We start from the raw sequence: 57,671 nt of genomic DNA on the forward strand, positions 1-57,671 counted from the left end.
CTCCAGCTACAAGGATTTCGATGACCTGAAAGGCAAGAACGTCGTCACCACGGCCGGCACTACTTCCGAGCGCATCCTCAAGGCGATGAACGCTGACAAGCAGATGGGCATGAACGTGATCTCCGCCAAAGACCACGGTGAATCCTTCCAGATGCTCGAGTCCGGCCGTGCCGTCGCGTTCATGATGGACGACGCGCTGCTGGCAGGCGAAATGGCCAAGGCCAAGAAGCCGGACGACTGGGCAGTGACCGGCACTGCACAATCCTACGAAATATACGGCTGCATGGTTCGCAAGGGTGACGCCCCGTTCAAGAAGGCCGTGGATGACGCCATTGTCGCCACCTACAAGTCTGGCGAAATCAATGCCATCTACAGCAAGTGGTTCATGTCGAAAGTCCCGCCTAAAGGGCTGAACCTGAATTTCCCGATGAGCGACAAGCTCAAGGAGCTGATTCAGAACCCGACCGACAAAGCGGCTGACGACAAAAAAGCCTGAAGGACCGGTTCGGCCAGTCCGAACTGACGGTATCCCGGGCGGGCACTGCCTGGCCGGGATCGCCTCGTCACTCCTGACTGACGACAGTGCGTGCATTTCGATAGCAATAAAAAGAGGGGGAGACCCTGATGAATTACAACTGGGACTGGGGCGTATTCTTCAAGTCCACCGGCGTCGGCAGCGAGACCTATCTGGACTGGTTCATCTCCGGGCTGGGCTGGACCATCGCCATTGCTGTAGTTGCCTGGATCATTGCCCTGATACTGGGCTCGGTGCTGGGCGTCATGCGCACCGTGCCAAACCGTCTGGTGTCAGGTATCGCCGCGGTATACGTGGAAATCTTCCGTAATGTGCCACTGCTGGTGCAGCTGTTCATCTGGTACTTCCTGGTGCCCGACCTGCTGCCGGAAAACCTGCAGGAGTGGTACAAGCAAGACCTGAACCCGACCACCTCCGCGTTCCTCAGCGTAGTGGTCTGCCTTGGCCTGTTCACCGCTGCACGGGTCTGCGAACAGGTGCGTACCGGCATTGAAGCACTGCCGAAGGGCCAGGAATCGGCCGCACGCGCCATGGGCTTCAAGCTGCCACAGATCTACTGGAACGTGCTGTTGCCGCAGGCTTACCGGATCATCATTCCGCCGCTCACCTCCGAATTCCTGAACGTGTTCAAGAACTCATCGGTAGCGTCGCTGATCGGCCTGATGGAGTTGCTCGCACAGACCAAACAGACCGCCGAGTTCTCTGCCAACCTGTTCGAGGCCTTCACCCTCGCGACGCTCATCTACTTCACGCTGAACATGAGCCTGATGCTGCTGATGCGTGCGATCGAGAAGAAAGTCGCCGTACCGGGACTCATCTCACTGGGGGGCAAATAAATGGACTTCACTGGAATCGTTCCGGCCATTCCCGGTCTGTGGAACGGCATGGTCATGACCCTCAAGCTGATGGCGATGGGTGTCGTCGGCGGCCTGGTGCTTGGCACGCTGCTGGCGCTGATGCGCCTGTCGTCGAACAAGCTGCTGGCCAATGTGGCCGGCGCCTACGTGAACTACTTTCGTTCGATCCCGCTGCTGCTGGTGATCACCTGGTTCTATCTGGCCGTGCCGTTCGTGCTGCGCTGGATTACCGGTGAGGACACGCCCATCGGTGCGTTCGCCTCCTGCGTCGTGGCCTTCATGATGTTCGAAGCAGCGTACTTCTGCGAAATCGTCCGTGCCGGTGTGCAGTCGATCTCCAAGGGACAAATGGGCGCCGCTCAGGCGCTGGGCATGAACTACTCGCAAATGATGCGACTGATCATCCTGCCCCAGGCGTTTCGCAAGATGACCCCGCTGCTGCTGCAACAGAGCATCATTCTGTTTCAGGACACCTCCCTGGTGTACACCGTCGGCCTCGTCGATTTTCTCAACGCATCGCGCTCAAGTGGCGACATCATCGGGCGCGCCAACGAGTTCCTGATCATTGCCGGTCTGGTGTATTTCACGATCAGCTTTGCCGCCTCGCTGCTGGTGAAGCGTCTGCAAAAAAGGTTTGCCGTATGATTTCCATCAAAAACGTCAACAAGTGGTATGGGGACTTCCAGGTACTGACCGATTGCAGCACCGAGGTCAGCAAGGGTGAAGTGGTGGTGGTGTGCGGCCCGTCCGGCTCCGGCAAATCGACCCTGATCAAATGCGTGAACGCGCTGGAGCCGTTTCAGAAAGGCGAGATCGTCGTCGACGGCACATCGATCTCCGACTCGAAGACCAACCAGCCGAAACTGCGCTCGCGGGTCGGCATGGTGTTTCAGCACTTCGAACTGTTTCCGCACCTGAGCATTGTCGAAAACCTGACCATCGCGCAGATCAAGGTACTGGGCCGCAGCAAGGCCGAAGCCACCGAGAAGGGTCTGAAGCTGCTGGACCGCGTCGGTCTTTCCGAGCATGCGCACAAGCATCCCGGCCAGCTTTCCGGTGGGCAGCAACAGCGTGTCGCCATCGCGCGCGCGCTGGCGATGGACCCGGTGGTCATGCTGTTCGACGAGCCCACGTCCGCACTTGACCCGGAAATGGTCAATGAAGTGCTCGACGTGATGGTGCAACTGGCCCAGGAAGGCATGACCATGATGTGCGTGACCCACGAAATGGGCTTCGCGCGCAAAGTCGCCAACCGGGTGATTTTCATGGACAAGGGGCAGATCGTCGAAGACTGCGCCAAGGAAGAGTTTTTCGGTGACGTGAGCGCACGCTCGGAACGCGCCCAGCAATTCCTCGCCAAGATTCTTCAGCACTAGGCAATAGCTTGACGGCTGTCCGCCTATCAGCGGGCAGCTGTTCGGTCCAGGACGACTGTGATGAAATGCGACCCCACTCTTTATCGCGCCGCCCCGCCATCACTCGCCGTGAAACCCCGTCTGATCCGTCAACTGTTTCTGCCGCCGCTGATTCTCATGCTGATGATCGGGCTGGGCTATATCGCCTATCTGGTCAGTGAACACAGCGGCATCAAGAGCCTGCGCGAAACCGGCGAACGCCAGCTCGAGCTGCACGCGCGCACGGTCGAGAGCGAAATCAGCAAATACACCTACCTGCCCAGCGTGCTGGAGCTCGAATCCAGCGTGTCGCAGTTGCTGAACGAACCGGGACCCGAGCTTCAGCAGCAGGTCAACCGCTACCTCGAAGGGCTGAATCGACGCAGTCGCAGCCGCGCCATTTATGTAATGGATACCACCGGACGCGTGCTGGCCACCAGCAACTGGCGTGACGCTGACAGTTATCAGGGTGAAGACCTGTCTTTCCGTGCCTACTTTCAGGACGCGGTGCGCGGCCTGCCCGGGCGCTTTTACGGCATCGGCACCACCACCGGAGAGTCGGGCTATTACCTGGCGCACGGGCTGGAAGACAAAGGCCGCATTATCGGCGTTGCGGTGATCAAGGTGCGCCTCGAAGCACTCGAAGAACGCTGGCAGCGGGCACGGCTGGAGGCGTTTGTCAGCGACGAGAATGGCATCATCATCCTCTCCAGCGACCCGGCCCGGCGTCTGAAATCAGTGCGCCCGCTCACGGCTGAGGTCAAGGAGCGCCTGGCTCGCAGCCTGCAATATTACTGGTGGCCGCTCAACGAACTGGTGCCACTGGAACGGGAAACCTTGTCCGAGGGCGTCGAGACACTGGTTTTCCCCGCCAACATCAGTGTCGACCGCGAACACAAAAAGGTCAGTTATCTGGCCCAGAGCCGCCCGCTGAGTGACACCGCCTGGCACCTGACACTGCTTACCCCGCTGGAGAATCTGCGCCGTGAAGCGGCCAATCAGGGCATGCTGGTCGCCGTGGCTTGCGCGCTGGTGACCTTTCTGCTGATCGCCTGGAACGAGCGGCGCAAGGTCATCTCGACCCGGCTTGCGGCCAGGGAAGCGCTGCAGGCTGCCAACAACGAGCTGGAACGCAAGATCGCCGAACGTACCGAACACCTGCGGGCCAGCAACGAACGCCTCAAGGCGCAGATTCGTGAACGAAGGCAGGCTGAAGACACCTTGCGCAAGGCGCAGGACGAGCTGGTACAGGCCGGAAAGCTGGCAGCCATCGGCCAGATGTCGACCAGCATCGCGCATGAACTGAACCAGCCTCTGGCCGCACTGCGCACCTTGTCCGGCAACACCGTGCGCTTTCTGGAACGAGGTGCGCTGGACACCGCGAGCACCAACCTGCGTACCATCAATGATCTGGTCGATCGCATGGGCCGCATCACCGCCAGCCTGCGCGCATTCGCCAGACGCGGCGACGATCAGGGCCAGGCGCAACTGAGCAAGGCTGTCGATGCGGCGATGCAATTGCTGGGCGTGCGCGTGGAGCAGTCCGGTCTGACGCTGCATCGAGACTTCGTCGACGCCACCCTGACCATCGACCAGACCCGCCTGGAACAGATTCTGGTCAACCTGATCGGCAACGCACTGGACGCCATGTTCGACCTGCAGCAACCGGAGTTATGGCTCACCGGATCGGTTATCGACGGCCGATACCGTCTGCGGGTACGTGATAACGGGCACGGCGTCGATGCCGACGCGCGCAAGCATCTGTTTGAACCTTTTTTCACCACCAAACCGGGCGAACAAGGCCTGGGCCTGGGCCTGACACTGTCGGCGAGCCTTGCCGCCGCAGCCGGGGGCAGCCTGAGCGCAGAGCATCCGCAGGACGGCGGTACGACGTTTGTCCTGAGCCTGCCGTTCATCCCCGATGCCCGCCACCCGGACAGCCCGACATGAGACGACACCCATGAGCATAAACAGCGACCTGACCGTCCTGATCGTCGAAGACGATCCGCATGTATTGCTCGGCTGCCAGCAGGCCCTCGCGCTGGAAGACATCGCCAGCGAGGGCGTTTCGAGCGCCGAAGAGGCCTTGAAACGTATTGATGACAACTTCGCCGGTATCGTCATCAGCGATATTCGCTTGCCGGGTATCGACGGGCTGGAGTTGCTGAGCCGTCTCAAGGCACGTGACAGCAGCCTGCCGGTGGTGCTCATCACCGGCCATGGCGACATCACCATGGCCGTCAACGCAATGCGCGATGGCGCTTACGATTTCATGGAGAAACCCTTTTCGCCTGAGCGTCTGGTCGACGTCACCCGGCGCGCACTGGAGCAACGCGGCCTGGCCCGTGAAGTGTGGGCCTTGCGCAAGCAACTGGCCGAACGCGATTCGCTGGAAGGCCGGATCATCGGCCGCTCCCCGGCCATGCAAAACCTGCGTGCGTTGATTGCCAACGTCGCCGACACCTCGGCCAACGTACTGATCGAAGGTGAAACCGGCACGGGCAAGGAACTGGTCGCGCGCTGCCTGCACGATTTCAGTCGGCGCAAGGACAGCCAGTTCGTGGCGCTCAACTGTGGCGGGCTGGCGGAAAGCCTGTTCGAGTCGGAAATCTTCGGCCATGAAGCCAACGCCTTTACCGGCGCGGGCAAGCGGCGCATCGGCAAGATCGAACACGCGCACAACGGCACGCTGTTTCTCGATGAAGTGGAAAGCATGCCGGTCAATCTGCAGATCAAGCTGCTGCGCGTCCTGCAGGAGCGAACCCTCGAGCGGCTGGGTTCCAACCAGAGCGTCGCCGTGGATTGCCGGGTCATAGCGGCGACCAAATCCGATTTGAATGCCTTGGGCAAAACCAATCAGTTCCGCAGCGATCTGTATTACCGCCTCAACGTCGTCACGCTTGAACTGCCACCCTTGCGTGAGCGCCGCGAAGACATTCTGCAGTTGTTCGAACACTTCCTGCAGTTGTCGTCGTTACGCTTCGACCGCGAACCGCCCGTGCTGGATCGGCAAACCAGCTCGAACCTGATGAGCCATGACTGGCCGGGCAATGTACGCGAACTGCGCAACGTGGCCGAGCGGTTTGCCCTGGGTCTGCCAGCGTTCAAGCAGTCAGGCACGGTCAGTGAAAACCAGAGTCTGGGGTTTGCCGAAGCGGTCGAAGCCTTCGAACGCTCATTGCTCGGCGACGCCTTGCAACGCAGCGGCGGCAACCTCAGCCAGGCCAGTCAGGAACTGGGCATGGCCAAGACCACACTGTTCGACAAGGTCAAGAAATACGGGCTTTGAGCACTGCGCCCGATCTGGAGCATGCGGCGTAGCGCAGATCTGTGACGCAGAGCGTCACCCACTGCATTCCCACGCTGGAGCGTGAGGAACGATAGGCGTTCACGCCCCTACGCCGGAGCGCGAGGAACGATAGGCGTGCGCAAGACACCTATCGTGCCCATGCTCCGCTTGGGCATGCCTTTCCGGACGCTCTGCGTCCTATCCTGCACAGGCAGCACGTTACTGCGATTCACCGACAATCTGGCGAATCGCGCTGACGAATACCTCGACCGGCTGACCGCCCGAGACGGCATACTGGTCGTTGAAGACCATGGTCGGCACGGAGGTGATACCGCGAGACGTCCAGAGCTGCTCGGCCTCGCGAACCTCGGCGGTGTATTCGTCACTGCCCAGGATGGCCTGAGCACGCAGACGGTCCAGGCCGACCTTCTGCGCCACAGCTGCCAGAGTCTGGTGATCGGACGGGTCTTTCAGGTCGCTGAAATACGCCTCGAACAGCGCCTGCTTCAACGCGTGCTGCTTGCCTTGCTGTTCGGCCCAGTGCAGCAGGCGATGGGCATCGAACGTGTTGTAGATACGCCGCTCGCCGCTGGCAAAGGTGAAGCCGAGTTCAGCACCGCGTTCACGGATGGTTTCGTGAATACCTTCGATCTGTTCCGGCGTGGAGCCGTACTTTTCGGCGATGTGTTCTTTGATGTCCTGCCCTTCGGCAGGCATGTTCGGGTTCAGCTCGAAAGGCTGGAAGTGAATGTGCGCTTGCACCTCATCCCCCAGTGCCTCCAGCGCCTGATCCAGCGCGCGCAGACCAATGACGCACCAGGGGCAGGAAACATCGGAGATGAAGTCGATCTTCAGTGCAGTTGTCATGTCGGCCCTTTTCGGTAAGCAAAGGTCACACGATACACCTCTGCCCATGCCTGACAACCGGGCCGGCTTACAACTGAGCCAGGTTGCGTCCGTCTTCATGCTGGGCCTTCAGGTACGGCAGCACTGCACCGAGCAACGGGGCCTTGAAGGCCTCCTGAAAACGGTGCGCCAGCCCCGGAATCAGGCGCAGCTGGCTGCCCTGAATGTGCGCGGCCACATGCACACCATGCATGACCGGCAGCAGCGGGTCAGCCGTGCCGTGAACCACCAGTACCGGCAGACGCAGACGGTTCAGCAGTTCCACGCGGCTGGGCTCGGCCAGAATCGCCATGATCTGGCGTTTCACACCTTCGGGATTGAACGCCCGGTCATAGGAAACAGCCGCCTGATGCAGCAATTGCTGGCGATCGTCCTTGACCTGCGGGCTGCCCAGCGCGGCAAGCAGATCGGCCTGTTGCTCGATCGCCACTTCCCGATTGGGCGCGCCGCGCCGCGCCAACAGTTGCATCAGCGCGGTACTGGGCATAGGCAAACCCTGCGCACCGGAACTGGTCATGATCAGCGTCAGGCTTTCGACCCGCGACGGCGCCAGATCGGCCAGATGCTGAGCGATCATGCCGCCCATGCTCGCGCCCAACACGTGAAACTGGCGAATCTGCAATGCATCCATCAGACCCAGCGCATCGTCGGCCATATCAGTCAACGAATAGGGTGCCGAGACAGGCAGGCCAAGTTTGTAACGCAGCACTTCGAACGTCAGATTGGCATCCGCTGGCTGTTGCACCCACGAAGACAGACCCACATCGCGATTGTCGTAACGAATCACCCGATAGCCTTGCTGACACAACGCGACCACGACCTCGTCCGGCCAGTGAATCAACTGCCCACCCAGCCCCATCACCAACAGCAAGGCAGGGTCGGACTCGCTGCCAATACTCTGGTAGGCAATCCGCACATCCTTGAGGTTGGCCATCTGTACAGGAACATCGGTATCACAACGATCGGCCGCAAAAGACGGCAAGCCGCACAGAAGCGCGGCCAGAAAAATTAAAACCCGCATGAAAAACACCAAAAAACAGAACCCCAGTAGGCCGCGAGTCTGATGATGTTTTTCCAAGCGCGCTGCCACACTTGCGTGACAGTTTGATGAATGGCGCTGAGCGGTCGTTAATCGGGTATTACATTACGCAGCGACCTGATCCGCCACCATCAGGTTTTCCCCAAAACGGGCGCGCGCTTCGAGCAACGATTCCTGATGCCAGTTCGAATGCGTATCGCACTCGCCCAGAGACAGAACCTTGTAAACGGGCAGACGATCAAACACCGGGGCCAGCAGCTCCGGTTCGGTCACGCTGTCCAGATGCAACCCTGCAACCGGCAGCAAGGCCGCGACACCCAGGTTGGGCCGCAGGTCACCGTGATAGAGGCCGATGAGCTTCTTCAACGGCGAATACTGAAGAATGTGATAGGCACGTTCGAAGGCGTTGCTCCATGCCAGCGGCAGGTCGAGCGCGAGGATCGGTTCGTCGATCTGAATCCACTCGACACCGCGCGCAGCCAGACGCCCGAAGATCTCGCCATACACCGGCAGCAGATGCTCCAGCAGGTCGAGGCGATCTACCTCGTCACCCTGAACGTCACTTAGCCAGAGCAGTGTCAGAGGACCGATCAATGCAGGTTTGCGGCCTTGCTCGCCTGCTTCAGCGACGCTCGCCAGCAACGACGCCCAATCGGGCTGAAAACGCTGGTCGCGTTTCAGGTGTGGCACCTGCTGCGGGTAACGCGCCATCAACCAGGTGCGCAATTCGGCGCCCGTGGTCGTAACACCCTGATCCTGTTTCCAGAAAGCCTGCAGAGCGTGCTGCAGTTCACGGTCTGCGCCAATGTGAAAATAGTCCGGGTGTTGAGTCAGGGCCACGATGCGTCCTCCATAAAAGATGGGGCTATTGTCGACAGCTGACACAACATGAGACAAACTCATTTTTTTCGTGTTGATCACAAATACTGCTCATGGAGCACTGACCGTGCTTGAAATACGCCACCTCAAAACCCTGCATGCCCTGCGCGAGGCCGACAGCCTTGTGGAGGCAGCCGAGCGCCTGCATTTGACGCAGTCCGCGCTGTCCCATCAGTTCAAGGAGCTGGAAGAGCGCATGGGCATGCCGCTGTTTGTACGCAAGACCAAACCGGTGCGCTTTACCAGCGCCGGTTTGCGCCTGCTGCAACTGGCCGACTCCATCCTGCCGCAACTGCGCAGTGCCGAGCGCGACATCGCCCGACTGGCCGGTGGTACGGCGGGACGCCTGCACATGGCAATCGAGTGCCACAGCTGTTTTCAGTGGCTGATGCCGACCATCGACCAGTTCCGCGATGCCTGGCCCGAGGTCGAACTGGACCTGTCTTCCGGTTTCTCGTTCGCGCCCTTGCCTGCCCTGGCGCGTGGCGATCTGGACCTGGTGGTGACCTCCGACCCGCTGGAATTGCCCGGCATTACCTACGTGCCGCTGTTTACCTATGAAGCGATGCTGGCGGTGGCCAATCAACATGCATTGGCAACCAGGCCCTACATCGTCCCGGAAGACTTGCTGACTGAAACGCTGATCACTTACCCGGTGGAACGCGACCGGCTGGACATCTTCACGCGCTTTCTGGAGCCTGCCGACATCGAACCGGCACAGGTACGAACATCAGAGTTGACGGTGATGATGATGCAACTGGTGGCCAGCGGACGCGGAGTCTGCGGCATGCCGCACTGGGCGCTGCATGAATACAGCTCACGCGGCTATGTGAAGGCCAAGCGGTTGGGCGAGAAAGGACTGTTTGCGACGCTCTATGCCGGTATCCGCGCCGACATGCTTGACGCACCGTACATGCGCGATTTCCTGCTGACCGCCAAGGACACCTCGTTCTCGACGCTGGACGGGGTAAGTGTGGTTCGCTGACAGTGCCGTCCTGCACCACGATGCAGGACGACTGCGCCGTTCAGCCGCGTGCTGCCTGCCGCTTCAGATAGAGCGGCAGGATCAGATCGCGGGTCAACGGGGCCAGTTGCAAACCCGCATGACTGTCCGCGTCAACCCACAGTACTTCCTCGATCTCGGCGGCAGGCACTGCCTGAGCGCTGGTCCTGACCTCATACAACTGACAGTTGACCTCGAAACCGGGCTCGTTGGCGGCGGGGGCCGTGAACTCACCGAGAAACACCGCCTGCGCCGGATCGACGATAAGCCCGAGCTCTTCTTCGAGTTCTCTGGCCAAGGCTTGCGCTGCCGGTTCACCGGGCTCGATCTTGCCGCCCGGCTGCATGAAGGCCTGGGTACCGCGCTTGCGCACCAGCAGGGTCCGGCCATCTGCGCCGATCAGCAGCGCCGCCGCGATGCGGATGATCTTCATGGAAAGATCTCCGTTTTCAGCAGCCGCGCCTGATCAGCCCGTTCCAGCGCCAGAACGATCAGGCGATGGATCAGTTCGGCATACGACAGACCGCTGGCCTGCCAGAGCTTGGGGTACATGCTGATCGAGGTGAAGCCCGGCAGCGTGTTGACCTCGTTGATGATGATGTCGCGCCCTTCGGTGACGAAGAAATCGACCCGCGAGAGCCCTGCGCAGCCCAGCACCTTGTACGCCTGCAACGCGACGTCACGCACCTGATCACTCAGGTCGGCGGGCAGCTCGGCGGGAATGGCGATGCGTGCCTGATCGCCATTCAGGTACTTGGTGTCGTAGGCATAGAATTCATCGTTGGCAATCACTTCGCCACAGACACTGACCTGCGCATCGAAGTTACCCAATACCGCGCACTCCACTTCCCGGCCAACGATGCCCTGCTCGATCAGCAGCTTGTGATCGAACTCGAAACTCAGCGCCAGTGCTGCCGCGAAACCGGCCTCGTCAGACACCTTGCTCACGCCCACCGATGAACCCTGGTTGGCCGGCTTGACGAACATCGGCAGCCCCAACTGGTCGGCAGCCTCCGTGAAAGAAAGGCTCTCTCCACGCGACAGGACCCTGAACGGCGCGACGGCAATGCCCGCATCGCGCAGCAGACGCTTGGTCACGTCCTTGTCCATGCAGGCCGCAGAGGACAGCACATCGGCGCCGACAAAAGGCACGGCCAGCATGCGCAGCAGACCCTGCAACGCGCCGTCTTCACCAAAAGCGCCGTGGATCAGCGGGAATACCACATCGATGGCTGCCAGTGGCTGGCCTGACTCGACGTCGACAAACTGCCCGCCGATACTGCCCGGCAGCAAGGACAATGGCTTGCCTGATGCGCTCAGTTTGATCCGTGCAGGATCAGTGGCATTAAGCAGGTAATCGGCTTCGTCGAAATGCAGCCAGCGGCCCAGCTTGTCGACGCCGATCAGGGTCAGTGCATAGCGTTCACGATCAATCGCATTGATCACGTTGCGTGCCGACTGCAACGAAACCTCATGCTCGCTGGATTGCCCACCGAAAACGATGGCGACTGACTTTTTCAAAGCGGTTACTCCTGTTTTTCAGGCCGCGAAGATAAAAGCAATGTCGGCTGTTAGTCCAGTAGATGATTGGCCGTTGGCCTGAAATTCAGACAAAAAAATCCCGGTCGTGGGCAATCCATGCGAAATGCCCACGACCGGGAGGTCAAACCACTCATTGAGCGGCTGCGGTTTCTTTCTTGCCAGCAGAGCCAAAGGTGGCGAAACGCTTGTTGAAACCCGCGATCCGGCCTTCGGTGGTGGCCTTGCGCTGCTGCCCGGTGTACATCGGGTGCGAGGCACTGGAAACGTCGAGCGCAACATAAGGATAGGTAGTGCCGTCGGTGTGCTGTTGCGTGCGGTCCGTGTCTACGGTCGAGCCGATCAGAAAGTAGGCGTCGGCAGCGGTGTCGTGGAACAGCACGGTGCGGTATTGAGGATGGATATCGGGTTTCATCGTGATCTCTCCGGTGAGTTGACTGGAATAGTTATACAGTAACATAACGGAAGATGAGAATGACTGCTGTTGATTGCCATCATTGGTGAGGTTGATCGAACACGCACACGGTGCCGCTGTCGGCGTAAAGCCGCCGGGCCGCTTGAGCCAGAGACATTCTGTAATAGCGCGCCTTTGCAATTGCCCTCGATTAGCGGCACCCTGCCGCGCCGCCGAACGTCACTCGTCGCTGGCCTGGAACCTGAGCCTCTGTGGCCTATCTTTACTCATTAGCACTTTCAAGAGTCCACCGTTATGAATAACGGACGCGATCATCGAATCGATTTCTTTCGCGGCCTGGCGCTGATCTTCATATTCTGGGATCACGTGCCGGACAATCCCCTGGCGCAACTGACCGTACGCAACTTCGGCTTTAGCGACGCAGCGGAAATCTTCGTTTTCCTCGCCGGTTACGCGTCGATCCTGGCCTACGGACGGATCGCCCGACGTGACGGCATGCTGGTGGCTGGCGTGCGAATCCTGCGCCGGACCTGGGTGCTGTATGTGGTGCATATCTTTCTGCTGACCCTGCTGATGGGCATCGTCTTCGTCGCCAACAACCACGTCGAGACGCGCGACATGGTCCAGCAGATGGGCCTTGAATACTTTGTCGGCAACCCGCAACAGGCATTGGCCGATGAACTGCTGCTGCGCTTCAAACCCAACCTGACCGACCCGTTGCCGCTGTATATCGTGCTGTTGCTGACTTTGCCGCTGAGCTTGCCATTGATGCTGCGCAAACTCGAAGTGGCAGTCGGCCTGTCGATTGCCCTGTACCTGATGGTGCCGTTACTGGGCTGGAACCTGCGCGCTTACGAAGGCGGCGGTGTCTGGTACTTCAACCCGGTGGCCTGGCAGCTGCCGTTCGTGCTCGGCGGTGCGTGCGCGTTGCGCAGCGAAACAGCCACGACAGCTGAGCGCCCTCCGTTTCGCCAGCAACCCTTGTTCATGCTGGCCGCCATCTACGTGCTGATCGCATGCATCCTGACCTTCAGCGAAAAATGGCCCGGGCTGCACGCCGCGCTGGTCTCCAGCCTGCACCTTGAAAGCCTTTACCCGATCAGCAAGACCGACCTTGCGCCCGTCCGGTTACTGCACTTCCTTGCCCTGGTCTACGTCGTCGCCCGACTGCTGCCAACCTCAAGCACATGGCTGGAAAACTGGCCCGCGCGCCAGACCTGCCGCATGGGCCGCTATTCGCTGGAAGTCTTCTGCCTGGGCGTCCTGCTCGCCCCGTTGGCTGACATGGCCAATGCACTGGCAGGCGATACATGGCCCATGCAAGTGACGACCGCAATTGTCGGCCTGGGGTTGATGATGTTGATGGCCAATGGGCTGGAGTTGAATAAACGCCTGGGGACATCGCCACACCTGTTGCCAACTTGAGAACAGCGTCACGTTTGCATGCCCTCTCGGAGATTTCCTACTGGTTTGTCAGGCCAAGTTTTTCAGGAACTGGCCGCTATTCAGTACGAGACCAACAAGATACCCCCCGAACTCATAAAACATTTGGCGGCTAATATAAACCTGGACATCAGTAACCCTCAGGACATGATCGACTACAGCAAATTCATGAATAGCATCGTACAAAAGGCATGACAAATGGATACAGCAAGTCTAAAGCAATGCTGAAAAACGAGATCCCTCATCTATTTCCATGGCGGTATGAGACATCAGCCTGGCGAGACAAATGATTCGCCAGGCTGAGTTAGACGTTAACCTCGTGGAGCAACAGTTCGCAGAACGGTTTGTGTGCAGATGTGTCCCATGTAAAAAATATGAGGCATCGCCGTGATGGGCCCTAAAGAGAAATTACTTACGAAGTAGCGAGCGACTCTATAGTTACTTCTCCAAGTATTGAACCCCCTTTGCGTGTGGACAAAATCTTGGGCCTCCGTACCTCCATAGCAACGTCCGAACTCAATGCGCTCAGAGGCGAACCCATCAGCACCGCTAACCAGAATATGCTTAATCGAGGCGCCTTTTTCACCAAAGCTCAGATCCAAAATAGCCATACCGCCTTCCAACGGCGTACCTTTAGTATCGCTGAATCTTACTTCAAGGACAGCTTCTTTATAAATCTGGGTTGCCAACCACTGAGGTTCCGTATACCCACTTGGAATTCTTATCACTCCCGGTTCGTCGAGCAGTTCATAGCTTTTTAGAACAGGATAGGAACCCAATCTGACAGTGTATGGAAGCCTGCCACCTGCCAGTGAGTTTCTTGGCGTGACCCTGATGATCACCTCAGCCCCAGGAGCCAGATCTTTAAACACCTTAGTATTGAGTGTCTGGGCAACCCATTCACCATTTTCGTAATACTCGGTCTTCCACTCGTTAGTGACCGGGTCACCCACAGGCGCATAGAGCAATACATCTTGCCCACGATGCGAGACAAAGCCGTAGTAGTGGACGGGGTGTTTGGCTGTCAACACATCTGCCACCGAGTGTAGTTTATCCAGCATGACGGTAAATCTTGGCTCGGAAATTTCTTGCACAGCTTCAGCCGCAACGGCTTCGTTGGTTTCATTACTTGATGCACCGACCGGGTCCTCGGCACCTGTATTGGCATGAGCGCCGGAAGCCAATGCCATTATCACGAAAATGGACAACAAGCAAAAACCAACACATTTTCTTCCATAAGTATTCATAGGTATTCTCGCAGATTATGCAGAGGCAGGTTGCCACTGACAAAATTGACGCAATAGAAAGTTAGGCGACTAGTCAACCCTCACATTAAAATCAAGGAAACTTCCTACAAAAAATAATCACCACTACAGTCTAGGAAAAATCCTACACACTTATCAGGCAAAGTTTTGCGAAGGTCTGCCGCTAGATAGTTATCATTGACACCAAAGAGCGCTTAGCATGCATATCAACCCTTTAGCTTCTGCATCACAAAATCAACAGCGCACTCTCTCAGGCTCGAGTTCCCTCACCTCACCTGCTGCTCCGCCAATCAAAATTCCTCAGGCGCGTGATAACGTGCGTGATCCGAACGCTGAGTTCTATACCACCGAGGAAACACCCTGGTTATCCGACTACAAAACGTCGGCGGCAGGACGGGTTATGCTGGAAAGTATGTCTGAAGAGATATCGAACCTACTCCGAAGTACATACCTGGGTGACTTAACTAAAGATTTTGACAAGACCCTATGCCGTATGTACGACAATTTTCACGATTTCAAGCAGCAGCTTTTTTACCTTAATACGGAGCTGTCAAATAAGCACTTCGGCTTCACGCTGGGTTTTAATCAGGAAATCCAGGTGACCGACCCAGACGATGTGCTCACCCCGGCAGAGTTCACGTACCTGACCGAGAAGCTGAACGAACGTCAACAACTGAAGGAGGATCTGCGTGCGCACGCAAAAATTGTGATGACGTTACTCGATCACTACACGGAAAAATTCGGCAACCAGCACACACTCAACCTTGAGAATTACAGCAAGGTTATCGATTACGGACAGGTCTTCAGCCGCAACCACATTGGCAACTTCATGGACACGATCATTTACCAGATCGAGCGCAATGCGCCGAAGCGTGAAGAAGAGCGCAAACCGTTGGTTGATCTTCACGTCTGATCAAGCCAGCGCCACTGCAGTTCGTGTGTGACTGCAGTGGGATTAGTTCATGACGCTCGTCCCCACTGCGCGCCTTCCGCCCTCGAAAACCTCCAGACAATTCCCTCCCACAATCCCATCCAGCGTCTAAGCTTGGGTCAGGTGCTTTGACAGGATGACCGGACAATCGACTATGGGCGCATTTCGGCATTCCGATAGCAAGCAAGAGACGCTATCCGCTGATCGTGAGGATAATCCTCGTACGCCCAAATATCCGCGTCGCAAGCGATACGGATGGCGGGTGTTCTGGGTAGTGGTGGTGTTAGCCGGGGTTGCATTGGGCGTGGCGGTGGCGGTGGAGAGCAGGACCTCCAGGCTTCAGGCGCGGGAATTCAGCCGCTTTGCCGCGAGCCTGGGTTATTCAATGCAGCCCGGGCCTAGTCATGACGTGGTGTATCCCGGTGACGGGCCGTTCGACCGGCGCCTGGGCTATTCATCCATGGATGAATTCCTCTCGCGCCTGCTCAAGCGCGATTATGTGATTACGCGTCAGACCCGGTTTTCGCCGGAACTGTTGCGTTACGTCCGGCATGGTTTTTTCGTGCCTTACGAGGAAAAAACCCAGGCCGGGCTGTCGATCACCGATTGCCGAAACGAGCCGCTGTACGAGTTCAGATACCCACAGCAGTTTTACCCGACCTTCGCCGCCATTCCGCCGATGCTGGTGAACAGTCTGCTGTTTATCGAAAACCGTGATCTGCTTGATCCGCAGCAGCCCATGGCCAACCCTGCGGTGGACTGGCCACGTTTTGTCAAAGCCGCCTGGTCGCAACTGGCGAAGATGTTTGCCCTCCCCGGCCAGTCGGCTGGGGGCAGCACGCTGGCCACTCAGCTGGAAAAATACCGTCACTCCCCAGACGGACTGACGCTGTCGGGTTCGGAAAAGCTGCGGCAGATGATTTCCGCCAGCGTTCGCGCCTATCAGCCGGGGACCGAGACACTCGCCGTGCGCCAGCGAGTGGTGCGTGACTACCTGAACAGCGTGCCGCTGTCTGCGGTGCCGGGGCATGGCGAGGTGCATGGTCTGGCCGAAGGACTGAGGGTGTGGTTCGGCGCAGACTTCGGCAAAACCAACGAGATACTGGCTTCGAATCCGGGCAATAAACAGGCGCTGGCCGACAAGGCGCTGGCGCTGCGTGAAGTGCTCTCACTGGTAATCGCCCAACGTCGCCCGTCGCACTATCTGGCCAAGGGACGCCAGGAATTGGCAGAGCTGACCGACAGCCACATCCGCCTGCTGGCCCAGGCCAACGTCATCGACCGACCGCTGGCCGAGGCCGCGCTGGCAGCCCAGGTCACCTACCGCGACTGGGCGCAGCAACCGACCCTGCAGCCCATCGAAACCAATAAGGGCATCAGTGTCGCGCGCACTCGCCTGTCGAATCTGCTCAATCGCCCGCTTTACGACCTGGACCGTCTTGACCTGTCCGCCACCAGCACCCTGCATGGCGAATTGCAGCGCAGCGTGAGCCAGTACCTGCGTGACCTGGCCAACCCTGAGTTTGCCGCAAAGACCGGTTTGATGGGCGAGCGCCTGTTGACCCCGGCCAGCACAACGCAGGTGCGCTACAGCTTCACGCTGTTTGAACGCGGCGTGGATGGCTCGCGGGTCAGGGTCCAGACCGACAGCACCGATCAGCCGTTCGATATCAACGAAGGCAGCAAGCTGGAGCTGGGCTCGACGGCGAAGATGCGCGTGCTGACGACGTATCTGGAGATCATCGCCGAGTTGCATGGGCGCTATTCGGGCTTGAGCCCTGCGCAGTTGCGCAAAGTCCCGGTCGAGGAACCGGATCGGCTGACCCGTTGGGCGGTGGATTATCTGCTGCTGAACAAGGACCGTGACCTGGCGAAGATGCTTTCGGCCGCACTCGACCGCACCTATTCGGCCAGCCCCGCAGAAGCGTTCTTCACCGGTGGCGGCATGCACCGTTTCAATAATTTCCGGCGCGAAGACAACGAGCGGATTCCGACCCTGCGCGAGTCGCTGCGTGAGTCGATCAACCTGCCGTTCATTCGTCTGATGCGCGATGTGGTGCGCTACAGCACCTATCAGGCGCCCAACAACAGCGCCGAGCTGCTCAAGGATGATGACAACCCGCGCCGCCAGGAATACCTGGCGCAGTTTGCCGACCGCGAAGGCACGGTATTCCTGCTGCGCTTCTGGAAACGCTACAAGGAAAAGACCACGCAGGAGCGGCTCGACACCTTCCTCGACGGCATTCACCCGACGGCGATCCGCCTGGCTGCGGTACACCGTTACCTGTTTCCGGGCGCTGATCAGGCCACATTCAACGCGTTCATCCGCGCCCACCTGGACGAGCCCAGGGCGAGCTCGAAACTCACCGACAAACGTCTCGCCGATCTGTACCAGAGTTACGGTCCGGGCACTTATGACCTGCCCGATCAAGGCTACATCGCCCGCGTCCATCCGCTGGAACTGTGGCTGGTGGGCTACCTGCTCAAGCACCCGGAAGCACAGTTCAAGGACGCGGTGGCCGCCAGTCGTTACGAACGTCAGGAAGTCTATGGCTGGCTGTTCAAGAGTCGCCACAAAGGCGCGCGCGACAGCCGGGTGCGGACCATGATGGAGGTCGAAGCGTTTCTGGACATCGAGCAACGCTGGCAACGTGTGGGTTATCCGTTCGACCACCTGGTGCCTTCGCTGGCGACGGCTATCGGCAGTTCGGGAGACCGTCCGGCGGCGCTTGCCGAGCTGATCGGCATCATCCAGAACGATGGGATCCGCCTGCCTGCGGTGCGCATCGACAGTCTGCACTTTGCCGCCGACACGCCTTATGACACTCAACTGAGCATCAACCCGGAGCTGGGCAAGCGTGTGTTGCCATCGGAAGTCGCCGCGGCAATGCGCGAGGCCTTGTCGCAAGTGGTGGACGGCGGCACGGCCAAACGCGTGCAAGGCACGTTCAAGATGCAGGACGGCAGTGTGCTGGCGATGGGCGGCAAGACCGGCACCGGCGACAACAGGATCGAAAGCGTCGGTGCCGGCGGGCGCATTCTCAGCTCAAGGGCGATCAACCGCACGGCGACTTTCGTGTTTTATATCGGCGACAACCACTTTGGCGCGCTCACGGCGTTCGTACCGGGACGCGCTGCCGAGGGCTTTCGTTTCACCTCGGCGTTGCCGGTGCAGGTGCTCAAAGGCATGGCACCGATCCTGACGCCTTACCTGGAAAACCACGGACAGGCGATGTGCAATGCCCCGCTCGCCGATGCGCCTAAGGGTGTCTGAGCGGCAATGACCGCTCGTCTGCCAGCTCTGTGATTACAATAAGATACATCTTAAGGTATATCTAACTTGTAACCAGAGAGCAAAAACATGCGTGAAGATAAACATCCACCCCACCATCGTCCGCCGCATCTTCGTGAAGCAGGTGAAGATCGCGACGGTTTTGAAAAACGTCCAGGCCGCGAACGCGGTGGACGTGGCCCTCGGGTTTTCGCCCCTGGCGATCTGAAATTGCTGCTATTGGCGTTGATCGCCGAACAGCCTGCCCACGGCTATGACCTGATCCGCAAGATCGAAGGTCTGTTCGAGGGTGCGTACTGCCCCAGCCCCGGCGTTATCTACCCCACCCTGACGTTTCTTGAAGAAAGCGAAATGGTGGTCGGCGATGCCCAGGCCGGCAAGAAGCTCTACACCGTCACCGATGCGGGTCGCCAGTCCCTGGAAGATCAGGCCGTGGCGCTGGAAGGTGTGCGCATGCGCATCGATGTCAGCAAGCGCTCACTGCGCGGCCATGACCGTCCGCCGGAAATCCATGAAGCGGTGCACAACCTGCGCCACGCGCTGCAGATGCACCATGGCCGCTGGAGCCCGGAAGAGATTCTGCGGGTCAGCGAACTGCTCAACAGCACGGCCAGGGCGGTCGTCGATGGGCCCCAACCTGCCTCGGAGGAGTCGGCATGAATTCGCCCCAGTCAATCCATCGCGTCATGCATGAAATCAAGCGACGCAAGCTGCAGGTGGTGAGGGTCACGGAACTGACCCCCCTGATGCGCCGCATTACCTTGCAGGGGCCGGAGCTGGCGGGTTTCATCAGCCTGGGCACGGATGACCACGTCAAACTGTTCTTCCCGCAGACGGCAGAACAACAGGCAGCGCTGGAAAACCTCAACCCTGCCGGCGACAAGGACACGCCGCGCCCGCCGATGCGCGATTACACGCCGCGTCGCTACGACGAAAAAACCGGGGAACTGGATATCGATTTCGTGCTGCATGGCGAAGGCCCGGCGACCACTTGGGCCGCTCAGGCAGCGCCCGGGCAATTCCTGCACATCGCCGGGCCAAAGGGTTCGATGGTGGTGCCGGACATGTTCGACAGCTACCTGCTGATCGGCGACGAAACAGCCATTCCCGCCATCGCCCGACGCCTCGAAGCGCTGCCCGCCAACCGCGCTGCGCTGGTGGTGGTCGAGGTGGCCAACCCGCAGGAACAGCAGGTGTTCGACAGCGCCGCACAGGTCGACGTGATCTGGATTGTACGCGGCGAACAGAATCTGCTGGACGTCACGCGGCGCCTGGAGATGCCCGAGGGCAAGCTGTACGCCTGGGTCGCGACCGAATCCGCGCTGTCACGCAAGCTACGTCGTGTACTGCTCGACGAGTTCGGCCTGGAAGAGGAATTCGTCAAGGCTGCCGGTTACTGGAAGCTGGACAGCACTGAAGAATGAGCAGGACCGGGCGACTCACAGCGTGCGACGAGACGCCCGTTTATCGACGCCCAGCAACAACAATGCGATGAGCACGAAACCGAGCAGCACACCCAGCGCGTTGATGAATGCCTTCGGAAAACCGAGCGTGCCGACATCGATGAACGGGTACAGGTAATCACCGAACATGTGGCCCCGCAGCAGGACATAGGCGAAGTAGACGATCGGATAGATCGCCCAGAGCGCTACATGGCCCAGACGCAGCGCGCCCTTGGGCACGTACAGCCACCAGTACATCACGAACGCCAGCGGCATTATGTCGTGCAGCAGTTCGTCTGCCACCCACTGCCAGCCTTCCGGGTGCCACAAGTGGCGCAACAGGATGTTGTAGGCGATGCCCACCAGCGCGATGCTTACCGCAATGCCGCCACACACGACTGGATGCCGGAAGAACCGGTGGCCTGCCGACTGCTGTGTCGTCAGGGCGCAACTCAGCGCGACCGCTACAAGCATGTTGGTCAGTACGGTGAAGAAACTTGAAAAGCGTACCAGCCCACCCAGCAGACTGGCGTGATCGGCATAACGACCAATCAGGATCAGGTAAAGCTGAATCACCAGTCCCGACCAGCCGAGGCAAGCGGCCACGAGGGCGTAATAGCGCTGTCCCTGCGCAGGTGGTGGATGTTCGCTGAGCATCTATCGGTATCCTTGAGTGCCGGCCTCCATGCCGGGCTGTTCTGGCGGGTCTGTTACCAGCCCTTGCTGCGATGCAATTTCACATACAGCGCTTCGACCTTCCCCCGCGCCCAGGGGGTCTTGCGCAGGAAGGTCAGACTGGACTTGATGCTCGGATCGCTTTTGAAGCAGCGAATATCGATGCACTCGGCAAGGCCGGACCATTCGTAATGTTCGACCAGCGCGCTGAGGATCTGCTCCAGCGTGACGCCGTGCAACGGGTCAGAGTGGGGTGTTGTCATGATGAGCCTTGAAACGGATGAAGAAGTGACGAACCTGAACGGATCTCCGGAGTACTCAGGTGCGTTCCGAAAGTCTGCCATTGTAAGCGCCACGCCTTGATAAAACACAGTCTGCCTGCAGCACTATTGCCGGCCTCGCAATGATCCATGTCAGGTTTTTCGCTTTTAGAAAAATTGTTAGCGCCCTATCATTGCCGGGTTAAGGATTGAAGATTCCCCCTTCTGCAGATGTTCCTTCGGACAAAAGCCTATGCACGAATTCGGGCGGCAAGGGTCTACGACTCGATGACCGCGCGACCGAACGTGCAACCGCGCTCTGCCTGACGGTTTAATTCCACCGTCGGCGATTCGTCTCAACAAGCAGCTTCAAGGAATGGCGCCAAGGCAGGCGATGCTTAAAACAAGATGTCAATTACTTACTTCTCGCGGAGATTCGCATTATGAGCACTGACAGTGCTTCAAATAGAAATCGCCTGTTACCGACCCTGCTCGGGCTGGTGATCCTGTTGATGGGGCTGGCGTTGCTGGTCGGTGGCGCCCGACTGCTGCAACTGGATGGCTCGTTGTATTACCTGCTGGCCGGTATCGGCTTCGCCGTGACCGGCGTGCTGCTGATCACTGGTCGTGCGGCTGCGCTGGGCCTTTATGCACTGCTGCTGTTCGCAAGCACGGTCTGGTCGTTGTGGGAAGTCGGCCTCGACTGGTGGCAATTGGTGCCACGCCTGGCGCTGTGGTTCGCCCTGGGTATCGTGTTGCTGCTGCCATGGTTCCGCGAGCCGCTACTGCGCAACGGTCCGGCACGCATGGGCACCGGTGCACTGAGCATCGCTGTGGTGCTGGCCGGCCTGACCGCACTGGCAAGCCAGTTCACTAACCCGGGTCGTATCGAAGGCCAGCTGGACCGCGAGACGGCTGGCACGACCAACACCGCCCCGGCCATGCCTGACGGCGACTGGCAGTCCTACGGCCGCACCGCGTTCGGTGACCGCTACTCGCCACTGGCGCAGATCACGCCGGAAAACGTCAACAAGCTGGAGCCGGCCTGGACCTATCGCACGGGTGACATTCCGGGGCCGAATGACCCGGGTGAAACCACTGCCGAGAACACCCCGCTCAAGGTCAACGGCATGCTCTACGTGTGCACGCCGCACAGTCAGGTGATCGCCCTTGACCCGGATTCGGGCAAGGAAATCTGGCGCTTCGATCCGAAGCTCAGCACTCAGAACGCTGCCAACTTCAAGGGTTGGGCGCACATGACCTGCCGTGGCGTCACCTATCATGACGACGCTGCCTATGCCGCCAGTGCCCCGGCGCAAAGCCCGACGGTCCCGGCTGCCGACGGCACGGCCACTGCCAGTGCTGCCTGCCCGCGCAGAATCTTCCTGCCGACTGCCGACACCCGTCTGATCGCGCTGAACGCCGACACCGGCAAGATGTGCGAAGACTTCGGCAACAAGGGTTCGGTTGACCTGACCGCCAACATGGGCACCTTCGCTCCGGGCGGCTACTACTCCACGTCGCCACCGGCGGTCACCAAGGACCTGGTGATTATCGGTGGCCACGTCACTGACAACGTTTCCATGGACGAGCCGTCCGGCGTGATCCGCGCCTATGACGTACACACTGGCCGTCTGGTGTGGAACTGGGACAGCGGCAATCCGGAAGAAACTGCGCCGATTGCCGAAGGCAAGATCTACACGCGCAACTCGCCGAACATGTGGTCCATGTTCAGCGTCGATGAAAAGCTCGGCATGATCTACCTGCCGATGGGTAACCAGACGCCTGACCAGTGGGGCGGCGACCGTACGCCAGAGTCCGAGAAGTACAGCGCGGGCCTGGTTGCACTGGACATCGCAACCGGCCGCGTGCGCTGGGACTACCAGTTCACTCACCACGACCTGTGGGACATGGACGTCGGTGGTCAGCCGACCCTGCTGGACATGAAAACCGCTGACGGCATCAAACCCGCCGTACTGGCGTCGACCAAGCAGGGCAGCATCTACGTGCTGGACCGTAGCACCGGCAAACCGATCGTGCCGATCAAGGAAGTACCGGTTCCGCAAGGCGCTGTTGCGGGCGATCACACCTCGCCAACCCAGCCCAAGTCCGACCTGAACTTCATGCCGCCGCCCCTTAAAGAGCGCGACATGTGGGGCGTGACACCGTTTGACCAGATGATGTGCCGGATCGACTTCAAGTCGCTGCGCTACGATGGTCCGTTCACCCCGCCTTCGCTGCAGGGTTCGATCGTTTATCCGGGCAACTTCGGTGTGTTCGACTGGGGCGGTATTTCCGTCGACCCGGTGCGTCAGATCGCCTTCGTCAATCCTAACTACATGGCTTTCCGCTCGAAGCTGGTGCCTTCTGCCGAAGTTGAAGGCGGCCCGGGCCGCAAGAGCGAAACCGAAGGCGTACAGCCGAACAAGGGCGCGCCTTATGGTGTGATCCTGGAAGCACTGCTGTCGCCGATGGGCCTGCCTTGCCAGGCACCTGCATGGGGTTACGTGGCGGCTGTCGACCTGACCACCCAAAAAACCATCTGGATGCACAAGAACGGCACCGTGCGCGACAGCTCGCCGATCCCGCTTCCGCTGACCATGGGCGTTCCAAGCCTGGGTGGTACGTTCACCACCGCCAGCGGCCTGGCGTTCATGAGCGCGACGCTTGACCAGTACCTGCGTGCTTATGACGTGCGTAACGGCAAGCAGTTGTGGGAAGCCCGCCTGCCAGCAGGTGCGCAAACCACCCCGATGACCTACACCGGCAAGGACGGTCAGCAATACGTGCTGGTCGTTGCAGGCGGTCACGGCTCACTGGGCACCAAACAGGGTGACTACGTGATGGCGTTCAAACTGCCTAAGTAATGCGTTGCTGAGGTCAATGAAAAGCGGCTACCGAGAGGTAGCCGCTTTTTTTTGTCGCCACTGAAACTTGATTTCAGTGGCGCCAGCTACCAGGCCGGGCTGCGGATCTGTGCGCTCTCCCACACGACTATCGTTCCGCACGCTCCAGCGTGGGAATGCCGTTCCGGACGCTCTGCGTCCGCTCTTGAATGTGCGGCGCAGCGCAGATCTGTGACGCGGAGCGTCACGAAATGCATGCCAACGCGGAGCATTGGCACGATAGGGTTCACACGACTATCGTTCCGCACGCTCCAGCGTGGGAATGCCGTTCCGGACGCTCTGCGTCCGCTCTTGAGTGTGCGGCGCGGCGCAGATCTGTGACGCGGAGCGTCACGAAATGCATGTCAACGCGGAGCATTGGCACGATAGGGTTCACACGACTATCGTTCCGCACGCTCCAGCGTGGGAATGCCGTTCCGGACGCTCTGCGTCCTCTCTTGAATATGCGGCGCGGCGCAGATCTGTGACGCGGAGCGTCACGAAATGCATGCCAACGCGGAGCATTGGCACGATAGTGTTCACACGACTATCGTTCCGCACGCTCCAGCGTGGGAATGCCGTTCCGGACGCTCTGCGTCCTCTCTTGAGTGTGCGGCGCGGCGCAGATCTGTGACGCAGAGCGTCACGAAATGCATGCCAACGCAGAGCGTTGGCACGATAGTGTTCACACGATTATCGTTCCGCACGCTCCAGCGTGGGAATGCCGTTCCGGACGCTCTGCGTCCTCTCTTGAATGTGCGGCGCAGCGCATATCTGTGACGCAAAGCGTCAAGAAATGCATGCCAACGCGGAGCATTGGCACGATAGGGTTCACACGACTATCGTTGCGCACGCTCCAGCGTGGGAATGCCGTTCCGGACGCTCTGCGTACTCTCTTGAATGTGCGGCGCGGCGCAGATCTGTGACGCAGAGCGTCACGAAATGCATGCCAACGCGGAGCATTGGCACGATAGGGTTCACACGACTATCGTTGCGCACGCTCCAGCGTGGGAATGCCGTTCCGGACGCTCTGCGTCCTCTCTTGAATATGCGGCGCAGATCTGTGACGCGGAGCGTCACGAAATGCATGCCAACGCGGAGCATTGGCACGATAGGGTTCACACGACTATCGTTGCGCACGTTCTGCGTCCGATCCCCAGTGCCTATGGCTAGCGCGCTTTGGCGCTGCTTTTGTCACTGGCGCGCAGGATGTCGTTCCAGCGGCGGACCAGGTAGTTGTGCTCGTTCATGACCGAATTCCACACGGCGATGTGGCCCATGCGTTCTTCGTAGGAGCCGCCGTCGCGGACCTCTCCGGCGTCGATCAGCGGCAAGCCGTCGCTGCCGAGCAGTTGTTCGCGGGCAGGCAGGCCGGCGTACCAGTAATCCCATTCGGCAGCGCTGAGGTGATCACGGCTGCGTGCCGGATTGCCGATGTAATAGCCCTGCCGCGCCATCACTGCGCCGGGCCAGCCCGACAGCCACCAGTTCAGGTACGCATAGGCGGCATCCAGCACCGGACCCTTGGCATGACGTGACAAGGAAAGCCCGCCAAACCAGCCGCGATAACCTTCCTTGGGCACCGCCACGCGGTACTTGACCCCCGCACGGTGCAGTCTGACCAGGGTCGGTGACCAGAGGCTCTGAATATCGATGTTCGGGCTGAGCATCAGTTCGGCGGCTTCTTCGTCACCTGACCAGAACGCACCAAAATGCCCTTGCTGCTGTTTGCGCACCAGCACATCAGCGAGCCGATCGATCTCTTCGATGCTCATGTTGCCGATGTCCTTGAAGCTCGCCAGCCCCGCCCCCTGCACAGCCAGGGCGGCATCCAGCGCGCCGATGGCCGCGTCACTCTGCAAGGCGATGCGCCCGCCCCATACAGGGTCGAGCAACCAGCCCCAGCTTTCGTCCGCAGAGCTCAAGCCCTCCGGCAAACGCTCGGGGCGATAGGCGAAGCTGTCGGCGTTATGGGTCAGCGGCAACATGCTGATGCGCTCGGTCACCGCGCTGCCCAGGCTGCCGTCGTGCTGCACGAACAAACGCTCGCTGGGCACACTGCCGCTACCCGGCTGATCGGTAGGCCGCAGCCGGCCCTGCTTGGGCAGGTCGTTGATTTCGTGCCACAGCGCGATGCGCCGCGTGTCGATGGGTTGAATCGCCCGCGCAGGCCAGACGAAATCGACGTTATGAAACCACTGATCGTAAAGGTCGTAGCTGTCTGGCTGCATGACCGCGATGCGTTGCGCGGTTTGCACGTCGTGAATCTGGTAGACCAGCTTGATCCCCAGTTCCTGCTCGGCCCGCTCACGCAAAGACTCCAGCAGGGTCACGGAGGTGCCCAGCACACGCAAGGTGATGGTCATGCTGACGACTCGCCGAGCGGCGGCGCGAAACTGCCGGAGAAGACTTCAAACGAACGACGCAGCAGATCGGGATCGAGACCGCGCAGGATGAACACCAGCCGTGAGGTGCGATCCTCGCCCGGCCAGGCGGCAAGGTGCACCGGCGCATGCAGGCAATGCTGCACACCATGAATCACGATGGGAGCCTGATTGTCGTTCACGTTGAGCAGCCCTTTGACGCGGAGGATTCGTTCACCGTGGCATCTTAACAGCATCGACAACCACACCCCGAAGCCGACCCAGTCCAGAGGGCGCTCGAACGTCAGGCAACAGACTTGCGCATCACCATGCCGCGCGGAGGTCGACAGTACCCGGTGCAGTTGCCAGCGCGTCACTTCAGCGGCCGGTTCGTCGCTGCGCATGCCCTCGCCCAGCAACAACTGATCGCCGCTGTGGACATCCGCCGTATCCAGCAGCGGCGCAGAAAAATTCAGTGCTTGCAGATGCTCGCGCAGGCCATCCAGCACCGACTCGTCGACCAGATCGGTCTTGCTCAACAGCAGCCGGTCCGCCGCCGCGACCTGCGCCAGCCACTCCGGATGCAGACGCTCTTGCAGCGTCGCGTGGCAGGCGTCCACCAGCGTGACGATCAGGCCGATATGAAAACGCCCGCGCAGTTGCGGGTCGTTGCTCAGGGTGGTGAGAATCGGTGCCGGATCGGCCAGGCCGGTGGTCTCCAGAATCACCCGGCGGAACGCAGGAATTTCACCTCGATTACGCCGCTCCAGAAGACCGAGCAGCGCGTCTTTCAATTCACCGCGAACGGTGCAACAGACACAACCGCTGGGCAGCAGCACGGTGTCCGGTGCGACCTCTTCAACCAGCAGATGATCGATACCGACATCGCCGAATTCGTTGATCAGCAGTGCGGTGTCGCCCATGTTTTCATCGGCCAGCAGGCGTTTGAGCAATGTGGTCTTGCCGCTGCCGAGAAAGCCGGTAATCACATTCAGGGCAATGCTCATGATGACCTCTGCAGATGATCAAGCAGACCTGAATCAAGCGGATCCAGCGGTCGGCCGATCAGCAACTCGGCCTTCTGCCAGAGCTGCTCCAGACCGGTCGCCAGTTCCTGCTTGCCGGTGGCCCCGAGCAGAAGATAGGAAACGCCCTGAAAATCTTCGACCTTCAGACGAAACGGCGCGACCACCTTGTTGATGGCAGCAATACGCCGCAAGCGCTCACGCCGCCGGGGCAGTTCTGCCGCCAGCGGATCGCTCCAGTGCACGTCCTCTCCCAACAGCCCGCACAATCCACACATCAGGTGTTCTCCGGCTGTTTGCTCATGGCATGACGTCGCCGGAATTGGGGCCCAGTGTCTGACCGACGAACAGATTGCCACCCGGCTCGCTGGCCAGTAGCACCGCCACCGGGGCGACCTCTTCGGCCAGACCGAAGCGGCCCAGCGGCAACTCGGCAGCCTTGGCGGTTTTCCAGGCGCTGCTGATTCCGGCCACCAGTGGGGTTTCGATAGGACCGGGCGCAATGGCGTTGACCAGCACGTTGTCCTTGGCGACTTCCAGCGCCAGGGACTTGCTGAAACCGATCACCCCGGCCTTGGCGGCAGCGTAATGGGTCAGTTCGGCACCGCCCTTGATACCCAGTTGCGAGGCGACATTGATGATGCGCCCCCAGCGCTGGGCAATCATGTGCGGCAATGCACGCTGGCTGGCCACGAACACGCTGGTCAGGTCGATGCGCAGCATGTCGTTCCACATGTCGAGGGTCAGGTCGACGCAACGCGCCTGGGTCAGCATGCCCGCGTTGTTGACCAGAATGTCGATACCTCCGAACTGTTCGACACAGGCATCGACGCTGGCTTGCGCGCCGTCGACGCTGCCGACATCGGCCACGCACTCCTGAACCTGCGCGCCAAGCTGGCGGCACTCTGCAGCGATCTTCGCCAGGCTGTCGGCGTCTCGGTCGCCCAGCACCAGACGCGCGCCTTCAGCCGCATAGGCGCGGGCGATGGCTGCGCCGATGCCACTGCCGGCTCCGGTGATCACTGCGCGCTTTTGTTTGAGTTGCTGCATGGGGTCGGATTCCTTGGTTGATTTGGGGATCACGGCGTATGGCTCGCGAACGCTCAGTCACTGGCACGCCATTCCCGGCGTCTGTACTGAACGCTTCGCGAGCACGCTCCCGATCCGAATCGATCTACTCGGGCCAGCGCACGGTCAGGCCACCGTCGATCACGATGCTTTGCCCGGTCAGGTAACTGGCTTCATCGCTGCACAGAAAACGCACCAGCGCAGCGACTTCATCCGCCCGGCCGACACGGCCCAGCGGGATGGCTTTGGCCGCCTGCGCCAGACCTTCAGGCCCCAGCGAGTTCGTGCTGTCCAGCGATTGCGGCGTCTCGATCAAGCCGGGAATCACCGCGTTGCAACGGATGCCCTTCGGGGCGAGCTCCACCGCCAGTGACCGGCACAGCCCAGGTACGCCGGCCTTGGCCGCTGCGTAATGGGAATGGTCCTGCCAGCCATACACACCGCCGGCAATCGAGGAAATCGCCACCAGCGCCCCGCCCTCACCCATGTGCCGGACGGCGGCGCGGAAGGTACGCATCACGCCGGTCAGGTCGACGTCGAGCATCTCGTTCCAGCGCTCGTCGGTCATTTCCAGCAACGGCGCGCGGCGCAACAATCCGGCATTGGCAACCGCGTAGTCGATGCGGCCGAATGCCTTGACCGCCTGCGCGGCCAGGTCATCGACCGACTCGGTGAAGGTCACGTCCAGTGGCAGCATCAGGCATTCGCCGCCCGCCTCCGCCACCAGCCTGCGGGTTTCGTCCGGATCATGCGGATCAGCCGGATAGAACCCGCCTGCCACCGCCACCCCCTGGCGGGCAAAAGCCACTGCCAGGGCCTGACCAATGCCACTGGCGGCACCGGTTATCACTGCAACTTTACGCGTCATGTGCTGCTCCTCATTTCACCGTTTCAGGTCGCACGTGTTTAGCCGCGAACATCAGCGCACCCGACAGGAAGCAAGGCACTGCGCCGAAGTACAACGCCGAGGTCTGCCAGTCGCCGCCGGCGCTCAGTACCGATGTGGCACCAAAGCCTGCGACCACGGCACCGAGCGGGCCCATGGCATGGATGATTGCGCCGCCCGTGGCACGAATGCTGGTCGGGAAGCTTTCGCTGATGAAGAACAATGCCGCCGAGTAAGGGCCGATCAGGAAGAACAGCCCCAGGCTGTACAAGCCGACCACCGTCACCATGTTGCTTGGCCCGTAAAGCATGCCGGCAAACGCCAGGCCGCCGAACATCCAGCCGAGGCCGATGACATTACGGCGACCGATCCGGTCACCCATCCAGCCGTGACACAGGTAGCCGCAATAGCCCACCAGGTTGGACAGCACCAGAATGATCAGCGAGTTCTCGAACGAGATGTGGTGGACGCTGACGATCACCGTCGTACCCAGCACACTGAACACCTGAATGGCCGCCCAGTTGAGCAGGATCGCAGCACCGATCACCAGGGTCGCGCGACGCGACGAACCGCGAAAGGCAGCGCCGATACCGGCCTTGCTGTGTTCTTCGTAATCCACCCCGTAAGTCTGCGCCACGGCCTTCGCCTGGCTGAGGTCGCCCTTCTTGCGCAATTGGGTGATGCGTTGATGGATCTGAAACTGCGGACTCTCCTTGAGCTTGCGCGCCAGGATCGCGATGACGATGGCCGGGATCGCAGCAAAGACGAAGCAACCCTGCCAGCCGATGACCGGCAACAGCACCGCCGTCAGACCGGCCGCGATCAGCGCACCGACCGGCCATCCGCCCTGCACCAGGCTGTAGATGAAGCCACGGCGCTTGGTCAGTCGCGGGTCGTCGGATGCAGCATAGATTTCGCTCAGATAGGTCGCGTTGACCGTTTCTTCTGCATAACCCAGACCGCCCAGCGAACGAATGAGGATCAGGGGCGACTTGCCCCACGCTCCGCCGATGGCCGTGAGCGCCGAGCAGATCGCCGAGCCACTCACGGTGAAAATGATACCCACGCGCCGTCCCAGGCGATCTACCAGCGGGCCGATGGCCAAAGCCACCACCGCGGTGCCGACCGCGACCCAGGTCGCGATTTCGGCCTGTTCGACCTCACTCCAGCTGAAATGCCGACCGATTTCCGGTAACAGCGTGCCAAACAGAATGAAGTCATATACCGCAAACACCCACGCGAAAAACGCAATCCATGTGGCGAACCGTACTTGCTCCGGAGTCAGTTGCTCAGGTTTCCAGCCGGTCAGGTCGAGCTTATTGTAAATGGACATGAGTGACGCCTCGGACAGGGCAATGAATCAGCGGGTACGGGGGTTGCGACGCACGAAGTCGTCGGCAATCTCGTCGAAAGTGACGAACTTGACGCCAGCATGGCTTTGAATGTGCTCGATCAAGCGCTCCAGCATCAGCAGCACTTGCGGGCGACCAGACACGTCCGGGTGAATGGTCATGGTGAATACAGCGTGTTCGTGTTCGCGATAGACCCAGTCGAACTGGTCGCGCCACATTTCTTCCAGGTGCCGAGGGTTGACGAAACCGTGGCTGTTCGGCGCCTTCTTGATGAACATCATTGGCGGCAGATCGTCCAGGTACCAGTTGGCCGGGATTTCCACCAGATCGGTTTCTTCGCCACGCACCAGCGGCTTCATCCAGGTATCCGGATGCTGGCTGTAGTCGATTTTGGTCCACTTGTCGCCCACCCGAACATAGTAAGGATGGAAGTCGTTGTGCATCAGGCTGTGGTCATACTTGATGCCTTTCTTGAGCAGCAGCTCGTTGGTGACGTTGCTGAACTCCCACCATGGCGCGACATAGCCGGTCGGACGTTTGCCGGTCATTTGCGTGATCAGGTCGATGGACTTGTCGAGGACGATCTCCTCTTGCTCCGGGGTCATCGCAATCGGGTTTTCATGGCTGTAACCATGCACACCGATTTCATGCCCGGCATCCGCCACGGCTTTCATCTGCTCGGGAAAGGTCTCCATGGAGTGCCCCGGTATGAACCAGGTGGTGCGCAGACCGTAACGCTCGAACAGCTTGAGCAGACGCGGCGCGCCGACTTCACCGGCGAACAGGCCGCGGGAAATGTCGTCCGGCGAATCCTCGCCACCATAGGAGCCCAGCCAGCCGGCAACGGCATCCACATCCACACCAAACGCACACAGAATTTCTTTGGCCATCGTTGTTCTCCCACGGGTTAATCAGATCGGCTTCGCGTTGTACGGCGCGCGGGCCGGTTGGCACTGCAAAACGTGTTCAAGGGACTGCTATCAACGACTCCACAGTCAGCGCCGCACGCAGCAGCCGTGCGTCTTCGCCTGCCGGTGCGCTGAGCAACAGCCCGGTGGGCAGGCCCGAGGCATCGCGGCCGCTGGGCAGTGACACACCGGGCATGTTCAGCAGACTGCCGGGCATGGTCAGGCGCAGCGTGGCGAGGTTGGTTTGAACGAACAGATCGTCGTCCTTGAGCAGCGGTGCGAGCGGCGGCGCCACATGGGCCACGGTCGGGGTAATCAGCAGCGCACCGTCCAGTTCGAGGGTCAACTGCTCCTGCAACCGCTCGCGCGCGGCATACAGATTGACCAGCAGGCTGGCCGGCATGGAACGGGCGGCCTCCAGGCGCTTGCGAACCCTGGGGTCGAGCTGGCTGGCGGCGTCGCTGTCGAGCAACGCCTGATGCAGCGCGAACGCTTCGGCTGCGCCAAGCCAGCCCTGTTGCTGGATCAACAGCAAGGTGGCCTGAAATGCCTGGCAAGGCTTGACCTCGATCAGCGCGCCACTTGCACGCAAGGCTTCGACGGCACGCAACAGGTTGTCGCGAACGGCCGGCGTGACGCGCTCGTCTTCCAGCACCGCCTGATCGAGCAGAAAACGCTGACCGGCCAGGCTGCGTGGTATCAGCGATGAAGGTTTGCTGCGCGCACAGAGCAGATCGTCGATCACCAGAGCGTCGCGCACGCTGCGGGTCAGTGGCCCGACGCTGTCCAGCGTCAGCGCCAGCGGGAAAACGCCGTCGCGGCTGTAGCGGCGGCTGGTACTGCGAAAACCCACCAGGCCATTGAGCGCTGCCGGCACACGAATAGAACCGGCGGTATCGGTGCCCATTGCAATCGGTACTGTTCCGTTGGCCACGGCGACTGCCGAACCTGAAGACGAACCGCCCGGAATGCGCGGCGAGCTGTCGCTGTTGGGGTTGATCGGCGTGCCGAAATGCGGGTTCAGGCCCAGCCCTGAATAAGCGAATTCACTGAGGTTGGTCTTGCCCAGGCTGACCATCCCGGACCTTGCCAGCAGCCCGACACTCGGCGCATCCAGCAGCGCGGGCGAAAGGTTGTTGCGCACCGCGGCACCGGCGGTTGTGACGCTGCCTGCCACGTCGAAAAGATCCTTCCAGGCGATGGGCACGCCGTCGAAGGGGCTCAATGGCTGCCCTTGCTGCCAGCGGGCCGCAGACGCTTCAGCTTCCCGACGTGCCCGTTCGATACTCATGGAAATGAACACATGATCGGCGGTTTCTGCCTGTTGCAGTGCCTTGTCCAGAGCCTGCACAGGGTCACTGCGCCCCTGAGCAAAATCCTCGGCCAGTGCGCAGGCATCACGGGTAACGCTGTGACTCCCGGTATCGGTCATGCACATCACACCTTTAAAAATGTACTTATTAATAAAATGTACATTTAACAAAGGCAGGTTCCATGCCAATCTGCACGTCGCGACGCCCTGACCCGATCGAGCTGATGGCCCTTTCGCGCTGGAACCGCCGTACTAGAAACCTTTTTGCAAAGGCATCAATCAGTTGCGATAAAGCTTCGCCGGCGCACCAGATCGTCATAAAGAAATAATGTATCTTTTATAAAAGGTTCATTTCAGTGCAAAAAAGTAACGGTGGCCCCATGAACGAGCATAAGGACGTGTGCCAAGGTGACAACAGCGCTTCTGTGCGAGAATCGTCCGTCAACCGCCAGAAGTGTATGAAACCGATGTCAGAAGAGGACCCGCGCACCGCGTCGCGCTACGCCATGATCCGCGAGGTGTTGCGTAACGCTATCGTCTCGGGCGCGGCCGCCAATGGACTGGTACTGCTTGAAGCACCGCTGGCAGAACTGTTCGGCACCAGCCGGGTGCCGGTGCGCAAGGCGCTCAATCTGCTGCATGAAGAAGGCTTGATCAGCCGTTTCGACGGCCGGGGTTATCTGGTCAATCCTGACGCGCAGGAAGTCGAGCCGCTGCGCCTGAGCCTGAGCCACAAGCAGTTCGGGCTGGACAGCAGTGAAGAACTGGTCGACACCCGCCCGCTCGGCGAACGTATTCATGATGAGATCGGTGCGGCATTGTCGGCCTGTATCGCGTTTGGTCACTACCGGCTGGATGAACAGAGCGCCGCGCAGCATTACGGAGTGAGCCGCGCAGTGGTTCGTGAGGCGCTGATGCGTCTGCGCGATCGCGGCCTGGTGGAAAAAGAGCCTTACTCGCAATGGCTGGCGGGGCCGCTGACAGCCCGGGAAATCACTGAAGACTACGAACTGCGTGCCTGCCTCGAGCCCGAAGCCTTGCGCCAGACGGCGCCGCAGTTGAGCCGCGAAACCCTGGAGGCAATGCTGGCCAGGGTCGTCGAGGCGCAAAACGCCGAACAGTGCAGCCTTGAGGAAATCGAGCGCCTTGAGGACGACCTGCATCAGCAATGCCTGGGCGGCCTGCAAAACCGCAAGATCGCCATGCTGATCAGCCAGGCGCAGAGCCCGATGATCATCAACCGGATTTTCTATCGCCTGCTGAGCATTGGCGCCGATGAAGCGATGCTGGCCGAACACCGGCTAATCATCGAATTGCTGCTGCACGGTGCCTTCGACGCCGCCGCCCTGAACCTCAAGGAACACCTGCTGCGCGCCCGGCAGCGCATGCTGCAACGCCTGAAAGTCCTGTCGGTATTGCCGGAGCAGGAAGTGCCGGGGTATCTGACGCGGTTGAGTTGAGGTGGGCTGGATCACTCTTGCTGCCACGCTATATAAACGAGTCAACTCGCACTCGGTGTGAAACCCGGTTTCTGTAGGAGCGGACTTGTCCGCGAAAGGGCCTGTACATTCACAACATTTCTGCTGCTCAAACGCCCTCTTCGCGAACAAGTTCGCTCCTACACGAGCGTCCGATTTCGTAACGCCCGGCAGCGCATGCCACGCTATAAACGAGTCAACTCGCACTCGGTGTGAAACCCGGTTTCTGTAGGAGCGGACTTGTCCGCGAAAGGGCCTGTACATTCACAACATTTCTGCTGCCCAAACGCCCTCTTCGCGAACAAGTTCGCGCCTGCACAAGCGTCCGATTTCGTAGCGCCCGGCAGCGCATGCCACGCTATAAACGAGTCAACTCGCACTCGATGTGAAACCCGGTTTCTGTAGGAGCGGACTTGTCCGCGAAAGGGCCTGTACATTCACAACATTTCTGCTGCCCAAACGCCCTCTTCGCGAACAAGTTCGCGCCTGCACAAGCGTCCGATTTCGTAACGCCCGGCAGCGCATGCCACGCTACAAACGAGTCAACTCGCACTCGGTGTGAAACCCGGTTTCTGTAGGAGCGGACTTGTCCGCGAAAGGGCCTGTACATTCACAACATTTCTGCTGCCCAAACGCCCTCTTCGCGAACAAGTTCGCGCCTGCACAAGCGTCCGATTTCGTAGCGCCCGGCAGCGCATGCCACGCTATAAACGAGTCAACTCGCACTCGGTGTGAAACCCGGTTTCTGTAGGAGCGGACTTGTCCGCGAAAGGGCCTGTACATTCACAACATTTCTGCTGCCCAAACGCCCTCTTCGCGAACAAGTTCGCGCCTGCACAAGCGTCCGATTTCGTAGCGCCCGGCAGCGCATGCCACGCTACAAACGAGTCAACTCGCACTCGGTGTGAAACCCGGTTTCTGTAGGAGCGGACTTGTCCGCGAAAGGGCCTGTACATTCACAACATTTCTGCTGCTCAAGCGCCCTCTTCGCGAACAAGTTCGCGCCTGCACAAGCGTCCGATTTCGTAGCGCCCGGCAGCGCATGCCACGCTATAAACGAGTCAACTCGCACTCGATGTGAAACCCGGTTTCTGTAGGAGCGGACTTGTCCGCGAAAGGGCCTGTACATTCACAACATTTCTGCTGCTCAAGCGCCCTCTTCGCGAACAAGTTCGCTCCTACACGAGCGTTCTATTTTTTAAGGTCCAGGCTACGACTTACTTGCCGATCACTTCGCCGCGCATCGGTGCCAGACGGGCGATGAGGCGGTTTTGTGCGGGGACCGGGATCTTTTCGGTGTCCATCGAGGCGATCAGATCTTCGACCAGCGCGTTGAAATCGCTGGGCGTCAGGTTCTGCCCCTTGTGCGCCTCGGCCATGCTGTCGCCGGTATAGCGACACGGGCCGCCGGACTCGACGCAGAGTTGCTCGACCAGTTTGTCGCGCAGCCGCACGATGTCGACTTTCCTGAAGTGCTCGACGATCCGCTGATCCCTGGCCACGTTTATCAGCATGCCTTCGACGATGCGCTGGATACCGGCACGCTGACCCAGGTCCTGGTAGAGGCTGTCATCCTTGGGTGGTTGTTGCTGCTGCGCGCAACCGGCCAGCAGCGTCAGCATCATGGCTATCAGCAAGCGCCTCATCAAAAACTCCCCTGCACAGACAAATAGGTACCGTTCTGGTTGTCCAGCGTGGCGATTTCTCCCAAACGGGCGTAAGCCAGGACCACGGACAGGTGCTTGTTGGGAAAATAGCCGAGAAACACATCGGCCCAGTCACTCTCGCCTGCAAACGACAGGTTGTCCGGCTTCTCGCGATATTCGACGCCCAGCGCCCAGCGGGGATTGAACAGCACCGCCACCGAACCCTCCTTGAGCAGGCTGCGGCTGTCGCGGCGATCGCCGCCAAACCCCAACAGTCCGGTTTCGTTGGCGCGGCTGTAACGCACGCCGCCGTTGACCACGACGTTGTAGCCGAATGCCGCGCCCATGAGCAACCGGCTGGCCGTCAGGTAGCCTTCGACATCCGAGTCACGCCGGGCACCGACCAGGCTGGGGATCAGGAAATCGTTCTGATGCTTGTACTGCACACCCAGAGAAACCTGCGGCAGGCTTTCGTAGATCAGGTCGCCGAACAGCCGTACCTTGACGCCGAACACGTCCTGACTGAGGTTATCGTCCGGCAGGCTGAGCCTGTGCTGCAGGTTGCTGATATCGAAACGCTGATGCGCATAGGAAAACTCCACGCGATTGCCATAGGCGACCGCCAGGCCTGCCACATCAAGGTTGTAGTCCGGCAGATTCACGTGCGTGGCGAAGGCGGTAGCACCCCACTCGCCTTGCTCGCTGTAGCCGGTGATCACCGCCCACGGGGTTATGCCGCCGCCGGCGCTCCCTTCAATGCTGGTCGCGCCGCCCGTGGCGATCAACCGGCCGTTGTCGCCCAAAGCGGGCGTCGGAGCAACGCCCGCCATACCCACCAGCAAAGACCCTAACAGCAGCGATGTTTTGTGCAACATGAATTAATTCACCATAAGACCGGGTGACGCCTGGTACGTGGCAATCCATGCCTCGAATGCCGACGCGGTCAGCGGTCGACTGATCAGGTAACCCTGGGCCGTATCGCAGTGCCAACGCCGGAGCAGGTCCAGGCTGTGTTGGTACTCGACACCCTCTGCCACCACCTTCAGTCCGAGGTTGTGGCTCATTTCAATGGTCGACCGCACGATCACTGCGTCTTCACTGGTTTCATCCAGGTTGCGCACGAAAGACTGATCGATTTTCAGCTCCTGCACGGGCAGACGCTTCAAGTGCGCCAATGACGAGTAACCGGTACCGAAATCGTCGATCGACAGGCTGATGCCGCAATCGCGCAGGCGATGCAGGACGATCAGTGCCTTTTCCGGTTCGCTCATGACTGCACTTTCGGTGATCTCGAATAACAGTTGTTCGGCAGGCACGGCGTATTGCTTGAGCAGTTTCACGACATAGCCGACCAGGTCATCACCCAGCAGGTCATCAGCGGAAATGTTCACCGACACCTGCAGGACCAGACCGCGCTGGCGCCATACGGCCAACTGGCGCATTGCCTCTTCGATCACCCAGTTGGTCAGCAGGTAAATGCTTCCGGTGCGCTCGGCGAGGACGATGAATTCGGCGGGCGAGACACTGCCGAACTGCGGATGAGCCCAGCGCAACAACGCTTCGGCCTGACGCACATAGCCCTGACGAATATCCAGCTTGGGCTGGTAATGCAGCGATAGTTCGCCATTCTGCGCGGCCTTGCGCAGGTCACGAATGAGCGTGATCTGCCGCTGGTGGGCCAGGTCACGTCCATCCTGATAGATCTGCAGGCGACCGGGAAGGAACGTGGCATCCTTGCGGGCAATTGCCGCACGGCTGAGCAATTCCTGGGCGGAATCACCGTGTTCCGGGTACACCGTGATACCAATGCAGCACTCAAGCTCCAGCTCATGATTGTCGATACGCTGCGGCTCACTGAGCAGACGCTGCACAGCGTCTGCCATGCCCACCGCACCATCGCTGGCAATGTTGTCCAGCAACAGCAGAAACTCGTTGGCCCCCAGACGGGCCACGGTATCGCCGGCGCGCAGATTACCTTGCAGGCGCTGACCCGCCTGCCGTAACAACTGGTCAACACCTTCGGCGCTCACGCTTTCGCTGATCGTGGCGAGGTTCTCGATGCTCAGAGACAACAGGGCAACCCCGCGATGTGCCGCAATCGAACTGCCCAGACGCTCCATCACCAGCGCCCGGTTGGGCAGCCCGGTCAGATTGTCGTGCAGGGCGTTGTGGGCCAATTGCCCCTCGCGCACGGCAATGCCCTGCTGCATGGTGTTGATCGCGTCGGCGAGCATGCCGAGTTCATCGCTACGCACCAGCGCGACCGGCGTTTTATAGTCGCCATCACCAATACGTTTGGCCGCCGTGGCCAGGGCCCGTACCGGCAGCGAGACGCTTCGCGCCAGCGCCAGTGTGCCGATCAGCGAGGCCACCAGGGCGGCCATGGAAATCCAGAAAATCTTTTGATTCAGTGGCGCGAATGCCTGATAGGCCTTGTCCAGAGGGCTCTGCAACAGCGCGATGACCTGCCCGTCGCCGCCATTGCTGGTGTTGGCGAGCATCAGGGTCTGACTGAGAAAGTTAAGGTTCGATTGCTCGGTCAGCAACATCTGGCCTTCCGAGGAGCTGCGCATCAGCTCGATCAAACCCGCGTGCAGGGCCGCTGGCTGGGTACTGATCAGATCACCGGTCTTACCGTCTTCTACGGTGAGAAAAGACACTTCCAGACCGCTGAGCGAACGCAGTTCTTCGGCAATATCGCTGTCGATGGTAAAGCCCATGACCACGCGGCCGATCGGCAATGGCGCGAGAACGGTGGCCTCCACCAGCAAATGAGGGTCTCCGCCGCCGGGCACAATGAGCACTGACTGACCGGCACGTTTGGCGTTGCGCAGGGCCTGGTCATAGACAAATCTGGAACCCTCGGGGACTTTCGGCACGGTGCTGGCAATCACCACGCCATCCATGCCCAGCAGGAACATGTCGCTGGCGTTGATGCGTTTGCCATGGTTGAGCAACACCGAGCGAATGGTCGAGGAATCGGCACTGGCCACGGCGTCGCGAAAGCCAAAATCGGCGGCCACCAACTGCACCGTGTCACGCAGACGTTTGCCGCGCAGATCGATCAGCCGTTCGAACACGCGGCTACCCACTTCCAGTTGTGCCTGGGCCTGAGTACGCACCGCATCGCCCGTTGCAACCTTGACGGCGAGATAAACCGCACTCACGACAATCAGCAACAGGACAATCAGAACCCCGGCGATGCGCGCCTGAAAGCTGGCTTTAAATTTCATTCATGCGTGGCCTCGTGGAAGGCGTCACCGAAGCGGCCCGGTGCGGGCTTGCCGGGTTTGTCCTCGGCCTCCACTTCGACCGCCAGGTTGAAACGCTGGGTGAGGCCTGCCGCCGGCACCTCGAACTCGCCGCCCGATACAGGCTGCATGTCCGCGATGCGCGGATGCCAGAGGGTGGCGGCATAATGCCCGGCCGGCACCTGATCCAGCTTGAGCAGGCCGTTTCTGTCGGTCACGCCGAACCATGAATCGTCGGTGACGTAGATGTAACCGACCATCCAGTCGTGGATGTTGCAGCCCAGCACCACCACGCCGGGCTTGTCGAACAACAGCGGATCCGAGGGCACGCCCTCGTAAAGCCGCAACTCGAAGCGCTTGGCCGGAGAAAAGGAGTAGACCTGGTGGCGGATGTTGTCGCTGTTGGGAAACTTGACCTGGGTGCCGGCGTGGACGGCCAGTACATGTGGTGCAAACTCCTGATCACGCTGGTCCATTGACGCCTTCAACACGATAGGTGAAGGATCGGACGGCCCTTTGAGCGTTACCACCGCATCTGCAAGGGGCTTGCCTTCCTTGTCCATTACCTGGGCAGTAAAGCTGGAAGCCGATGCGTTTGCAGCCGATGCTATCCACAGTCCTGCCACTAATGCAGAAATAAATACGTTGGTCATGCCTGATTCAACCCATACCGGCGGCGCTGTAAATGAAGTAAGCCCGTTCTTGTCAGCCCTGACAGGCCCGCTAATAAATAACGGTTTTCCAACCGCTTTACAGACTATCGACCAAGACTATTGAAACCTGAGAGCCGCTGCCCCATCTAAGAGCCATGTTCAACTTCTCAGGTGCCCCATGAGCGACCAGCAGACAGACTCGCCAGACTTGCCCAATGACGCAGACGAGCACGACGTGTCTCTGAGTTCCGACAGCACCTCGCTGGCCTTGCCCGGCCAGAACCTGCCCGACAAGGTTTACATCATTCCGATCCACAACCGTCCGTTCTTTCCGGCGCAGGTCCTGCCTGTCATCGTCAATGAAGAGCCGTGGGCCGAAACGCTGGAGCTGGTCAGCAAGTCCGAACACCATTCGCTGGCGCTGTTCTTCATGGACACTCCGCAGGAAGATCCACGCCACTTCAAGACTGACGCACTCCCCGAGTACGGCACTCTGGTCAAGGTTCACCACGCCAGTCGTGAAAATGGTCGTTTACAGTTCGTCGCGCAGGGCCTCAGCCGGGTGCGCATCCGTACCTGGCTCAAGCATCATCGCCCGCCGTATCTGGTAGAAGTCGAATACCCGCAGCAGCCCAATGAGCCGACCGATGAAGTGAAGGCCTACGGCATGGCCCTGATCAACGCGATCAAGGAACTGCTGCCGCTCAACCCGCTGTACAGCGAAGAGCTGAAGAATTATCTCAACCGTTTCAGCCCCAATGACCCCTCGCCGCTCACCGACTTTGCCGCTGCCCTGACCTCGGCCACCGGGGTCGAATTGCAGGAAGTACTCGACTGTGTGCCGATGCTCAGGCGCATGGAGAAAGTCCTGCCGATGCTGCGCAAGGAAGTCGAGGTTGCACGCCTGCAGAAGGAAATCTCCGCCGAGGTGAACCGTAAGATCGGCGAGCATCAGCGGCAGTTCTTCCTCAAGGAACAGCTCAAGGTCATTCAGCAGGAGCTGGGCCTGAGCAAGGACGATCGCAGCGCCGACATCGAACAGTTCGAGCAGCGCCTGGAAGGCAAGACCCTGCCGCCACAGGCGCGCAAGAAGTTCGACGAAGAAATCGGCAAGCTCAAGGTGCTGGAAACCGGCTCGCCCGAATACGCCGTGACACGCAATTACCTGGACTGGACCAGCTCGTTGCCATGGGGCGTCTACGGCGCCGACAAGCTGGATCTCAAGCACGCACGCAAGGTACTCGATCAGCACCATGCCGGGCTTGACGATATCAAGGCGCGGATTCTCGAATTCCTTGCGGTGGGTGCCTACAAGGGCGAAATCAGCGGCTCGATCGTGCTGCTGGTCGGCCCGCCGGGGGTGGGCAAGACCAGTGTCGGGCGCTCGATTGCCGAGTCGCTGGGGCGACCGTTCTATCGCCTGAGCGTGGGCGGCATGCGCGACGAGGCGGAAATCAAGGGCCACCGCCGTACCTATATCGGCGCGCAACCGGGCAAGCTGGTGCAGGCGTTGAAAGACGTTGAAGTCATGAACCCGGTCATCATGCTCGATGAAATCGACAAGATGGGGCAGAGCTATCAGGGCGACCCGGCGTCTGCCCTGCTGGAAACCCTGGACCCGGAACAGAACGTCGAGTTTCTCGATCACTACCTGGACCTGCGCCTGGACCTCTCCAAGGTCCTGTTCGTGTGCACGGCCAACACGCTGGACTCGATCCCCGGCCCGCTGCTTGACCGGATGGAAGTGATTCGCCTGTCCGGCTATATCACCGAAGAGAAGCTGGCAATCGCCAAACGCCACTTGTGGCCCAAGCAGTTGGCGAAAGCCGGCGTTGCGAAAAACAAGCTGAGCATCAGCGACAGCGCACTGCGCGCCGTCATCGAGGGTTACGCTCGCGAAGCCGGTGTGCGGCATCTGGAGAAACAGCTTGGCAAGCTGGTGCGCAAAGCTGTCGTGAAACTGCTGGACGAGCCCGATTCAGTGATCAAGATCGGGCCGAAAGACCTCGAAGCGTCGCTGGGCATGCCGGTGTTCCGCAGCGAACAGGTGCTGTCCGGCACCGGCGTGATCACCGGTCTGGCCTGGACCAGTATGGGCGGCGCTACCCTGCCGATCGAGGCGACGCGCATTCATACGCTCAACCGCGGCTTCAAGCTGACCGGGCAATTGGGCGATGTGATGAAGGAGTCGGCCGAAATTGCCTACAGCTACGTCAGCGCCAATCTGTCGAAGTTTGGTGGTGATGCGAAGTTCTTCGATGAGGCGTTCGTGCACGTACACGTCCCCGAAGGTGCCACCCCGAAAGACGGCCCGAGTGCGGGTGTGACCATGGCCAGCGCCTTGCTGTCCCTGGCCCGCAACCAGCCGCCGAAAAAAGGCGTCGCCATGACCGGCGAACTGACCCTGACCGGGCATGTACTGCCCATCGGCGGCGTCCGCGAAAAAGTCATTGCCGCGCGGCGCCAGAAGATCCACGAACTGATCCTGCCGGAGCCTAACCGTGGCAACTTCGAAGAACTGCCGGACTATCTCAAGGAAGGCATTACCGTGCACTTCGCCAAACGCTTCGCCGACGTGGTGAAGGTGTTGTTCTAAAGATTGATACTGCGCAGGTCCCACGCTGAACTGGCACAAGAGGTGTTCTATCGGGCGCCTCTCGTTCCGCACGCTCCAGCGTGGGAATGCAGTTCTGGACGCTCTGCGTTCGATCCACAGCGCGACACCTGTCGTACTCCCCCACAAAACTCCGATCAGTTATCCTTGCGCCTCGTATCGCGATACCGGAACTTGCCATGACCCCTGCCCGTTTCATTGCCCCGCTGAGCCTTGCGCTGCTGACGGCGTGCGCTCAGACGCCGAAAAACATTGTTTCCATCGACACGCAAAGCGACTGCCCGCTGACACTCACGTCCGGGCAGACATTGATCCTTACCCTGCCCAGCAACCCGACCACCGGCTTTCGCTGGCTGACCCAGAACCCGGCGCAGAATATCCTGCGCAGCCTGGGCCCTGAGGTGTATGCCAGCGCCGAGAGCAAGGAAATGGTCGGCAACGGTGGGCAATCGGTCTGGCGCTTCAAGGCCACCGATGCCGGGACCGGCCGGCTGATGATGGTCTATCAGCAGCCCTGGGCCCCCGAAGTCGCCCCGGAGCAGACCTTCGAGTGCGCCATCAGCGTGAAGTGAGGCGTTGCGCGCGGCTTGTCCGACAGCACGTACTGCACCATGCATCCCGGCGGCAACTTGGCTAGAATGCCCGCTTTTCAAAGCCTTCGCCGGAACCGCCGTGAGCAAAGAAACCGACCGCATTTTCGCCCAGCCGCTGCCCCAGGTGCCTGACTTCGCCTTCAACGAAGACGTGGTGCGGGTATTCCCGGACATGATCAAACGCTCGGTGCCCGGTTATCCGACGATTGTCGAAAACCTCGGTGTCCTGGCCGCGCAATTTGCCCAGCCAAACACAGTGCTCTATGACCTGGGCAGTTCTCTGGGCGCCGTCACCCAGGCCCTGCGCCGCCATGTGCGCGGTGAGGGTTGTGAGGTCATCGCGATAGACAACTCCAGTGCCATGGTCGAGCGTTGCCGTGAATACCTCAACGCGCAGGACTCCATGTTTCAGGAGTTGTTGCCGGTGCAGGTGCTCGAAGGCGACATACTCGCGCTGGCGTTCAAACCGGCCTCGGTGGTGGCGCTGAACTTCACCCTGCAATTCATCGCTCCCGACCAGCGCCTGGCATTGCTCGGGCGCATTCGTGACGCACTGGTGCCCGGCGGCGCGCTGATTCTCTCGGAAAAACTGCGCTTCGATGACCCGCAGGAACAGGCGCTGCTGACCGACCTGCACATCGCCTTCAAACGCGCCAACGGCTACAGCGACCTGGAAATTGCCCAGAAGCGCAGCGCCATCGAAAACGTCATGAAACCCGACAGCCTCGAAGAACACCGCCAACGCCTGCTTGCCGCAGGTTTTTCCAAGGTGGTGCCCTGGTTTCAATGCCTTAACTTCACCTCATTGATTGCCCTGCCATGATTGATCTCGCTCCCCTCGTCCGTCGTCTGGCGGGAACCCCTCTGGCCGACTGGGCCAATGGCCTGCAAGCCCAGCTCGACACCAAGATGGCCAAGGGTCACGGTGACCTGCAGCGCTGGCAAAGTGCGCTGGATGCCTTGCCCGACCTGCAGCCCGAGCGAATCGACCTGATCGACAGTTTTACCCTGGAAGCCGAGTGCAACGGCGAGACCCGCACCGTGCTGCGCAAGGCATTGCTTGGCCTGTCACCGTGGCGCAAGGGGCCGTTCAATGTGTTCGGCGTGCATATCGACACCGAATGGCGCTCGGACTGGAAGTGGTCGCGGGTTTCGCCACACCTGGACCTGAAGGGCAAACGCGTTCTGGATGTCGGCTGCGGTAACGGTTATTACCAGTGGCGCATGCTTGGCGCCGGGGCCGACAGCGTGATCGGGGTCGACCCCAACTGGCTGTTCTTCTGCCAGTTCCAGGCCATGCAGCGCTACCTGCCTGACCTGCCCGCCTGGCATCTGCCGTTCGCCCTGGAAGACTTGCCCGCCAATCTGGAAGGCTTCGACACAGTCTTCTCGATGGGCGTGCTGTATCACCGCAAATCCCCCATCGACCACCTGCTGGCCTTGAAAGACTGTCTGGTAAAAGGCGGCGAGCTGGTGATGGAAACCCTGGTCGTGCCGGGTGATGTTCATCAAGTGCTGGTCCCGGAAGATCGTTATGCGCAGATGCGCAACGTCTGGTTCCTGCCTTCAGTGCCTGCTCTGGAATTGTGGATGCGCCGTGCCGGCTTCACCGATGTGCGTTGCGTCGACGTCAGCCACACGACGGTCGACGAACAACGCAGCACCGAGTGGATGCGCTTTCAGTCCCTGAGCGACTACCTGGACCCCACCGATCACAGCAAGACAGTCGAGGGCCTGCCCGCCCCCATGCGTGCGGTGATCGTGGGGCGCAAGCCCTGAGGGACGAGTTATCTGGCTGCCGCCACGATCAACGCCTTCATCTCGGCCACTGCCGCCTTGAAGCCGACGAACAGAGCATGAGCCACCAGCGCGTGGCCGATGTTCAGTTCGTTGATGCCCTTGATCGCGGCGACGGCTTCGACGTTGTGATAATGCAGGCCGTGACCGGCATTGACGACCAGCCCCTGGGCGAGACCAAACGCTACGCCATCGGCGACCCGCTGCAGTTCTTCGGCGACTTCGGTCGGGGTCTGAGCGTCGGCATAGCGACCGGTATGCAGTTCGATGGCGGGGGCGCCGACGCGCTTTGAAGCGGCGATCTGACGCTCGTCGGCGTCGATGAACAGCGAAACTTCGCAGCCAATCTTCGCCAGTCGCTCGACCGCCGCCTTGATACGCGCTTCCTGCCCCGCCACGTCCAGACCGCCTTCGGTGGTCAGCTCCTGCCGTGTCTCAGGCACCAGGCAGATGTGCGCCGGACGAATGCGTTCGGCGAAGGCGAGCATGTCTTCGGTGACGCCCATCTCGAAATTCATGCGGGTCTGCAAGACATCCTTGAGCAGCAGGACATCGCGCTCCTGAATGTGTCTGCGGTCCTCACGCAGGTGGACGGTGATGCCGTCGGCGCCTGCCTCTTCGGCATCCAGGGCAGCCTTTACCGGGTCCGGGTAGCGCGTGCCACGGGCCTGACGCAAGGTGGCTACGTGGTCGATGTTCACGCCGAGAAGGATACGAGTGCTGTGGGTCACGGTGGTCTCCAGAAAAATGGGCGAGCTGGTCGAAGCAGGCTGTAGAGAATAAAGCCTGATCAAGGCTTGCGAAACAGTTCACGACTGACTAAAGGGCGACCGCCCAAGTGAACTGCCAGCGCCTGACGCATCAGGCGCTTGGCAGCGGACAACGCGCCCGGGACGCTCCAGTCGGCTTCGGACATGGCCAGTAATTCCGCGCCCTGAAAAAGACCGGGCTGAAGCAGGTACACACGCTCGAGCCCGGCATCGACCTGCAGGCGATACATGCCATCAATGGCCAGCGGTTCGCCGTTGATGTCGGCGTCCATCGCGAAGCCATAGCCCAGGTCATCCAGCAAGCGCCATTCGAACGAACGCAGCAACGGCTCCAGCGGACGCCCCAGAGCAAGGGCCAGCAGCGTGGCAGCGTAATGTTCGAATACGGCAGGATGAGGGTCTTCGGCAGGCAACAGGCGAATCAGCAGCTCGTTGAGGTACATGCCGCTGAACAGCGCCTCGCCGGTCATCCAGGTAGCGACGCCCGCGCTTTCCATGCGGCCGACATTCTTCAGCTCGCCCCGCCCTCGAAACTCGACCTCGAGGGGCACGAACGGGCGTGCCAGCGAACCCGCCTTGCCCTTGGCACTGCGCAGCACGGCACGCAGACGGCCCTGAGGCGTGAGGAAGTCGACCAGCGCGCTGTTTTCGCGATACGCACGACTGTGGAGCACATAAGCAGGTTGGCCGGTGGGCGTGCTCATCAGGCTGGCTCGAAAGGGAAGTGTTCGCCCGACCACCGAAAGGTCGGGCGAAAGGACAGCTTAGAGGTCGCCGTAGCCAAGGGAACGCAGGGCGCGCTCGTCATCGGACCAGCCACCTTTGACCTTGACCCAGAGGTTGAGCATCACCTTGGAGTCGAACAACAGTTCCATGTCACGACGCGCATCACTGCCGATGCGCTTGATGCGATCGCCCTTGTCGCCAATGATGATCTTCTTCTGTCCGTCGCGCTCGACGAGAATCAGCGCGTGGATATGCAGGGTGCGGCCCTGCTGCTTGAACTCTTCGATCTCGACGGTGATCTGGTACGGAAGCTCGGCACCCAACTGGCGCATGATCTTCTCGCGAACCAGTTCGGCGGCCAGAAAGCGGCTGCTGCGATCGGTGATCTGGTCTTCCGGGAAGAAGTGGTCATTCTCGGGCAGGTGCGAGGCAATCAGGCTTTCCAGCGCTTCGAGGTTGTGGCCATGCTGCGCGGAGATCGGCACGATGGACGCATTCGGCAGCTGGCCCTGCAACCACTCCAGGTGCGGCATCAGGTCGCTCTTGTCCTCGATGCGATCGGTCTTGTTGATCGCCAGGATGACCGGACCCTGGACATACTGAACGCGCTCCAGAACCATCTGGTCTTCGTCCGTCCAGCGGGTGCGATCGACGACGAAGATGACCACGTCGACGTCCTTCAGCGCCGCCGAAGCGGTCTTGTTCATGTAACGGTTGAGCGCTTTCTCGCCATTCTTGTGCATACCGGGAGTGTCGACATAGATCGCCTGAACGGCGCCCTCGGTCTTGATGCCCAGCATGTTGTGGCGCGTGGTCTGCGGCTTGCGCGAGGTGATCGCGAGCTTCTGACCGAGAATGTGGTTGAGCAGCGTGGACTTGCCTACGTTGGGACGGCCGACAATGGCAACATAGCCACAGCGTGTTGCGGTTGTATCATTCATGACCGTTCTCCACGCCCAGGGCGATGAGTGCTGCTGCGGCGGCTACCTGTTCGGCAATCCGGCGGCTGACACCCTGTCCTCGGCTTTTTTCATTCAATAGGTTGATCTCGCATTCGACGAAAAACGTCCGGCAATGCGGTTCGCCCTGGATATCCACCACCTCGTAACGCGGCAGTTCACAGGCCCGCGACTGGAGAAATTCCTGCAGTCGGGTCTTGGGGTCCTTGTTAGTGTCCACCAGCGTCAGGCTGTCAAATTCGGTGGTCAGCCAGGCCAGGACGCGCTCGCGCGCCGCTTCCATGCCTGCATCCAGATAGATCGCCCCGATAAGCGCCTCGAGCGCGTCGGCGAGAATCGACTCACGACGGAAACCACCGCTTTTCAACTCGCCCGAGCCGAGGCGCAGGTACTCGCCCAGATCAAAACCACGCGCCAGCAACGCCAGGGTTTCACCCTTCACCAGCCGCGCGCGCAAGCGGGACAACTGGCCTTCGCGAGCCTGGGGGAAGCGCTCGAACAGCGCCTCGCCGGCCACGAAGTTGAGAATGGCATCACCGAGAAACTCCAGACGCTCATTGTTGCGACCGGCAAAACTGCGATGGGTCAGGGCCAGGACCATCAGCTCCTGATCCTTGAAGGTGTAGCCGAGCTGACGCTCAAGGCGGCTCAAGGATACGCTCACGGTTTACCCACGCTGAATTGCTTGTCGAACTTCAACACAAGATCGATGTTCTGGAACCACGGTTCACGCTGCTCATAGTTCAAATGAGCCTGGAACGCATTGTTCTCCACCGTCACTTTCAACGCCTTGTTCAAATCTATATCCCGAATGCTGTTGACCTGCATGTTCTTACCGACATAACCGTAAAAATCGTCGACCGTGGTGATGTCCAGGGTCTTGTTGGTGTCGACCGCTTCGATGATTTTCTTCATCGTCATGTAGTCGAGGTAGTGCGGGACCAGCTTGAAGGCCGTGCTCGTCGCAAACGCGACCAGCGCCAGCACCAACAGCCAGCCCACGAAAGAAAAGCCTTTTTGAGAAGTAGAGAACGTCATGTTCGACTTCGACCTCAAGAGTGCAACGCCTCCTGACCGGGTCGACTCATGCTTCAGAGGCGTTTCCAGTCAGCCCAAATGACATGCGGCGCTGCTCAGGCAGCGCCGCATCGATTACTTGATCAGCCCTACGCGCGCAAAATTGGGGAAGTGGCTCAGTTTCGGCTCGGGCCAGCTCATCCACACCGCGAACGCCTTGCCTACGATGTTCTTGTCCGGGACCATGCCCAGCTCGTCCTTGGGAATGTTGGGATCATCCCAGTAACGGCTGTCGTTGGAGTTGTCACGGTTATCGCCCATCATGAAGTAGTGCGCGGCAGGCACTGTCCATTCACTGTCAGGCGGCGCGCGGTAGCGGCTCATTTCCTGACGGATCTGATGTTCGACTTCGCCCAGCTGCTCTTCGTACAGTTCCGCGCTGCCCAATGTGCCGGGCTCGGTGCCGATCAGCTTCTTGGCGACCAGCTCGCCATTGATGAACAGCCGCTTGTCGCTGGTGTAGCGGATACGATCACCTGGCAGACCCACGACACGCTTGATGTAGTTGACGCTCGGGTCGCTCGGGTAGCGGAACACCATCACGTCGCCACGCTGCGGATCACCGATCTGAATCACCTTCTGGTCCAGTACCGGCAGGCGAATGCCGTACGCGAACTTGTTGACCAGAATGAAATCACCCACATCCAGTGTCGGCTTCATCGAGCCCGAAGGAATCTGGAACGGCTCGACCAGAAACGAACGAAGCACCAGCACGATAAACAACACCGGGAAGAACGATTTGCCGTACTCGACCAGCAAAGGCTCCTTGTTCAAGCGCTCCACGACAGCAATGTCAGGTTCGCCCACGCTGCCCTGATAGTTGGAAATGGCAGCCCGGCGACGAGGCGCCAGGATGACCAGATCAATCAGTGCAAGCACGCCACAGACGAAGACAGCGATGACCAACAACAGCGGGAAATTTAGTGACATAGGACCTGACTATTCCAACCTGAGCACTGCAAGGAAGGCTTCCTGTGGAATTTCCACGTTGCCGACCTGCTTCATGCGTTTCTTACCGGCCTTTTGCTTCTCCAGCAATTTACGCTTGCGGCTGACGTCACCGCCGTAGCATTTGGCCAATACGTTCTTTCTAAGCGCCTTGACGGTTGTCCGGGCCACAATCTGACCGCCGATAGCCGCCTGAATTGCCACGTCGAACATCTGTCGAGGGATCAGCTCTTTCATCTTCTCGGTCAACGCACGCCCCTTGTAGTGTGCGTTGTCGCGGTGAACGATCAGGGCCAGGGCGTCGACCTTCTCGGCGTTGATCAGCACGTCGAGCTTGACCAGGTTGGCCGACTGGTAGCGATCAAAATGATAATCCAGCGAAGCATAACCGCGGCTGACAGACTTGAGACGATCGAAGAAGTCCAGAACGACTTCGTTCATCGGCAAATCGTAGCTCACCTGAACCTGCGTGCCGAGGAACAGCATGTCGTGCTGTACGCCACGTTTTTCGATGCACAACGTAATGACGTTGCCCAGGTGCTCCTGCGGCACAAGAATATTTGCGCGAACGATGGGCTCGCGCATGTCTTCGATGGCCGACAGGTCAGGCAGTTTGGAAGGGTTATCGACGTAAATCGTTTCGCCGGTCTTGAGCAACAGCTCGAAGATTACGGTTGGCGCGGTGGTGATCAGGTCGAGATTGTACTCACGCTCCAGGCGTTCCTGGATGATCTCCATGTGCAGCATGCCGAGGAAGCCGCAGCGGAAGCCGAAGCCCAGCGCGTCGGAACTCTCGGGCAGGTATTGCAGTGAAGAGTCGTTCAGGGTCAGCTTTTGCAGCGCTTCACGGAAGTCTTCGAAGTCGTCCGAGCTGACCGGAAACAGGCCTGCATAGACTTGTGGCTGAATGCGTTTGAAGCCAGGCAGGACGTCGACGTCGGGGGTGGTGCTCAGGGTCAGGGTGTCACCGACCGGCGCACCGTGAATGTCCTTGATGCCGGCAATGATGAAGCCTACTTCGCCGGCTTTCAGATCGACGGTCGCCGAGTGCTTGGGGTTGAACACGCCCACGCTGTCGACCAGATGCAGCTTGCCGGTCGACTTGACGAGAATCTTGTCGCCCTTCTTGACGCGGCCGTGGCGCACACGCACCAGAGACACGACGCCCAGGTAGTTGTCGAACCAGGAGTCGATGATCAACGCCTGCAGCGGATCTTCGATATTGCCGGTGGGCGCTGGAATGGTCGCGACCAGACGCTCGAGGACCTCGTCCACGCCCATGCCGCTCTTGGCGCTGCACGCCACGGCATCGGTGGCGTCGATGCCGATGATCTTCTCGATCTCTTCCTTGACGCGGTCCGGATCGGCCTGCGGCAAGTCCATCTTGTTCAGTACCGGCATGACCTCAAGGCCCTGCTCGATGGCGGTGTAGCAGTTGGCGACCGATTGCGCCTCGACGCCCTGCCCTGCATCGACCACCAGCAACGCGCCTTCGCACGCGGCCAGAGAACGGCTGACTTCGTAGGTGAAGTCGACGTGCCCCGGGGTGTCAATGAAGTTCAGCTGGTAGGTGATACCGTCTTTGGCCTTGTAATACAGGGTAACGCTATGGGCCTTGATGGTGATCCCGCGCTCGCGCTCAAGATCCATGGAGTCCAGCACCTGCGCTTCCATTTCGCGCTCGGTCAGGCCGCCGCACATTTGAATGAAGCGGTCGGCCAGCGTCGACTTGCCATGGTCAATGTGGGCGATGATGGAGAAATTGCGGATATGACTCAAATCACTCACGGATCAACACTCAAAAAGGTTGCAGGCAGATTGCCCGCCGAAAAATAGCCGGGAATTGTACCTGAACTAAGCAAGAGGCGTCACGCTTACAGGCACCCGGATCGGCGCACGGCAAACAAACGGGCACAAAAAAGGGTGGCCATGGCCACCCTTTCCGCTTAAACCGACCGGTTACTCGGACAGCTTAAAGGTGATGAAGGTCGCACGGCCCTGACGCAGAACACGCATCGAGACAGAGCGATCCTTGGGCAGGCTTTTCGCCACCTCGGTGAACTGCTTGCTGGACGTGATCGCCTGATTGTTCAGGTGAGTGATCACATCACCCGCCTGCAGACCGATCAGCGAAGCCGGGCCGCCGGTGACTTCCTTGATGGCAACGCCACCTTTGAGGTCCAGGGATTTCTTCTGCTCGGCGGTCAGCTCGATCACCGATACGCCCAGACGATTACTGCTGCGCTCGGCACCCGTACCGCCAACATCGCCCATTTCCTGACCTTCATCAGGCAGCGCGCCGACGGTGACCGTCAGCTTCTGACGCTTGCCGTCGCGAATCACTTCAAGTTCGGCCTTGCTGCCGTCCTTGAGGTTGCCGATCAGGTGCGGCAGGTCGGCCGACATGACGATGGGCTGGCCGTTGGCGCTCAGAATCACGTCACCCACCTGCACACCGCCCTTGGCAGCCGGGCCGTCTTCAAGCACTTGCGCAACCAGCGCGCCGGCAGGCTTGTCCAGACCAAACGACTCGGCAAGGTCCTTGTTCACTTCCTGGATGACCACACCCAGCCAGCCGCGGCTGACTTTGCCGTTGGCCTTGAGCTGGTTGGCCACATCCATGGCGACGTCGATCGGAATCGCGAACGACAGGCCCATGAAACCACCGGAACGCGTGAAGATCTGCGAGTTGATCCCGACGACCTCGCCAGCCATGTTGAACAGCGGGCCACCGGAGTTACCCGGGTTGATGGCCACGTCGGTCTGAATGAACGGCACGTAGGTGTCGTTAGGCAGGCTGCGCCCCTTGGCACTGACGATACCCTTGGTCACGGAGTGATCGAAACCGAACGGCGAGCCGATCGCCAGAACCCATTCACCGACCTTGAGCGTATTGGAATTGCCCAGTTTGGCGGTTGGCAGGTCCTTGCCCTCAATCTTCAGAACGGCAACGTCGGTACGCGGATCGGTACCGACCAGCTTGGCCTTCAACTCGCTGCGATCGGACAGGCGTACGAGAATCTCGTCAGCACCATCGATTACATGATTGTTGGTCAGCACGTAGCCGTCAGGGGAGATGATGAAGCCCGAGCCGAGGGACTGAGCTTCACGCTGGCGATCACCCTTGCCTGCACCCGAGCCCGGCGGACGCGAACCTGGCGGCATGCTGCGCTCGAGAAACTCACGAAGCATCGGCGGCAGGCCTTCCAGATCAGGCATCTGCTGATTGGCGACGGCACGGTCCGGCAACTTCTGGCGCGTACTGATATTCACCACTGCGGGCGATGCCTGCTCGACCAGCCCGGTGAAGTCCGGCAGGTTTTCGGCCTGAGCCGTAGCAACCTGACCGAGCATCAGCACAGCGGCAATCAATGAAAAGTAGGATTTCATGCGTGGTATCGACATATGGCTCCCGTTCGTAACGAGGAAAAAATTAAGCAGTCCGAAGCAACCGACTCAAAGACCTCAAGCAACGATGCTCATCTCTGGATCAGCGACATGACCTCTGGAAACGACAAAAGGCCAGAGCTGCGAGGCTGTGACCTATAGAAAAAAAACCGAGCTTTTGCAATCTGGAAACCTCACCAAACATTTCAGCGCCTTTGCTCAAGCCAGGTTGAGTGCGGCCTGGCGGCTTCTTCAACCCAGGATGAAAATTTTTACATCCCGGGAGCCGTGACTCCAAATGTTTATTTATTGGCTGAAGGTTCGTCGTTACGCATCGACAATGCTATGCGCTCTGCAGTGCCCATCGGAACTTCTCCGACGACCGTCACCATCATATCGCCCTGCGGCGTTGTCAGACGGCGGGAAACGGCCACTGTCGGGCCTAGCTGAGTGCGAATATCCGAAGACGCGCCACCTTTCACCGATTCGATGAACACCGAAAAACGCGCCAGACCGTCGCTGTACATGAGATGCGTCACCGCCGACTGCGTAGCAGGGTCTTTGCGCACACCGCTGCTGCTGACGTCAAAACCCGGCGGCAGCCAGTCTGAGTGCCAGGCCACAGGGCTTATGGAGGCCTCAGGCTTGGTCTTCACCACAGAAACAGGCTTGCAGTCGGCACTGGTCTTGAGCATCTGTTCGGACAGCACGCTGGCGGTATCGAGATCGGTAAACTGGAAACGCTCGAGCAACTGCCCCTTCTCACTCAACAGAAGCGACTTGAGCACAAGACCGGTTTCGTTATCCAGGTGCAATTCGAGGCCGTATCGATGCTGGTCCTTGGGGGACAGCGCAACGATAGTTGCCTGACGACCGGCCACTCTGGATTTTCCGGCAATTTTCACGTCGTACCAGGCGGATAGTCTTTTGACATCGAATGCGCGGGCAGAAGAATCGGCCGGATTGGCCACCCCCGCTTCCAGCGTGCCGCTGACGCACTGAGTAAGCCCGTCAACACGCAATACTTCCTGAGCGGAACCATCAAGCTGTAGCAGGCGCTCCTGAATATGACCGTCCGCTATGCGGTGCCAGATTCGATGGGTAGAAAAACTACCATTGCGCTCATATACAAACGTACCTTGATAGCTCTGCTGCTGATCAACCTTGGCAAGACGATTGATTGCGTCTTGCGCATCATCAGCCTGTACCGGGAGGGCAAGCCATCCACCAAGCAGTAACGGCAGTAGAGGGACGGCTCGCATGATCCTCCTTAACGGTTTTCCAGGCTCGCAGCACGTGCGTATGGCAGCGCGCTTTCAGTACCTTTCAACGCTGCTTCCTGGGCGTGCTGGCGCAGATAGCCCGGCAGACGCTGGTCACCTTGACCACCGCCCTGCAACACACCATTGGCCATAGGACCAGGCGCTTGCTCGGCGCTTTCAGTGTAGCCAGCCAGTACGGCCGGGCCTTTGACTTGCGGAACAGTCAGATTGGCAGGCTGTTGGGTCTGCTGTGCCAGTTGTGCACCGGCAATGTCATCCTGGTTATACAGGCGGACACCGGCCAGAACGGCTACGGTAACCGACGCTGCAACGGCCAGACGACCCAGCGTACGCCAAGGACCGCGAGCTGCCTTGAGCGGGCTGACTTCATCGGCGATCGCGGCAGACACAGCAGCCGAGATATCCAGATGAGGCACCAGCAGCTCTTTGTGCATCGCTGCACGAGCAACTTGGTAACGCGACCAGGTGGCGCGAGTATCGGCATCGTCAATGGCATTCAATACCCGACGTAATTCCAGTTCGTCCGCTTCGTTATCCAGTACCGCGGACAGCGATTCCTGCAGGGCTTCACGACTCATGGCGGGTTCCTCTCTTGGGCTATCGCCGCTGTCTCAGGATTCCTGCAACAACGGCTGCAGGGCTTTATCGATGGCTTCCCGAGCGCGGAAGATCCGAGAGCGCACGGTACCAACAGGACACTGCATGACGCTCGCAATGTCTTCATAACTCAGACCATCGAATTCACGTAAAGTTAGTGCCGTACGTAAATCTTCCGGGAGAAGCTGGATGGTCCGATGGACGGTGCCTTCGATCTCATCCCTCAACAATGCACGCTCCGGCGACTCGATGTCCTTGAGGCCGTGGTCGCCGTCGTAGAACTCCGCGTCTTCAGACCTTACATCGCTATCCGGTGGTCGCCGACCTCGCGAGACCAGATAGTTCTTCGCCGTGTTAATGGCGATGCGATACAGCCACGTGTAGAAAGCACTGTCACCGCGAAAATTTCCGAGAGCACGGTAAGCCTTGATAAAGGCTTCCTGTGCAACGTCTTGAGCCTCATGGGTGTCGTGCACGAATCGCACGATCAACCCTAGAATTTTGTGCTGATACTTCAGCACCAACAGATCAAATGCTCGCGTATCGCCACGCTGTACGCGCTCGACAAGCTGCTGATCCTCTTCCTGGGTTAGCATGAACACTCCTCGTTGAGCATGAAGGAGTGTTGCAACTGATATTGTTCAGGCTCGCAAACATAGACTCGGGCTTTTCGCAAAAGTTCTCCCCCTTCAAGCAAGTTTCCTGCAAGCCATCTTAAAGCGTGCACGAAAAACGCAGCTCGACACGGTCGGCTGCGCGAATAGTCTTGTCGCCAGTTTCGCAGTTGATGATCACTTATCTAACCCTGCGAAATCGACGCTGTTCCTGTGTAGGCAACCTGCTATTGAGCATGGTTCTTTACAAAAAGTTCCATTGACACAATCGCCGGCGTGAGCCGCAAATGGCATAAAACTCCTTTGAATCAACACACTGGAGTATTTCCAGTGGCCGAACAAAAGGAAAACAATAGGCATGCCGTCCGGGACTGGAGCACAATCCAGACCCGCCGTGGTCTCACATTGCCATGTAGGCGCGGCTATTGTGCCGTTACCCCAATACTTATACTAGTGGTCGCCAAGGGCAGAATTCGCAGATGAGTCAACATTTTCAGCATGACGTACTGGTAATCGGCAGCGGAGCTGCCGGGTTGAGCCTGGCACTGACCCTGCCCGACCACCTGCGGATTGCAGTCCTGAGCAAGGGCGATCTCGCCAATGGCTCGACATTCTGGGCGCAGGGCGGTGTTGCGGCAGTGCTGGATGACACCGACACCGTGCAGTCTCATGTTGAGGACACGCTGAACGCAGGCGGCGGCCTTTGCCACGAAGACGCTGTGCGTTTCACTGTCGAACACAGCCGCGAGGCGATTCAATGGCTGATCGATCAAGGCGTGCCTTTTACCCGTGGCGATGACGCAGACACCGACGAAAGCGGATTTGAATTTCACCTGACGCGTGAAGGCGGCCATAGCCATCGGCGGATCATTCATGCTGCAGATGCCACAGGTGCCGCCATTTTTCGCACCCTGCTGGAACAGGCCATCAAGCGACCCAACATCGAATTGCTCGAGCAGCGCGCTGCCATCGACCTGATCACCGAACGCCGTCTCGGCCTGGACGGAGAGCGCTGCCTTGGTGCCTATGTGCTCAATCGCCACAGTGGCGAAGTGGATACGTACAGCGCGCGCTTCACCATCCTGGCGTCGGGCGGCGCCGCCAAGGTCTACCTGTACACCAGCAACCCTGACGGAGCCTGCGGCGACGGCATCGCCATGGCCTGGCGTTCCGGCTGCCGGGTGGCGAACCTTGAGTTCAACCAGTTTCACCCCACTTGCCTGTATCACCCGCAAGCCAAGAGCTTTCTGATCACCGAGGCACTTCGCGGTGAAGGGGCCTACCTCAAGCTGCCCAACGGCGAGCGCTTCATGCAACGCTTCGATGAGCGGGCAGAACTGGCCCCGCGCGATATCGTGGCCCGCGCGATAGACCATGAGATGAAGCGACTGGGCATCGACTGTGTGTATCTGGACATCAGCCACAAGCCGGAAGCCTTCATCAAGACGCACTTTCCAACCGTCTATGAACGCTGCCTGGAATTTTCCATCGACATCACTCGCGAACCGATCCCCGTGGTCCCCGCCGCGCATTACACCTGTGGCGGCGTGATGGTGGACAGCAAGGGGCATACCGATGTGCCGGGCCTGTACGCCATCGGCGAGACCAGCTTCACAGGCCTGCACGGCGCCAACCGCATGGCCAGCAACTCACTGCTGGAATGCTTCGTCTATGCCCGATCGGCCGCCGCAGACATCGAGAAACAATTGGCTGACGTGCAGATGCCCGCCGACCTTCCGGCCTGGGATGCCAGCCAGGTCACTGACTCGGACGAGGACGTGATCATTGCGCACAACTGGGACGAGCTGAGGCGGTTCATGTGGGACTACGTCGGCATTGTGCGCACCAACAAACGCCTGCAGCGCGCTCAGCACCGCGTGCGCTTGCTGCTGGATGAGATTGACGAGTTTTACAGCAACTACAAGGTCAGCCGCGACCTGATCGAGTTGCGCAACCTGGCGCAGGTGGCGGAACTGATGATCCGCTCGGCCATGCAGCGCAAGGAAAGCCGCGGTCTGCACTACACGCTGGACTATCCCGATATGTTGCCGGAGGCGCTGGACACTATTCTGGTGCCGCCCACCTATGCCTGCTGAATTTCAAACGCACGCGCAGACGTCGGTGAATGTCCGGCGTCAATGCGTCATGCGGGATACAACAACTGTTTATTGATCGTGCCGGCCGACCGGCGATAATCGGGCGAAAACGCAGAATGACCACCCACGGCAAGGCAAGACTGTCAGGGCATAACTGCACAGGCTGCCAGCCGTCACGTGCATTCCACAGCTGCCAGCCTTGATGATCGCGCCTGAGCG

52 protein-coding genes (2 of these 52 only partly in view) are annotated in these 57,671 nt (G+C 59.8%); 19 read left to right on the plus strand and 33 right to left on the minus strand.

All coding sequences use genetic code 11. The annotated features are described in order from the left end of the window. From KUIN1_RS20290 to KUIN1_RS20315, 6 genes are all read left to right on the plus strand, one after another. Positions 1 to 496, plus strand: the 3' portion of a protein-coding gene (locus KUIN1_RS20290) for a glutamate/aspartate ABC transporter substrate-binding protein (RefSeq protein WP_103378879.1). Its footprint begins 419 nt before the window's first position; 496 of the gene's 915 nt are visible here — the last part of the coding sequence; its start codon lies off the left edge, out of view; the stop codon is at positions 494 to 496. A 128-nt stretch (positions 497 to 624) separates the two neighbouring features. Next, positions 625 to 1,371 (plus strand): amino acid ABC transporter permease, encoded by a 747-nt coding sequence (locus KUIN1_RS20295; RefSeq protein ID WP_011268727.1) that lies wholly within the window; start codon positions 625 to 627, stop codon positions 1,369 to 1,371. Beyond that, entirely contained in the window at positions 1,372 to 2,037 is a 666-nt protein-coding gene (locus KUIN1_RS20300) for an amino acid ABC transporter permease (RefSeq protein WP_002554865.1), read from the plus strand. Then, complete coding sequence (locus KUIN1_RS20305) at positions 2,034 to 2,768, plus strand: amino acid ABC transporter ATP-binding protein (RefSeq protein ID WP_116886914.1); 735 nt, start codon at positions 2,034 to 2,036, stop codon at positions 2,766 to 2,768. The genes KUIN1_RS20300 and KUIN1_RS20305 overlap by 4 nt, the downstream gene beginning before the upstream one ends. 60 nt (positions 2,769 to 2,828) lie before the next feature. Beyond that, the gene (locus KUIN1_RS20310) at positions 2,829 to 4,736 is read left to right on the plus strand and encodes a sensor histidine kinase (protein ID WP_011268729.1); all 1,908 of its coding nucleotides are present in this window, start codon (positions 2,829 to 2,831) and stop codon (positions 4,734 to 4,736) included. Between the two features lie 10 nt (positions 4,737 to 4,746). Then, complete coding sequence (locus KUIN1_RS20315) at positions 4,747 to 6,075, plus strand: sigma-54-dependent transcriptional regulator (RefSeq protein WP_011268730.1); 1,329 nt, start codon at positions 4,747 to 4,749, stop codon at positions 6,073 to 6,075. A gap of 219 nt (positions 6,076 to 6,294) precedes the next feature. Here KUIN1_RS20315 and KUIN1_RS20325 read toward each other — a convergent pair whose 3' ends face one another. The 3 genes from KUIN1_RS20325 to KUIN1_RS20335 all read right to left on the minus strand — a co-directional run bounded on the left by KUIN1_RS20325 (position 6,295) and on the right by KUIN1_RS20335 (position 8,860). Next, positions 6,295 to 6,942 (minus strand): DsbA family oxidoreductase, encoded by a 648-nt coding sequence (locus KUIN1_RS20325; RefSeq protein WP_011268731.1) that lies wholly within the window; start codon positions 6,940 to 6,942, stop codon positions 6,295 to 6,297. A gap of 67 nt (positions 6,943 to 7,009) precedes the next feature. Continuing rightward, the gene (locus KUIN1_RS20330; RefSeq protein ID WP_011268732.1) at positions 7,010 to 8,002 is read right to left on the minus strand and encodes an alpha/beta fold hydrolase; all 993 of its coding nucleotides are present in this window, start codon (positions 8,000 to 8,002) and stop codon (positions 7,010 to 7,012) included. Between the two features lie 123 nt (positions 8,003 to 8,125). Beyond that, positions 8,126 to 8,860 carry a 5-methyltetrahydropteroyltriglutamate--homocysteine methyltransferase gene (locus KUIN1_RS20335; protein WP_003405407.1) on the minus strand — a complete coding sequence of 245 codons (735 nt, stop codon included), beginning with the start codon at positions 8,858 to 8,860 and terminating at the stop codon, positions 8,126 to 8,128. 106 nt (positions 8,861 to 8,966) lie between these two features. Here KUIN1_RS20335 and metR point away from each other — a divergent pair, with 106 nt between their 5' ends. Next, positions 8,967 to 9,884 (plus strand): transcriptional regulator MetR, encoded by a 918-nt coding sequence (gene metR, locus KUIN1_RS20340; protein ID WP_024639288.1) that lies wholly within the window; start codon positions 8,967 to 8,969, stop codon positions 9,882 to 9,884. Positions 9,885 to 9,924: 40 nt separating this feature from the next. On the opposite strand, the gene KUIN1_RS20345 is transcribed toward metR, so the two are convergent. The 3 genes from KUIN1_RS20345 to KUIN1_RS20355 form a co-directional block, all read right to left on the minus strand. Next, positions 9,925 to 10,335, minus strand: coding sequence for an NUDIX hydrolase (locus tag KUIN1_RS20345; RefSeq protein WP_058822665.1), 411 nt, complete (start codon positions 10,333 to 10,335; stop codon positions 9,925 to 9,927). Continuing rightward, positions 10,332 to 11,423 (minus strand): D-alanine--D-alanine ligase, encoded by a 1,092-nt coding sequence (gene ddlA, locus KUIN1_RS20350; protein WP_054091424.1) that lies wholly within the window; start codon positions 11,421 to 11,423, stop codon positions 10,332 to 10,334. The genes KUIN1_RS20345 and ddlA overlap by 4 nt, the downstream gene beginning before the upstream one ends. A gap of 151 nt (positions 11,424 to 11,574) precedes the next feature. After that, positions 11,575 to 11,856 (minus strand): type B 50S ribosomal protein L31, encoded by a 282-nt coding sequence (locus KUIN1_RS20355; RefSeq protein ID WP_011268736.1) that lies wholly within the window; start codon positions 11,854 to 11,856, stop codon positions 11,575 to 11,577. 294 nt (positions 11,857 to 12,150) lie between these two features. On the opposite strand from KUIN1_RS20355, the gene KUIN1_RS20365 reads away from it, so the two are divergent. Further along, positions 12,151 to 13,281: an OpgC domain-containing protein gene (locus KUIN1_RS20365; RefSeq protein WP_152092233.1), complete on the plus strand. Its 1,131-nt coding sequence runs from the start codon at positions 12,151 to 12,153 to the stop codon at positions 13,279 to 13,281. A 329-nt stretch (positions 13,282 to 13,610) separates the two neighbouring features. Here the strand turns inward: KUIN1_RS20365 and KUIN1_RS20370 are convergent, their stop codons facing one another. Beyond that, positions 13,611 to 14,360, minus strand: coding sequence for a hypothetical protein (locus KUIN1_RS20370; RefSeq protein WP_024639283.1), 750 nt, complete (start codon positions 14,358 to 14,360; stop codon positions 13,611 to 13,613). 403 nt (positions 14,361 to 14,763) lie between these two features. On the opposite strand from KUIN1_RS20370, the gene KUIN1_RS20375 reads away from it, so the two are divergent. From KUIN1_RS20375 to KUIN1_RS20390, 4 genes are all read left to right on the plus strand, one after another. Further along, on the plus strand, positions 14,764 to 15,477 hold the full coding sequence (locus KUIN1_RS20375; protein ID WP_080393560.1) for a hypothetical protein: 714 nt from the start codon (positions 14,764 to 14,766) through the stop codon (positions 15,475 to 15,477). 172 nt (positions 15,478 to 15,649) lie between these two features. After that, positions 15,650 to 18,769 carry a transglycosylase domain-containing protein gene (locus tag KUIN1_RS20380; RefSeq protein ID WP_172980106.1) on the plus strand — a complete coding sequence of 1,040 codons (3,120 nt, stop codon included), beginning with the start codon at positions 15,650 to 15,652 and terminating at the stop codon, positions 18,767 to 18,769. A gap of 87 nt (positions 18,770 to 18,856) precedes the next feature. Then, positions 18,857 to 19,447: a PadR family transcriptional regulator gene (locus KUIN1_RS20385; RefSeq protein ID WP_003412958.1), complete on the plus strand. Its 591-nt coding sequence runs from the start codon at positions 18,857 to 18,859 to the stop codon at positions 19,445 to 19,447. After that, positions 19,444 to 20,211: a siderophore-interacting protein gene (locus KUIN1_RS20390; RefSeq protein WP_104684502.1), complete on the plus strand. Its 768-nt coding sequence runs from the start codon at positions 19,444 to 19,446 to the stop codon at positions 20,209 to 20,211. Before KUIN1_RS20385 ends, KUIN1_RS20390 begins: the two co-directional genes overlap by 4 nt. Before the next feature lie 15 nt (positions 20,212 to 20,226). Here KUIN1_RS20390 and KUIN1_RS20395 read toward each other — a convergent pair whose 3' ends face one another. Continuing rightward, positions 20,227 to 20,886: a Pr6Pr family membrane protein gene (locus KUIN1_RS20395; protein WP_104684503.1), complete on the minus strand. Its 660-nt coding sequence runs from the start codon at positions 20,884 to 20,886 to the stop codon at positions 20,227 to 20,229. 53 nt (positions 20,887 to 20,939) lie between these two features. Beyond that, on the minus strand, positions 20,940 to 21,167 hold the full coding sequence (locus KUIN1_RS20400; protein WP_162496846.1) for a VF530 family DNA-binding protein: 228 nt from the start codon (positions 21,165 to 21,167) through the stop codon (positions 20,940 to 20,942). A gap of 440 nt (positions 21,168 to 21,607) precedes the next feature. Between KUIN1_RS20400 and KUIN1_RS20405 the strand changes: the two genes are divergently transcribed. Then, on the plus strand, positions 21,608 to 24,031 hold the full coding sequence (locus KUIN1_RS20405; protein WP_032656812.1) for a glucose/quinate/shikimate family membrane-bound PQQ-dependent dehydrogenase: 2,424 nt from the start codon (positions 21,608 to 21,610) through the stop codon (positions 24,029 to 24,031). A 1,187-nt stretch (positions 24,032 to 25,218) separates the two neighbouring features. Here the strand turns inward: KUIN1_RS20405 and KUIN1_RS20440 are convergent. From KUIN1_RS20440 to KUIN1_RS20475, 8 genes are all read right to left on the minus strand, one after another. Beyond that, positions 25,219 to 26,415, minus strand: a complete 1,197-nt coding sequence (locus KUIN1_RS20440; protein ID WP_011268746.1) for an ABC transporter substrate-binding protein — start codon at positions 26,413 to 26,415, stop codon at positions 25,219 to 25,221. Then, complete coding sequence (locus KUIN1_RS20445) at positions 26,412 to 27,419, minus strand: CobW family GTP-binding protein (RefSeq protein ID WP_011268747.1); 1,008 nt, start codon at positions 27,417 to 27,419, stop codon at positions 26,412 to 26,414. The genes KUIN1_RS20440 and KUIN1_RS20445 overlap by 4 nt, the downstream gene beginning before the upstream one ends. Further along, the gene (locus KUIN1_RS20450) at positions 27,416 to 27,715 is read right to left on the minus strand and encodes a hypothetical protein (RefSeq protein WP_003405362.1); all 300 of its coding nucleotides are present in this window, start codon (positions 27,713 to 27,715) and stop codon (positions 27,416 to 27,418) included. Before KUIN1_RS20450 ends, KUIN1_RS20445 begins: the two co-directional genes overlap by 4 nt. A 22-nt stretch (positions 27,716 to 27,737) precedes the next feature. Further along, positions 27,738 to 28,487, minus strand: a complete 750-nt coding sequence (locus KUIN1_RS20455; protein WP_003412971.1) for an SDR family NAD(P)-dependent oxidoreductase — start codon at positions 28,485 to 28,487, stop codon at positions 27,738 to 27,740. A 124-nt stretch (positions 28,488 to 28,611) separates the two neighbouring features. Further along, positions 28,612 to 29,373, minus strand: coding sequence for an SDR family NAD(P)-dependent oxidoreductase (locus KUIN1_RS20460; RefSeq protein ID WP_024651042.1), 762 nt, complete (start codon positions 29,371 to 29,373; stop codon positions 28,612 to 28,614). 10 nt (positions 29,374 to 29,383) lie between these two features. Then, positions 29,384 to 30,724, minus strand: a complete 1,341-nt coding sequence (locus KUIN1_RS20465) for an MFS transporter (RefSeq protein WP_011268749.1) — start codon at positions 30,722 to 30,724, stop codon at positions 29,384 to 29,386. A 27-nt stretch (positions 30,725 to 30,751) separates the two neighbouring features. Beyond that, entirely contained in the window at positions 30,752 to 31,633 is an 882-nt protein-coding gene (locus tag KUIN1_RS20470) for a polysaccharide deacetylase family protein (RefSeq protein ID WP_002554892.1), read from the minus strand. 76 nt (positions 31,634 to 31,709) lie between these two features. Next, positions 31,710 to 33,083 (minus strand): amidase, encoded by a 1,374-nt coding sequence (locus KUIN1_RS20475; RefSeq protein ID WP_003405358.1) that lies wholly within the window; start codon positions 33,081 to 33,083, stop codon positions 31,710 to 31,712. Between the two features lie 347 nt (positions 33,084 to 33,430). Here KUIN1_RS20475 and KUIN1_RS20480 point away from each other — a divergent pair, with 347 nt between their 5' ends. Further along, the gene (locus KUIN1_RS20480) at positions 33,431 to 34,423 is read left to right on the plus strand and encodes a GntR family transcriptional regulator (RefSeq protein WP_371834307.1); all 993 of its coding nucleotides are present in this window, start codon (positions 33,431 to 33,433) and stop codon (positions 34,421 to 34,423) included. A gap of 1,235 nt (positions 34,424 to 35,658) precedes the next feature. Here the strand turns inward: KUIN1_RS20480 and KUIN1_RS20485 are convergent. Genes KUIN1_RS20485 through KUIN1_RS20500 form a run of 4 tightly spaced genes read right to left on the minus strand, consistent with a single transcriptional unit; the run spans position 35,659 to position 39,991 of the window. Beyond that, a complete protein-coding gene (locus KUIN1_RS20485) occupies positions 35,659 to 36,087 on the minus strand; it encodes a group I truncated hemoglobin (protein ID WP_032654508.1) in 429 nt (142 codons plus the stop codon). Then, on the minus strand, positions 36,087 to 36,962 hold the full coding sequence (locus KUIN1_RS20490; protein WP_003405355.1) for a DUF3034 family protein: 876 nt from the start codon (positions 36,960 to 36,962) through the stop codon (positions 36,087 to 36,089). The genes KUIN1_RS20485 and KUIN1_RS20490 overlap by 1 nt, the downstream gene beginning before the upstream one ends. A gap of 3 nt (positions 36,963 to 36,965) precedes the next feature. Then, entirely contained in the window at positions 36,966 to 39,320 is a 2,355-nt protein-coding gene (locus KUIN1_RS20495) for a putative bifunctional diguanylate cyclase/phosphodiesterase (protein ID WP_003405354.1), read from the minus strand. Next, on the minus strand, positions 39,317 to 39,991 hold the full coding sequence (locus KUIN1_RS20500; protein ID WP_024639458.1) for a methylamine utilization protein: 675 nt from the start codon (positions 39,989 to 39,991) through the stop codon (positions 39,317 to 39,319). The genes KUIN1_RS20495 and KUIN1_RS20500 overlap by 4 nt, the downstream gene beginning before the upstream one ends. Positions 39,992 to 40,169: 178 nt before the next feature. Between KUIN1_RS20500 and lon the strand changes: the two genes are divergently transcribed. From lon to cmoB, 4 genes are all read left to right on the plus strand, one after another. After that, positions 40,170 to 42,587 (plus strand): endopeptidase La, encoded by a 2,418-nt coding sequence (lon, locus tag KUIN1_RS20505; protein WP_003405352.1) that lies wholly within the window; start codon positions 40,170 to 40,172, stop codon positions 42,585 to 42,587. Between the two features lie 197 nt (positions 42,588 to 42,784). Next, on the plus strand, positions 42,785 to 43,177 hold the full coding sequence (locus KUIN1_RS20515) for a protease inhibitor I42 family protein (RefSeq protein ID WP_003418576.1): 393 nt from the start codon (positions 42,785 to 42,787) through the stop codon (positions 43,175 to 43,177). Between the two features lie 100 nt (positions 43,178 to 43,277). Continuing rightward, positions 43,278 to 44,021 (plus strand): carboxy-S-adenosyl-L-methionine synthase CmoA, encoded by a 744-nt coding sequence (gene cmoA, locus KUIN1_RS20520; protein WP_032654504.1) that lies wholly within the window; start codon positions 43,278 to 43,280, stop codon positions 44,019 to 44,021. Then, complete coding sequence (cmoB, locus tag KUIN1_RS20525) at positions 44,018 to 44,977, plus strand: tRNA 5-methoxyuridine(34)/uridine 5-oxyacetic acid(34) synthase CmoB (RefSeq protein ID WP_003405349.1); 960 nt, start codon at positions 44,018 to 44,020, stop codon at positions 44,975 to 44,977. The genes cmoA and cmoB overlap by 4 nt, the downstream gene beginning before the upstream one ends. A gap of 8 nt (positions 44,978 to 44,985) precedes the next feature. Here the strand turns inward: cmoB and pdxJ are convergent, their stop codons facing one another. From pdxJ to rpoE, 11 genes are all read right to left on the minus strand, one after another. Then, positions 44,986 to 45,726, minus strand: coding sequence for a pyridoxine 5'-phosphate synthase (pdxJ, locus tag KUIN1_RS20530; protein WP_011268754.1), 741 nt, complete (start codon positions 45,724 to 45,726; stop codon positions 44,986 to 44,988). Between the two features lie 59 nt (positions 45,727 to 45,785). Further along, positions 45,786 to 46,469 (minus strand): DNA repair protein RecO, encoded by a 684-nt coding sequence (gene recO, locus KUIN1_RS20535; protein ID WP_003405347.1) that lies wholly within the window; start codon positions 46,467 to 46,469, stop codon positions 45,786 to 45,788. A 60-nt stretch (positions 46,470 to 46,529) separates the two neighbouring features. Continuing rightward, on the minus strand, positions 46,530 to 47,432 hold the full coding sequence (gene era / locus KUIN1_RS20540; RefSeq protein WP_003363707.1) for a GTPase Era: 903 nt from the start codon (positions 47,430 to 47,432) through the stop codon (positions 46,530 to 46,532). Next, positions 47,425 to 48,114: a ribonuclease III gene (gene rnc, locus KUIN1_RS20545; RefSeq protein ID WP_002554906.1), complete on the minus strand. Its 690-nt coding sequence runs from the start codon at positions 48,112 to 48,114 to the stop codon at positions 47,425 to 47,427. Before rnc ends, era begins: the two co-directional genes overlap by 8 nt. Further along, positions 48,111 to 48,488, minus strand: coding sequence for a DUF4845 domain-containing protein (locus KUIN1_RS20550; protein WP_003384196.1), 378 nt, complete (start codon positions 48,486 to 48,488; stop codon positions 48,111 to 48,113). The genes rnc and KUIN1_RS20550 overlap by 4 nt, the downstream gene beginning before the upstream one ends. Positions 48,489 to 48,602: 114 nt before the next feature. After that, positions 48,603 to 49,457 carry a signal peptidase I gene (gene lepB, locus KUIN1_RS20555; RefSeq protein ID WP_003363711.1) on the minus strand — a complete coding sequence of 285 codons (855 nt, stop codon included), beginning with the start codon at positions 49,455 to 49,457 and terminating at the stop codon, positions 48,603 to 48,605. A gap of 9 nt (positions 49,458 to 49,466) precedes the next feature. Next, complete coding sequence (gene lepA / locus KUIN1_RS20560) at positions 49,467 to 51,263, minus strand: translation elongation factor 4 (RefSeq protein WP_003413009.1); 1,797 nt, start codon at positions 51,261 to 51,263, stop codon at positions 49,467 to 49,469. A gap of 171 nt (positions 51,264 to 51,434) precedes the next feature. Beyond that, positions 51,435 to 52,865 (minus strand): DegQ family serine endoprotease, encoded by a 1,431-nt coding sequence (locus KUIN1_RS20565; protein WP_223272533.1) that lies wholly within the window; start codon positions 52,863 to 52,865, stop codon positions 51,435 to 51,437. 299 nt (positions 52,866 to 53,164) lie between these two features. After that, the gene (locus KUIN1_RS20570; protein WP_152092236.1) at positions 53,165 to 54,124 is read right to left on the minus strand and encodes a MucB/RseB C-terminal domain-containing protein; all 960 of its coding nucleotides are present in this window, start codon (positions 54,122 to 54,124) and stop codon (positions 53,165 to 53,167) included. Between the two features lie 8 nt (positions 54,125 to 54,132). Then, positions 54,133 to 54,723 carry an anti sigma-E factor RseA C-terminal domain-containing protein gene (locus KUIN1_RS20575; protein WP_003405339.1) on the minus strand — a complete coding sequence of 197 codons (591 nt, stop codon included), beginning with the start codon at positions 54,721 to 54,723 and terminating at the stop codon, positions 54,133 to 54,135. 33 nt (positions 54,724 to 54,756) lie between these two features. Beyond that, the gene (rpoE, locus tag KUIN1_RS20580) at positions 54,757 to 55,338 is read right to left on the minus strand and encodes an RNA polymerase sigma factor RpoE (protein WP_002554912.1); all 582 of its coding nucleotides are present in this window, start codon (positions 55,336 to 55,338) and stop codon (positions 54,757 to 54,759) included. Between the two features lie 497 nt (positions 55,339 to 55,835). On the opposite strand from rpoE, the gene nadB reads away from it, so the two are divergent. After that, complete coding sequence (gene nadB / locus KUIN1_RS20585; RefSeq protein ID WP_024651044.1) at positions 55,836 to 57,452, plus strand: L-aspartate oxidase; 1,617 nt, start codon at positions 55,836 to 55,838, stop codon at positions 57,450 to 57,452. Here the strand turns inward: nadB and KUIN1_RS20590 are convergent. After that, positions 57,421 to 57,671, minus strand: partial view of a protein YgfX gene (locus tag KUIN1_RS20590; RefSeq protein ID WP_024639469.1) — the 3' portion only. The gene runs 214 nt beyond the window's last position; 251 of the gene's 465 nt are visible here — the last part of the coding sequence; its start codon lies beyond the right edge, outside the window; it ends in the stop codon at positions 57,421 to 57,423. The two genes, nadB and KUIN1_RS20590, sit on opposite strands and share 32 nt — an antisense overlap.

This window comes from Pseudomonas sp. KUIN-1, from assembly GCF_009176725.1.
Taxonomy (GTDB): Bacteria; Pseudomonadota; Gammaproteobacteria; order Pseudomonadales; family Pseudomonadaceae; genus Aquipseudomonas; species Aquipseudomonas fragariae.

Coding starts and splice junctions, on each gene's coding strand:
- KUIN1_RS20295 (WP_011268727.1), top strand. CDS start 625: ATGAATTACAACTGGGACTGGGGCGTATTCTTCAAGTCCACCGGCGTC.
- KUIN1_RS20300 (WP_002554865.1), top strand. CDS start 1,372: ATGGACTTCACTGGAATCGTTCCGGCCATTCCCGGTCTGTGGAACGGC.
- KUIN1_RS20305 (WP_116886914.1), top strand. CDS start 2,034: ATGATTTCCATCAAAAACGTCAACAAGTGGTATGGGGACTTCCAGGTA.
- KUIN1_RS20310 (WP_011268729.1), top strand. CDS start 2,829: ATGAAATGCGACCCCACTCTTTATCGCGCCGCCCCGCCATCACTCGCC.
- KUIN1_RS20315 (WP_011268730.1), top strand. CDS start 4,747: ATGAGCATAAACAGCGACCTGACCGTCCTGATCGTCGAAGACGATCCG.
- KUIN1_RS20325 (WP_011268731.1), bottom strand. CDS start 6,942: ATGACAACTGCACTGAAGATCGACTTCATCTCCGATGTTTCCTGCCCC.
- KUIN1_RS20330 (WP_011268732.1), bottom strand. CDS start 8,002: ATGCGGGTTTTAATTTTTCTGGCCGCGCTTCTGTGCGGCTTGCCGTCT.
- KUIN1_RS20345 (WP_058822665.1), bottom strand. CDS start 10,335: ATGAAGATCATCCGCATCGCGGCGGCGCTGCTGATCGGCGCAGATGGC.
- KUIN1_RS20355 (WP_011268736.1), bottom strand. CDS start 11,856: ATGAAACCCGATATCCATCCTCAATACCGCACCGTGCTGTTCCACGAC.
- KUIN1_RS20365 (WP_152092233.1), top strand. CDS start 12,151: ATGAATAACGGACGCGATCATCGAATCGATTTCTTTCGCGGCCTGGCG.
- KUIN1_RS20370 (WP_024639283.1), bottom strand. CDS start 14,360: ATGCTGGATAAACTACACTCGGTGGCAGATGTGTTGACAGCCAAACAC.
- KUIN1_RS20375 (WP_080393560.1), top strand. CDS start 14,764: ATGCATATCAACCCTTTAGCTTCTGCATCACAAAATCAACAGCGCACT.
- KUIN1_RS20380 (WP_172980106.1), top strand. CDS start 15,650: ATGGGCGCATTTCGGCATTCCGATAGCAAGCAAGAGACGCTATCCGCT.
- KUIN1_RS20385 (WP_003412958.1), top strand. CDS start 18,857: ATGCGTGAAGATAAACATCCACCCCACCATCGTCCGCCGCATCTTCGT.
- KUIN1_RS20390 (WP_104684502.1), top strand. CDS start 19,444: ATGAATTCGCCCCAGTCAATCCATCGCGTCATGCATGAAATCAAGCGA.
- KUIN1_RS20395 (WP_104684503.1), bottom strand. CDS start 20,886: ATGCTCAGCGAACATCCACCACCTGCGCAGGGACAGCGCTATTACGCC.
- KUIN1_RS20400 (WP_162496846.1), bottom strand. CDS start 21,167: ATGACAACACCCCACTCTGACCCGTTGCACGGCGTCACGCTGGAGCAG.
- KUIN1_RS20405 (WP_032656812.1), top strand. CDS start 21,608: ATGAGCACTGACAGTGCTTCAAATAGAAATCGCCTGTTACCGACCCTG.
- KUIN1_RS20440 (WP_011268746.1), bottom strand. CDS start 26,415: ATGACCATCACCTTGCGTGTGCTGGGCACCTCCGTGACCCTGCTGGAG.
- KUIN1_RS20445 (WP_011268747.1), bottom strand. CDS start 27,419: ATGAGCATTGCCCTGAATGTGATTACCGGCTTTCTCGGCAGCGGCAAG.
- KUIN1_RS20450 (WP_003405362.1), bottom strand. CDS start 27,715: ATGTGTGGATTGTGCGGGCTGTTGGGAGAGGACGTGCACTGGAGCGAT.
- KUIN1_RS20455 (WP_003412971.1), bottom strand. CDS start 28,487: ATGCAGCAACTCAAACAAAAGCGCGCAGTGATCACCGGAGCCGGCAGT.
- KUIN1_RS20460 (WP_024651042.1), bottom strand. CDS start 29,373: ATGACGCGTAAAGTTGCAGTGATAACCGGTGCCGCCAGTGGCATTGGT.
- KUIN1_RS20465 (WP_011268749.1), bottom strand. CDS start 30,724: ATGTCCATTTACAATAAGCTCGACCTGACCGGCTGGAAACCTGAGCAA.
- KUIN1_RS20470 (WP_002554892.1), bottom strand. CDS start 31,633: ATGGCCAAAGAAATTCTGTGTGCGTTTGGTGTGGATGTGGATGCCGTT.
- KUIN1_RS20475 (WP_003405358.1), bottom strand. CDS start 33,083: ATGACCGATACCGGGAGTCACAGCGTTACCCGTGATGCCTGCGCACTG.
- KUIN1_RS20480 (WP_371834307.1), top strand. CDS start 33,431: ATGTCAGAAGAGGACCCGCGCACCGCGTCGCGCTACGCCATGATCCGC.
- KUIN1_RS20485 (WP_032654508.1), bottom strand. CDS start 36,087: ATGAGGCGCTTGCTGATAGCCATGATGCTGACGCTGCTGGCCGGTTGC.
- KUIN1_RS20490 (WP_003405355.1), bottom strand. CDS start 36,962: ATGTTGCACAAAACATCGCTGCTGTTAGGGTCTTTGCTGGTGGGTATG.
- KUIN1_RS20495 (WP_003405354.1), bottom strand. CDS start 39,320: ATGAAATTTAAAGCCAGCTTTCAGGCGCGCATCGCCGGGGTTCTGATT.
- KUIN1_RS20500 (WP_024639458.1), bottom strand. CDS start 39,991: ATGACCAACGTATTTATTTCTGCATTAGTGGCAGGACTGTGGATAGCA.
- lon (WP_003405352.1), top strand. CDS start 40,170: ATGAGCGACCAGCAGACAGACTCGCCAGACTTGCCCAATGACGCAGAC.
- KUIN1_RS20515 (WP_003418576.1), top strand. CDS start 42,785: ATGACCCCTGCCCGTTTCATTGCCCCGCTGAGCCTTGCGCTGCTGACG.
- cmoB (WP_003405349.1), top strand. CDS start 44,018: ATGATTGATCTCGCTCCCCTCGTCCGTCGTCTGGCGGGAACCCCTCTG.
- recO (WP_003405347.1), bottom strand. CDS start 46,469: ATGAGCACGCCCACCGGCCAACCTGCTTATGTGCTCCACAGTCGTGCG.
- era (WP_003363707.1), bottom strand. CDS start 47,432: ATGAATGATACAACCGCAACACGCTGTGGCTATGTTGCCATTGTCGGC.
- KUIN1_RS20550 (WP_003384196.1), bottom strand. CDS start 48,488: ATGACGTTCTCTACTTCTCAAAAAGGCTTTTCTTTCGTGGGCTGGCTG.
- lepB (WP_003363711.1), bottom strand. CDS start 49,457: ATGTCACTAAATTTCCCGCTGTTGTTGGTCATCGCTGTCTTCGTCTGT.
- KUIN1_RS20565 (WP_223272533.1), bottom strand. CDS start 52,865: ATGAAATCCTACTTTTCATTGATTGCCGCTGTGCTGATGCTCGGTCAG.
- KUIN1_RS20570 (WP_152092236.1), bottom strand. CDS start 54,124: ATGCGAGCCGTCCCTCTACTGCCGTTACTGCTTGGTGGATGGCTTGCC.
- KUIN1_RS20575 (WP_003405339.1), bottom strand. CDS start 54,723: ATGAGTCGTGAAGCCCTGCAGGAATCGCTGTCCGCGGTACTGGATAAC.
- rpoE (WP_002554912.1), bottom strand. CDS start 55,338: ATGCTAACCCAGGAAGAGGATCAGCAGCTTGTCGAGCGCGTACAGCGT.
- nadB (WP_024651044.1), top strand. CDS start 55,836: ATGAGTCAACATTTTCAGCATGACGTACTGGTAATCGGCAGCGGAGCT.